53 protein-coding genes and 1 pseudogene (1 of these 54 cut by a window edge) are annotated in these 56650 nt (G+C 68.1%); 23 read left to right on the top strand and 31 right to left on the bottom strand.

Annotation, left to right across the window (positions count from 1 at the left end; all coding sequences use genetic code 11):
* Both ACM6LU_RS32140 and ACM6LU_RS32135 read right to left on the bottom strand, forming a co-directional pair.
* Nucleotides 1–1325, bottom strand: partial view of an MFS transporter gene (locus tag ACM6LU_RS32140; protein WP_414941574.1) — the 5' portion only. 211 nt of this gene lie to the left of the window's left edge; the window shows 1325 of its 1536 coding nt (coding positions 1–1325); the start codon lies at nucleotides 1323–1325; its stop codon lies beyond the left edge, outside the window.
* A 67-nt stretch (nucleotides 1326–1392) separates the two neighbouring features.
* Nucleotides 1393–2172, bottom strand: coding sequence for a GntR family transcriptional regulator (locus ACM6LU_RS32135; protein WP_414941573.1), 780 nt, complete (start codon nucleotides 2170–2172; stop codon nucleotides 1393–1395).
* A gap of 140 nt (nucleotides 2173–2312) precedes the next feature.
* On the opposite strand from ACM6LU_RS32135, the gene ACM6LU_RS32130 reads away from it, so the two are divergent.
* Both ACM6LU_RS32130 and ACM6LU_RS32125 read left to right on the top strand, forming a co-directional pair.
* Entirely contained in the window at nucleotides 2313–3356 is a 1044-nt protein-coding gene (locus ACM6LU_RS32130; protein ID WP_414941572.1) for an SIS domain-containing protein, read from the top strand.
* The gene (locus ACM6LU_RS32125) at nucleotides 3353–4303 is read left to right on the top strand and encodes an N-acetylglucosamine kinase (protein WP_414941571.1); all 951 of its coding nucleotides are present in this window, start codon (nucleotides 3353–3355) and stop codon (nucleotides 4301–4303) included. Before ACM6LU_RS32130 ends, ACM6LU_RS32125 begins: the two co-directional genes overlap by 4 nt.
* Before the next feature lie 107 nt (nucleotides 4304–4410).
* Here the strand turns inward: ACM6LU_RS32125 and ACM6LU_RS32120 are convergent, their stop codons facing one another.
* On the bottom strand, nucleotides 4411–5115 hold the full coding sequence (locus tag ACM6LU_RS32120) for a DUF3159 domain-containing protein (RefSeq protein ID WP_414941570.1): 705 nt from the start codon (nucleotides 5113–5115) through the stop codon (nucleotides 4411–4413).
* Between the two features lie 273 nt (nucleotides 5116–5388).
* Here ACM6LU_RS32120 and ACM6LU_RS32115 point away from each other — a divergent pair, with 273 nt between their 5' ends.
* The 6 genes from ACM6LU_RS32115 to ACM6LU_RS32090 all read left to right on the top strand — a co-directional run bounded on the left by ACM6LU_RS32115 (nucleotide 5389) and on the right by ACM6LU_RS32090 (nucleotide 10061).
* Nucleotides 5389–6228, top strand: coding sequence for an SGNH/GDSL hydrolase family protein (locus tag ACM6LU_RS32115; RefSeq protein WP_414941568.1), 840 nt, complete (start codon nucleotides 5389–5391; stop codon nucleotides 6226–6228).
* Between the two features lie 406 nt (nucleotides 6229–6634).
* Complete coding sequence (locus tag ACM6LU_RS32110) at nucleotides 6635–7363, top strand: OmpA family protein (RefSeq protein ID WP_414941567.1); 729 nt, start codon at nucleotides 6635–6637, stop codon at nucleotides 7361–7363.
* 7 nt (nucleotides 7364–7370) lie between these two features.
* Nucleotides 7371–7799, top strand: a complete 429-nt coding sequence (locus ACM6LU_RS32105) for a hypothetical protein (protein WP_414941566.1) — start codon at nucleotides 7371–7373, stop codon at nucleotides 7797–7799.
* A 91-nt stretch (nucleotides 7800–7890) separates the two neighbouring features.
* Nucleotides 7891–8367 (top strand): DUF6932 family protein, encoded by a 477-nt coding sequence (locus ACM6LU_RS32100; protein WP_378242244.1) that lies wholly within the window; start codon nucleotides 7891–7893, stop codon nucleotides 8365–8367.
* On the top strand, nucleotides 8364–9248 hold the full coding sequence (locus ACM6LU_RS32095; RefSeq protein WP_414941565.1) for a hypothetical protein: 885 nt from the start codon (nucleotides 8364–8366) through the stop codon (nucleotides 9246–9248). Before ACM6LU_RS32100 ends, ACM6LU_RS32095 begins: the two co-directional genes overlap by 4 nt.
* 162 nt (nucleotides 9249–9410) lie before the next feature.
* On the top strand, nucleotides 9411–10061 hold the full coding sequence (locus ACM6LU_RS32090) for a DUF4190 domain-containing protein (RefSeq protein WP_414941564.1): 651 nt from the start codon (nucleotides 9411–9413) through the stop codon (nucleotides 10059–10061).
* 276 nt (nucleotides 10062–10337) lie between these two features.
* Here the strand turns inward: ACM6LU_RS32090 and ACM6LU_RS32085 are convergent, their stop codons facing one another.
* From ACM6LU_RS32085 to ACM6LU_RS32050, 8 genes are all read right to left on the bottom strand, one after another.
* Nucleotides 10338–13127, bottom strand: coding sequence for a BTAD domain-containing putative transcriptional regulator (locus ACM6LU_RS32085; protein ID WP_414941563.1), 2790 nt, complete (start codon nucleotides 13125–13127; stop codon nucleotides 10338–10340).
* Nucleotides 13128–13679: 552 nt separating this feature from the next.
* Nucleotides 13680–14579: an ectoine hydroxylase gene (thpD, locus tag ACM6LU_RS32080; RefSeq protein WP_414941562.1), complete on the bottom strand. Its 900-nt coding sequence runs from the start codon at nucleotides 14577–14579 to the stop codon at nucleotides 13680–13682.
* 23 nt (nucleotides 14580–14602) lie between these two features.
* The gene (locus tag ACM6LU_RS32075; protein ID WP_414941561.1) at nucleotides 14603–14992 is read right to left on the bottom strand and encodes an ectoine synthase; all 390 of its coding nucleotides are present in this window, start codon (nucleotides 14990–14992) and stop codon (nucleotides 14603–14605) included.
* A 34-nt stretch (nucleotides 14993–15026) separates the two neighbouring features.
* Nucleotides 15027–16277, bottom strand: a complete 1251-nt coding sequence (gene ectB, locus ACM6LU_RS32070) for a diaminobutyrate--2-oxoglutarate transaminase (RefSeq protein WP_414941560.1) — start codon at nucleotides 16275–16277, stop codon at nucleotides 15027–15029.
* 38 nt (nucleotides 16278–16315) lie between these two features.
* Nucleotides 16316–16807, bottom strand: a complete 492-nt coding sequence (gene ectA, locus ACM6LU_RS32065) for a diaminobutyrate acetyltransferase (RefSeq protein ID WP_414941559.1) — start codon at nucleotides 16805–16807, stop codon at nucleotides 16316–16318.
* Nucleotides 16808–17021: 214 nt separating this feature from the next.
* The gene (locus ACM6LU_RS32060) at nucleotides 17022–19991 is read right to left on the bottom strand and encodes a patatin-like protein (protein ID WP_414941558.1); all 2970 of its coding nucleotides are present in this window, start codon (nucleotides 19989–19991) and stop codon (nucleotides 17022–17024) included.
* A 227-nt stretch (nucleotides 19992–20218) separates the two neighbouring features.
* Nucleotides 20219–21463 carry a DUF445 domain-containing protein gene (locus ACM6LU_RS32055; RefSeq protein ID WP_414941557.1) on the bottom strand — a complete coding sequence of 415 codons (1245 nt, stop codon included), beginning with the start codon at nucleotides 21461–21463 and terminating at the stop codon, nucleotides 20219–20221.
* Between the two features lie 7 nt (nucleotides 21464–21470).
* The gene (locus ACM6LU_RS32050; protein ID WP_414941555.1) at nucleotides 21471–22253 is read right to left on the bottom strand and encodes an Abi-alpha family protein; all 783 of its coding nucleotides are present in this window, start codon (nucleotides 22251–22253) and stop codon (nucleotides 21471–21473) included.
* Nucleotides 22254–22341: 88 nt separating this feature from the next.
* Here ACM6LU_RS32050 and ACM6LU_RS32045 point away from each other — a divergent pair, with 88 nt between their 5' ends.
* Nucleotides 22342–23202 (top strand): maleylpyruvate isomerase family mycothiol-dependent enzyme, encoded by an 861-nt coding sequence (locus ACM6LU_RS32045; RefSeq protein WP_414941554.1) that lies wholly within the window; start codon nucleotides 22342–22344, stop codon nucleotides 23200–23202.
* Here the strand turns inward: ACM6LU_RS32045 and ACM6LU_RS32040 are convergent.
* A complete protein-coding gene (locus tag ACM6LU_RS32040) occupies nucleotides 23165–23575 on the bottom strand; it encodes a pyridoxamine 5'-phosphate oxidase family protein (protein WP_414941553.1) in 411 nt (136 codons plus the stop codon). The genes ACM6LU_RS32045 and ACM6LU_RS32040 overlap by 38 nt on opposite strands.
* 82 nt (nucleotides 23576–23657) lie before the next feature.
* Between ACM6LU_RS32040 and ACM6LU_RS32035 the strand changes: the two genes are divergently transcribed.
* Nucleotides 23658–24584, top strand: coding sequence for an AraC family transcriptional regulator (locus ACM6LU_RS32035; protein WP_414941552.1), 927 nt, complete (start codon nucleotides 23658–23660; stop codon nucleotides 24582–24584).
* Nucleotides 24585–24590: 6 nt separating this feature from the next.
* Here ACM6LU_RS32035 and ACM6LU_RS32030 read toward each other — a convergent pair whose 3' ends face one another.
* Genes ACM6LU_RS32030 through ACM6LU_RS32015 form a run of 4 tightly spaced genes read right to left on the bottom strand, consistent with a single transcriptional unit; the run spans nucleotide 24591 to nucleotide 27747 of the window.
* Complete coding sequence (locus ACM6LU_RS32030) at nucleotides 24591–24953, bottom strand: LapA family protein (RefSeq protein ID WP_414941551.1); 363 nt, start codon at nucleotides 24951–24953, stop codon at nucleotides 24591–24593.
* A gap of 38 nt (nucleotides 24954–24991) precedes the next feature.
* Nucleotides 24992–26140 (bottom strand): dipeptidase, encoded by a 1149-nt coding sequence (locus ACM6LU_RS32025; protein WP_414941550.1) that lies wholly within the window; start codon nucleotides 26138–26140, stop codon nucleotides 24992–24994.
* Between the two features lie 36 nt (nucleotides 26141–26176).
* Nucleotides 26177–26791, bottom strand: a complete 615-nt coding sequence (locus ACM6LU_RS32020; RefSeq protein WP_414941549.1) for an alpha/beta hydrolase — start codon at nucleotides 26789–26791, stop codon at nucleotides 26177–26179.
* Nucleotides 26788–27747 (bottom strand): ring-cleaving dioxygenase, encoded by a 960-nt coding sequence (locus ACM6LU_RS32015; RefSeq protein ID WP_414941548.1) that lies wholly within the window; start codon nucleotides 27745–27747, stop codon nucleotides 26788–26790. The genes ACM6LU_RS32020 and ACM6LU_RS32015 overlap by 4 nt, the downstream gene beginning before the upstream one ends.
* 99 nt (nucleotides 27748–27846) lie before the next feature.
* On the opposite strand from ACM6LU_RS32015, the gene ACM6LU_RS32010 reads away from it, so the two are divergent.
* Entirely contained in the window at nucleotides 27847–28296 is a 450-nt protein-coding gene (locus ACM6LU_RS32010; protein ID WP_414941547.1) for a MarR family winged helix-turn-helix transcriptional regulator, read from the top strand.
* A gap of 167 nt (nucleotides 28297–28463) precedes the next feature.
* Here ACM6LU_RS32010 and ACM6LU_RS32005 read toward each other — a convergent pair whose 3' ends face one another.
* Genes ACM6LU_RS32005 through ACM6LU_RS31990 form a run of 4 tightly spaced genes read right to left on the bottom strand, consistent with a single transcriptional unit; the run spans nucleotide 28464 to nucleotide 33579 of the window.
* Complete coding sequence (locus ACM6LU_RS32005) at nucleotides 28464–30071, bottom strand: benzoate-CoA ligase family protein (RefSeq protein WP_414941546.1); 1608 nt, start codon at nucleotides 30069–30071, stop codon at nucleotides 28464–28466.
* 19 nt (nucleotides 30072–30090) lie between these two features.
* Complete coding sequence (gene boxB, locus ACM6LU_RS32000; protein WP_414941545.1) at nucleotides 30091–31512, bottom strand: benzoyl-CoA 2,3-epoxidase subunit BoxB; 1422 nt, start codon at nucleotides 31510–31512, stop codon at nucleotides 30091–30093.
* 4 nt (nucleotides 31513–31516) lie between these two features.
* Nucleotides 31517–33109, bottom strand: coding sequence for a 2,3-epoxybenzoyl-CoA dihydrolase (gene boxC, locus ACM6LU_RS31995; protein WP_414941544.1), 1593 nt, complete (start codon nucleotides 33107–33109; stop codon nucleotides 31517–31519).
* 32 nt (nucleotides 33110–33141) lie between these two features.
* Nucleotides 33142–33579: a hypothetical protein gene (locus ACM6LU_RS31990; RefSeq protein ID WP_414941543.1), complete on the bottom strand. Its 438-nt coding sequence runs from the start codon at nucleotides 33577–33579 to the stop codon at nucleotides 33142–33144.
* 192 nt (nucleotides 33580–33771) lie between these two features.
* Here ACM6LU_RS31990 and ACM6LU_RS31985 point away from each other — a divergent pair, with 192 nt between their 5' ends.
* Nucleotides 33772–35673, top strand: coding sequence for an ABC transporter ATP-binding protein (locus ACM6LU_RS31985; protein WP_414941542.1), 1902 nt, complete (start codon nucleotides 33772–33774; stop codon nucleotides 35671–35673).
* A gap of 13 nt (nucleotides 35674–35686) precedes the next feature.
* The gene (locus ACM6LU_RS31980) at nucleotides 35687–36571 is read left to right on the top strand and encodes an alpha/beta fold hydrolase (protein WP_414941541.1); all 885 of its coding nucleotides are present in this window, start codon (nucleotides 35687–35689) and stop codon (nucleotides 36569–36571) included.
* Here the strand turns inward: ACM6LU_RS31980 and ACM6LU_RS31975 are convergent.
* Together ACM6LU_RS31975 and ACM6LU_RS31970 are read right to left on the bottom strand one after the other, a co-directional pair.
* Nucleotides 36552–37313: a 2-keto-4-pentenoate hydratase gene (locus ACM6LU_RS31975; protein WP_414941540.1), complete on the bottom strand. Its 762-nt coding sequence runs from the start codon at nucleotides 37311–37313 to the stop codon at nucleotides 36552–36554. The genes ACM6LU_RS31980 and ACM6LU_RS31975 overlap by 20 nt on opposite strands.
* The gene (locus tag ACM6LU_RS31970) at nucleotides 37310–38107 is read right to left on the bottom strand and encodes a 2-keto-4-pentenoate hydratase (RefSeq protein ID WP_414941539.1); all 798 of its coding nucleotides are present in this window, start codon (nucleotides 38105–38107) and stop codon (nucleotides 37310–37312) included. The genes ACM6LU_RS31975 and ACM6LU_RS31970 overlap by 4 nt, the downstream gene beginning before the upstream one ends.
* Before the next feature lie 130 nt (nucleotides 38108–38237).
* On the opposite strand from ACM6LU_RS31970, the gene ACM6LU_RS31965 reads away from it, so the two are divergent.
* The 5 genes from ACM6LU_RS31965 to ACM6LU_RS31945 all read left to right on the top strand — a co-directional run bounded on the left by ACM6LU_RS31965 (nucleotide 38238) and on the right by ACM6LU_RS31945 (nucleotide 42274).
* The gene (locus tag ACM6LU_RS31965; protein WP_414941538.1) at nucleotides 38238–38810 is read left to right on the top strand and encodes a hypothetical protein; all 573 of its coding nucleotides are present in this window, start codon (nucleotides 38238–38240) and stop codon (nucleotides 38808–38810) included.
* A 366-nt stretch (nucleotides 38811–39176) separates the two neighbouring features.
* A complete protein-coding gene (locus tag ACM6LU_RS31960) occupies nucleotides 39177–39584 on the top strand; it encodes a CoA-binding protein (protein ID WP_414941537.1) in 408 nt (135 codons plus the stop codon).
* 281 nt (nucleotides 39585–39865) lie between these two features.
* The gene (locus ACM6LU_RS31955; protein ID WP_414941536.1) at nucleotides 39866–40648 is read left to right on the top strand and encodes an IclR family transcriptional regulator; all 783 of its coding nucleotides are present in this window, start codon (nucleotides 39866–39868) and stop codon (nucleotides 40646–40648) included.
* A 236-nt stretch (nucleotides 40649–40884) separates the two neighbouring features.
* The gene (locus ACM6LU_RS31950; RefSeq protein WP_414941535.1) at nucleotides 40885–41757 is read left to right on the top strand and encodes a nuclease; all 873 of its coding nucleotides are present in this window, start codon (nucleotides 40885–40887) and stop codon (nucleotides 41755–41757) included.
* Between the two features lie 121 nt (nucleotides 41758–41878).
* Nucleotides 41879–42274: a sigma factor-like helix-turn-helix DNA-binding protein gene (locus ACM6LU_RS31945; protein WP_414941534.1), complete on the top strand. Its 396-nt coding sequence runs from the start codon at nucleotides 41879–41881 to the stop codon at nucleotides 42272–42274.
* Nucleotides 42275–42454: 180 nt separating this feature from the next.
* On the opposite strand, the gene ACM6LU_RS31940 is transcribed toward ACM6LU_RS31945, so the two are convergent.
* Nucleotides 42455–43723, bottom strand: coding sequence for an RNA polymerase sigma factor (locus ACM6LU_RS31940; RefSeq protein WP_414941532.1), 1269 nt, complete (start codon nucleotides 43721–43723; stop codon nucleotides 42455–42457).
* 30 nt (nucleotides 43724–43753) lie between these two features.
* The gene (locus ACM6LU_RS31935) at nucleotides 43754–44170 is read right to left on the bottom strand and encodes a YciI family protein (protein WP_414941531.1); all 417 of its coding nucleotides are present in this window, start codon (nucleotides 44168–44170) and stop codon (nucleotides 43754–43756) included.
* A gap of 152 nt (nucleotides 44171–44322) precedes the next feature.
* Here ACM6LU_RS31935 and ACM6LU_RS31930 point away from each other — a divergent pair, with 152 nt between their 5' ends.
* Nucleotides 44323–45309: a small ribosomal subunit Rsm22 family protein gene (locus ACM6LU_RS31930; protein ID WP_414941530.1), complete on the top strand. Its 987-nt coding sequence runs from the start codon at nucleotides 44323–44325 to the stop codon at nucleotides 45307–45309.
* 313 nt (nucleotides 45310–45622) lie between these two features.
* Here ACM6LU_RS31930 and ACM6LU_RS31925 read toward each other — a convergent pair whose 3' ends face one another.
* Together ACM6LU_RS31925 and ACM6LU_RS31920 are read right to left on the bottom strand one after the other, a co-directional pair.
* Nucleotides 45623–46522 (bottom strand): LysR family transcriptional regulator, encoded by a 900-nt coding sequence (locus tag ACM6LU_RS31925; protein ID WP_414941529.1) that lies wholly within the window; start codon nucleotides 46520–46522, stop codon nucleotides 45623–45625.
* 259 nt (nucleotides 46523–46781) lie between these two features.
* A complete protein-coding gene (locus ACM6LU_RS31920) occupies nucleotides 46782–47405 on the bottom strand; it encodes a sigma-70 family RNA polymerase sigma factor (RefSeq protein WP_414941528.1) in 624 nt (207 codons plus the stop codon).
* 300 nt (nucleotides 47406–47705) lie between these two features.
* Between ACM6LU_RS31920 and ACM6LU_RS31915 the strand changes: the two genes are divergently transcribed.
* Nucleotides 47706–48893, top strand: coding sequence for a beta-1,3-glucanase family protein (locus ACM6LU_RS31915; RefSeq protein WP_414941527.1), 1188 nt, complete (start codon nucleotides 47706–47708; stop codon nucleotides 48891–48893).
* Here the strand turns inward: ACM6LU_RS31915 and ACM6LU_RS31910 are convergent.
* The 3 genes from ACM6LU_RS31910 to ACM6LU_RS31900 form a co-directional block, all read right to left on the bottom strand.
* Nucleotides 48890–51133, bottom strand: coding sequence for a terpene synthase family protein (locus ACM6LU_RS31910; protein ID WP_414941526.1), 2244 nt, complete (start codon nucleotides 51131–51133; stop codon nucleotides 48890–48892). The genes ACM6LU_RS31915 and ACM6LU_RS31910 overlap by 4 nt on opposite strands.
* Nucleotides 51134–51238: 105 nt before the next feature.
* Nucleotides 51239–52009, bottom strand: coding sequence for a DUF3800 domain-containing protein (locus ACM6LU_RS31905; protein ID WP_414941525.1), 771 nt, complete (start codon nucleotides 52007–52009; stop codon nucleotides 51239–51241).
* 41 nt (nucleotides 52010–52050) lie between these two features.
* On the bottom strand, nucleotides 52051–52842 hold the full coding sequence (locus ACM6LU_RS31900; protein ID WP_414941524.1) for an ArsR/SmtB family transcription factor: 792 nt from the start codon (nucleotides 52840–52842) through the stop codon (nucleotides 52051–52053).
* Nucleotides 52843–52903: 61 nt separating this feature from the next.
* Here ACM6LU_RS31900 and ACM6LU_RS31895 point away from each other — a divergent pair, with 61 nt between their 5' ends.
* The 3 genes from ACM6LU_RS31895 to ACM6LU_RS31885 all read left to right on the top strand — a co-directional run bounded on the left by ACM6LU_RS31895 (nucleotide 52904) and on the right by ACM6LU_RS31885 (nucleotide 55215).
* A complete protein-coding gene (locus tag ACM6LU_RS31895; protein WP_414941523.1) occupies nucleotides 52904–53071 on the top strand; it encodes a hypothetical protein in 168 nt (55 codons plus the stop codon).
* 87 nt (nucleotides 53072–53158) lie between these two features.
* Nucleotides 53159–53701 (top strand): hypothetical protein, encoded by a 543-nt coding sequence (locus tag ACM6LU_RS31890; RefSeq protein ID WP_414941676.1) that lies wholly within the window; start codon nucleotides 53159–53161, stop codon nucleotides 53699–53701.
* A gap of 206 nt (nucleotides 53702–53907) precedes the next feature.
* Nucleotides 53908–55215 (top strand): serine hydrolase domain-containing protein, encoded by a 1308-nt coding sequence (locus ACM6LU_RS31885; protein WP_414941522.1) that lies wholly within the window; start codon nucleotides 53908–53910, stop codon nucleotides 55213–55215.
* Between the two features lie 480 nt (nucleotides 55216–55695).
* On the opposite strand, the gene ACM6LU_RS31880 is transcribed toward ACM6LU_RS31885, so the two are convergent.
* Nucleotides 55696–56463: an IclR family transcriptional regulator gene (locus tag ACM6LU_RS31880; RefSeq protein ID WP_414941521.1), complete on the bottom strand. Its 768-nt coding sequence runs from the start codon at nucleotides 56461–56463 to the stop codon at nucleotides 55696–55698.
* Between the two features lie 38 nt (nucleotides 56464–56501).
* A pseudogene (locus ACM6LU_RS31875) lies at nucleotides 56502–56650 on the bottom strand (C4-dicarboxylate transporter DctA); the annotation flags it as partial.

Raw genomic sequence — 56650 nt, 5'->3', positions numbered from 1 at the left:
GTCCGCCAGCCCGAGGTCAGCGCCACCGGATCGGTGTAGGCGGCACCGGACAGTCCGGCCACGGCGGGCAGCACGGCGATCGCGAGCAGCCCGCCGGACCGCGCGATGGCGTTGTTGACGCCGGACGCCACCCCGGCGTAGCGGTCCGGCGCGGCGGCGAGCACGGTCGCGGTCACCGGCGCGACGACCGTCGCCAGCCCGGCACCGAACACGACTACGGCGGGCAGCACCGAGCCGAGGTACGTCGACCCCGGCCCGACACGCATCAGCAGGAGCATCCCGACGCCGACCAGGATCGGGCCGGCGACCAGTTGCGCCCGCGGGCCGATCCGCTGCGCCAGCGCACCCGACCGGCCCGAGAACACCAGCATGATGACGGTGATCGGCAGCCCGGCGAGCCCCGCCTCGGTCGGCGAATAGCCGAGCGACACCTGCAACTGCATGACCATCAGCATCATCACGCCGCCGAGCGCGGCGTAGACGACGAAGGTGAGCGCGTTGGCGAGGCTGAACGTCCGGTCGCGGAATAGTTTCGGCGGCACCAGCGGGTCGGCGGAGCGGTGCTGGATCACCAGGAACGCCCCCAGCCCCGCGACGCCGAGGACGATGGAGACCAGGACGACGATGTCCCCGATGCCGCGTCCGGGCGCCTCGACCAGCGCGCCGGTCAGCCCGGCGAGCCCGATCGCGCCGACGGCGGCCGCGGTGAAGTCCGGATGCCCGGTCGCCTCCTCGTCGCGGGACTCGGGCACGTAGCGCTTGGCGAGCAGGACGCAGACGGCGGCCAGCGGCAGGTTGATCAGGAACGCCAGCCGCCACGACCACACCTGCACCAGCACGCCGCCGAGCAACGGGCCGATCGCCGCCGCGATCCCGCCGAGCCCGGACCACGCGCCGATCGCGCGGGCCCGGTCGTCGTGGGCGAAGGACGCCTGCAGGATCGCGAGCGAGCCGGGCGTGAGCAAAGCTCCCCCGATCCCCTGGAGGATCCGGGTCGCGACGAGCAGCTCGGTCGTCGTCGCGGCGGCACACAGCCCGGACGCGATCCCGAACCAGACGACGCCGACGATGAACATCCGGCGGCGTCCGTAGCGGTCGCCGAGCGAACCGGCGACGAGGATCAGCGCGGCGAGCGCGAGCAGATAGCCGTCGAGGATCCATTGCAGGCCCGCGACGGACGCTTCGAGTTCTTCGCCGATCCTCGGCAGGGCGACGTTGATGATCGTCCCGTCGAGCATCGCCATGCCCGAACCCACGATGGTGGTCGCGAGCACGCCGCGCGCCACCGGCGTCCCCCAGCGGATGCCCGCCGCCGTGTCAGTCATGGGACGACTGAATCATGACCGGGGACACCGGGCCACCGCGGAATTCCCGGCGTTTTCCGGGAATGGGTCATTTCCCGGAAATACCTGACTCGTCAGGCAGTAGCGTCGTGACGAACTTGTAACGATCGCCCCGGTAGATCGCTCGGGCGAACTCGACCGGTTTTCCGTCGGTGGCGAAAGAATGCCGCGAAAGGAGCAACATCGGCATTCCGACATCGGCGCCCAGCATCTCCGCCTCGTGTGGCCCGGCAAGCGCTGTCTCGATCGTTTCCTCGGCCCTTTCCAGCTCCACGCCGTAGTACTCCCTCAGTACGGCGTACAGCGAACCACCTGCGGAAACGTGTTTGCGCAAACCGCGGAACCGGCCGAGCGGGAGATGTGTGGTCTCCAGCGCCATCGGCTGCGAATCGGCCAGCCGGAGACGGCGAAGGCGAAGGATCTTCGCGCCGACCCGGATTCCGAGCAGTTTCGCCAGATCGGCCTCCACCGGCAGTTCGTCGATCTCCAGGAGCTTCGACGACGGCTTGAGGCCCTGCTTGCGCATGTCCTCGGTGTAGGACGACAACTGCAGGCGCTGCGCGAGTTTCGGCTCGGCGGCGAAAGTGCCCTTGCCCTGTACGCGGTGGAGCCTGCCCTCGGCGGTCAGGTCGGCGAGCGCCTGCCGGACCGTGGTGCGCGAAACGGTGAATTCCCCCGCCAGTGCCCGTTCCGTCGGAATCGGCGAACCCGGCGGCAACGCGTCGAGCAGATCGAGCAGATGCTGTTTCAGCGCCCAGTACTTGGGTTCGCGCTGCCCGCGCATCCCTGCCGTAGTGCCCGCCTCACCCGCGGTGGTTGTCTCCAGCATGACCGACTCCCTAAGCCTTCCCACTCAAACGCGCACCTGCCCCGCTAGGAAACGTACCCTTCACCACAAACGTCCATTCGGGCTAGCATTGGTCTAGACCTACTCGGGGGACGAAGTACGTCCCGGTGGAAGGGAACGAGATGACCGAACAGCGCCCCGGCGAGCACATGGCCGCGGAGATCTCCCAGCAACCCGCCATTCTGGCAGGAATCGTGGAGCGACAGGCCGAAATCGCCGAGGTGGCCGAAGCCATCTCCAAGCGCCCGCCCAGGTTCGCACTGCTCGCCGCCCGCGGCTCCAGCGACCACGCCGCCCTGTATGCGAAGTACCTGATCGAAGTACTCCTCGGTCTCCCCTGCGGTCTCGTCTCGCCCTCCACCGCGACGTTGTACGGCGCCCGTCCCGATCTGCGGGACGTTCTCTTCATCACAGTAAGCCAAAGCGGTGGTTCCCCGGATCTCATCGAGGTCACCGAAACCGCGCGTCGCCAGGGAGCGCTGACCGTCTCGGTCACCAACACCCCGGAGTCGCCGCTGCGTGCCGCCGCCGAACTCGGTGTCGACATCGGCGCGGGGCTGGAAAAGGCCGTGGCCGCCACGAAGACGTACTCGGCCACCTTGCTCTCCCTTTACCTGCTGATCGACGCGGTCCGCGGCGGCAAGGGCGAGGACGCGGAGAAGCTGGGCGAACTCGCGCGGCAGACCCTCGAAGGCGCCGAAGAAAACGTACAGCGCGCGGTGGACCGCTACCGGTTCGTCGACCGGGTGCTCACCACCGGCCGCGGCTACTCCTACGCCTCGGCGCTGGAAGGTTCCCTGAAGCTGGCCGAAACCAGTTACCTCGCGGCCCGCGCGTACAGCGGCGCGGACCTGTTGCACGGTCCGGTCGCCGCTGTCGACGGCGAGACAGCGGTGCTCGCCGTGACGAGCCAGGGACACGGAGTGGGCGCGATGCAGGAGGTCCTCGAGGCCGTCGGCAAGCGCGGCGCGGACGTGCTTGCGGTCGGTTCCGCTTCGGCCGACGTTCCCGCGGCCCTGCGGATCGGTGTCGCCCCTTCGGCCGAAGAGGTCGCCCCGATCCTGGAGATCCTGCCCATCCAGCGGATCGCGCTCGGCCTTTCACTGGCGCGCGGCGGTGACCCGGACAGCCCCCGCGGGCTGCTCAAGGTGACCAAGACCCGGTGAGTCATGTCATAGGGGTGGACGCCGGGGGCACGTCGACGCGAGCGATCGTCGTCAACGCCTCCGGCGCCGTCCTCGGCTCCGGGCGCGCGGGCGGGGCGAATCCCAACTCCCATCCGCCTGCCGAAGCCGCGGCGCGGATCACGAGCGCGATCACCGATGCGCTGGGAAGGTCGGACCCGGCCGCGACGGCGGCGTGTGTCGTCGGCATGGCGGGCGTCAGCAAACTGAGTGATCCGACGATCGCGGAAATCTTCGAAACCGCGTGGAAGAACGCGGGAATCAGTCCTGTGCGGACGGTCCCCGACTCCGAAGTCGCCTACGCGTCGGCCACTTCCGCGCCGGACGGTTCGGTACTCGTGGCAGGCACCGGGTCGATCGCCGGACGGGTCCGCGGCAGGCGGATGATCTCCACCGCCGGCGGTTACGGCTGGTTGCTCGGCGACGAAGGCTCGGCCTACTGGCTCGGCCGCGAGGCCGTTCGCTCCACTTTGGATACTTTGGGTCTCGGTGGTGAACCCGGCCCGCTCGCGGGCGCCGTGCTCACCGAAGCGCTTGGACCGTCCGCAGTGGACCCGGCGGGCGACCGGGCCGCGCTGTGGCGCGCGCTCATCACGAGCGTCAACGCCGAAGCGCCGATCCGGCTCGCCAGGTTCGCCCCGTTCGTCAGCGAGGCCGACCGCGACGGCGACCCGGCGGCGGACGACATCACCACCCGCGCGGCCGCCCTGTTGGTGACGAACCTCATGACCGCGCGGGATCCCGGCGAGAACACGCCGGTCGTCCTCGTGGGCAGTGTGTTGTCGCCGAACGGCCCGGTCGGCGCGAAAGTCCGCGCCGCACTCGCCGGGCTCGAGGTCCTGACCAGCACCGACGGCGTACTCGGCGCCGCGTGGCTCGCCGCCGTCGACGCGTACGGGGAAGGTGCGCCGCGGCCGGCGCACCCGTGAAAAACACCAAAAAAGAGCCCCAAAAGACCAAACCATCGACTCCGGGCCCGAACTCCGGGTACCGTAGGACCCGGCCCCCGGACCCTCCCCCCTCGCCGGGGGCCGCCTTATGTCCTGGGTAGCCCGTCGGGCTCGGAGCCGGAGGGGTTCTCGCCAGCCGCGTCAGCGCCCGCGTCGCCTTCCGCGACCCGCAGACCGGGATGTTCCGGCGGCAGTGTGCGGTAAAGCACCCAGCCGCTCACCGCGACCGTCACCGCGACCAGCGGCCAGGACAGGACCGTCCGCGCGATGCCGAGCGCGACCACCTGCCCGCTCCACCACAACGAGCCGTAAACGACGACTCGCAGCGTGTACTGCAGGAAGACCCACACCCAGCTCGCCCGCGAATACGCGCGCAGCAGCGCGGGATCGTGGCGCCAGCGGGTCTTCTGCCCGATGACGAGCCCGACGACGACGCCGAGCAACGGCCACCGGATCACGATGCTGGCCGCCCACAGCAGCGCGCTGGCCACATTGGACAGCAGCTGGATGAGGAAGAAGTCCTCGGCGCGGCCGGTGTGCAGGGCGATCAGCGCGGCGGCGATCACCGCGGCGAGGCTCACCACGACCGCGCGCGCCTTGTCACCGCGCGCGACCCGGTACGCGCCGAGCAGCACCGCCACCCCGATGGCCACCCCGGCGCCCCAGGCGATCGACTGGCCCGCGATCAGCCAGCCGATGACGAAGGCCGCGGGCGGGGCACTCGCGTCGATGGCGCCACGCCGCCCGCCGAGGATCTGGGCGAGCGACTCGCGCGGGGGTCGATAGGTCACCCTTACAGCCTGCCGGATCCATGAGCCCGAACACCCGGGCGGGGAGACGTTCGCCACATCACGTGTCCGTTTTACGTCCACTTGAGGGGAATCTCCGCAGCCCAGGAGTGTACGTCCCAGTAATGGAGATGCAGGGAAGTCCGACAAAATAAGAGACTGTGTCAACGGACTGAACCACGGGTTTCGCTCGGGTGGGATGGCAGGGGCGCTCTCAGCTGTTCGTTGTGGTGTACAAGTACCCACCGGGGGCACACGGACGGAAGGGGACCCAACGTGTACGGCTTCGACAGCTACGTGGCGATCGGTGACAGCTTCACCGAAGGACTCAACGATGATCTGCCGGACGGCACCTTCAGGGGCTGGGCGGACAGGCTCGCGGAGATCCTGGCCGAAGGCAGGCCCGATTTCCAGTACGCGAACCTCGCCCTCCGCGGGAAGACGCTCGACGAGATCCTCGAAGAGCAGTTGCCGATCGCCCTCGAGGTGAAACCCGACCTGGTCACGCTGTGCGCGGGCGGCAACGACATCATCGTGCCCGGCGCGGACGTGGACGCCGTCGCCGCGCGGCTGGAGGCGGGGGTCGCCAAGCTGCGCGAGGCCGGGATCCCGGTGCTCATCTTCAACGGGCCGGACACCAAGTACCTGTCCGTGATGCACGTCCTGCGCGGCAAGGTCGGCATCTACAACGCGCATCTGTGGGCGATCGCCGACCGCCACGGCGCGAAGTTGGTCGACTTGTGGGCGATGGCCCCGCTGCACGACCGCCGCGCCTGGAGCGGCGACCGGCTGCACTTCACCCCCGAGGCCCACCGGCGGATCGCGTTGCGCGCGGCCGAGGTGGTCGGCGTCCCGGTCGCCGACGACTGGCGCGAGCCGTGGCCGGCGTCCGAGCAGCCGAGCACCTGGATCACGTCGCGCCGCTCGGACCTCGAATGGACGAAGGCGCACCTGCTGCCATGGATCCGGCGTCAGCTCAGGGGTGAGTCCATGGGCGACGGCCTGTCGCCGAAGCGCCCCGAACTCGCGCCGTTGCTCCCGCTGGAGCAGATCGAGTCGGCGGGCGTCGCCATCCCGGCCGAAACGCTGCGGGAGATCCACCACCACGCGAGCTGACTCCGGAGCACTGAGCCTTGCGCATCCTGACGGGGGCTGAAGGGGACTTTCCCCGCATGGCATGCGGGGAAAGTCCCCTTCGCGTCGCGGCGACCCGCTCTCCGGCTGCCCCTGGCGCGACACACTCAAGCGACCACCGCGCGCTCCGATGAGACCGAGCGATGTCACTCAAGAGGGTTGTGTCCCGACCCGCCGGTGACCCCACGCTGGAAGCGGCACGGGTCCGGCGCGCCGACTGGGCACCTCGCCCCCGACGTCGCAGGCCAGGGACACGCACCACTGGCCGAAGACGATCGACAGCGCACCGGAAAACACCCGCGGATTCGTCCCAACGGTCCCCTGACGTCGGGCCGGACGGTGTGAAAGCCGGGTCGCTAACCGGCCGGACGCGGCTTACAGTTCCTTCATGCCCGGTACACGCTGGAGCCGCTTGCTGCCTACAGCGCTGCTGGTCACGCTCGCTTTGACGGCGATTTCCGTATGGTCGGCCTCAGATGACATCGAGGCCGAGCTGACGGCGCGCGCGAAAAACGCGCTGGCCGACGTCGGTGTATCCGGCGGTCAGGTGAGCTTCTCCGGCCGCGACGCGAACCTCACCGGTTTCGCGCCGAACAAGGCCGTGCAGGCGATGGACGCCATCCAGCGGGTCGACGGGGTGCGCACGGTCGAGATCTCCGGCGACACCGCCCCGCCTGCCGGACCGGTGACGACCAGCGGCGAGCCGTCGAGCCCCGCTCCGCCGAGCCCGCCGCCGAGCCCGCCGCCCAGCCCGCCGCCGACTTCGGCCAAGCCGACGGACAAGGCCGGTTTCCAGGCCGAGATCGACCGTCTGCTCACAGCCACGCCGATCACGTTCGAACCGGACAACACCGAACTCACGGCGGACGGCGAGCGCGGCGCGCTGGAGATCGCGAAGCTGCTCACGGAGGCTCCGCGTGAACTGCGGTTCCGGATCACCGGGCAGGTGGCGACCGGTTCGGACAAGAAGCTTTCGCTCAACCGGGCGAAGACGGTGGAACGGCTGCTGGAGCGCAACGGGGTCGAGCGCGACCAGGCGTACTCCACCGAACGCGAGAACTCCGGCGGTGCGAGTGGCGAGGGCCGCCGCGTCGACATCACGGCAGAACAGAGGTGATGGCTGAATGCTCTGGCTCTTCGGGCAGATCTGGCTCTGGCTGCTCATCTCCTTCGCCCTCGGCTGCGGTGTCACCTGGCTGCTGACGCGTGGCGAACGGCAAGAGCAAACGGCCCCCGAACCGGAGCGCGCCGCCCCGGCCCATGTCGAGCCGGAGCCGGAGCCCGTGCCCGAGTTGCTGTCCGCCGAGCAGACGCAGTTCCTCCCGCCCGCGCGGATCCAGGACGACGACGAACTGTTCGACCAGGAGGCGGAAGGCCACCGCGAGGGCCAGCTGACGCCGGAACCGGTGCGACCGGTCTACCCCCCGGAGGAGCCGGAACCGGCGGGCCGGAACGGCACCCACGGCCACGAACCCGAGCCGGTCTGGCCGAGTGACGAGGACTGGCCGCCCGCCAGGCGGGTGCCGGAGCACCGGCCGGGGCAGGGCGGCTGACACCCGCCTGGTAAATTCGGCTACGCACTGTGAGCGTGACGCCGGGTACGTTTCTTCGATCGGGAGCCCCGGCACACGAAGGAGGCTCCGATTGGCGCTCCCCTATTGGACGCCGCACAACTTGCTGCCTCCGGGCCGCCATCCCGCCGATCTGGCCGATGTCTACGAGCGGCTGGTCTTCGACGCACCGCATCAGAACGATCGTGAGATCCTGTTCAGCGCGCTGAACAGCTACCTGGGGGTGGCCCGGCGGATCATGCCGACCGGCCGCGCGTGGATCGGCGGCGCCCTGACCGCCAGGACCCCGCACGCGCCTCTCGGGCTCGACGTGGTGCTGATCCCGGACGAATGGGGTGCGCTCAAACGGCTCGACGACACGGGCCGCTCGGCGCTGTACGGACTGCTGACGCTGCGCGGGGTCATCGTCGGGCAGCCCGCCATGTACCTCGACCAGGTCCAGCCCGTGGGCGGCATGCTCGACGGCTTCCTTTGCCGCCCCGGCGACGAGGAGATCTGGGAGGAAGTGTGGGCATCGGGTGGCAGGGGGATTCCGGAAGTGATCTGGTGAAAAACGAATTCCGGCGCATCGCCGACGAGATCCCCGGCGGCACCTGGCTCGACGACCTCGCCCGCGCGTCGGCGATGGCCGCGTACGCGAAGTTCGAGCGGACGTCCCGTTCGCCGCTGCTTCGCGTATCCGTGATCGGCGAGTCGCATCTCGACGCGTACACCTTCTCTGACATCAGCCGCGCGCTGCAGGACGCGACGGCGAAGATCGGGCACATCATCCGCAACCCGTCGGGTGAGGTGACCATCGTCCAGCCCGCGGACCGGGAGAAGGCCCCGCTGATCCAGCGCGGCCAGGCGGGCAACGCGATCTTCTTCGGTTTCCCGGAACCGGCGCTCGACGACGCGCTCATCCACGACGGCATCGAGTCGCTGTCCGAGCGCGCGGTCAAGGAACTGTGCGACTTCCTGCCTGCCAACGGTTCCGACGACGGCGCGCTGGACGCGGTGCTGCTGCAGCGCGACACCGTCCGCAACGCGGTCAGCGACATCGTCAACGCGGTCAGCAAACACTCCGGGATCGGCATGGCGCTGACCCCGACCGCCGGCGAGGAACTGACCCGCAGCATGACCACCGAGCAGGCGCGGGTCCTGTCCGGGAGCCTGCGTGAGTCACGGGAGGCCGTCGGCTACGAGACGGTCAGCGGCAGGCTGGACGGCGTCCGCACCCGGCGCCGGATCTTCTATCTCGAACGCGAATCGGGCGGCACGATCCAGGGCGCGGTCGCGCCGGATCTGCTCGACGAGATCAAGGAGAACCTGGACCGGCCGGTGACCGCGCGGCTGCGCGTCGTGCGCACCACGACCATCGACGGCCGCCGCGGCCGCCCGGTGCACGAACTGCTGGAGATCACCCCCGAAGTCAGTCTGTTCGATCAGTGATCGGATTTCCGACATTCGGGCGGTGCCACAATTCTCGTCAGAAAATATCAATAACCGCTTGATCATCGTTTAATGATGACTTTTTCCGGCAGGTAACAATTTCGGCCATTGCCCCGAACGATGGGTTAACGTCTTCGGACGGAAGCCTCCGAAAGGGCATGTATGCCGACCGATCCACCTCTCCCGCATCCACCGGCCACCCGCTACGGCCCGGGCTTCACCACGCACGGGACCCGGCACCGAAAGCCCAAAAACGGCCTGGTCATCGCCGGTTTCCTGGTCGGGCTCGCGGCACTGGGGGTCGCCTTCGTCCCCCTCGCGGGGATTGCCGCGTGGCCGCTCGCCGTGATCGGAATAACTCTTTCCGTGATCGGTCTTACCAAAATCAAGAAGGGTGAAGCGGACAAGAAGGGAATGGGAGTAGCGGGGCTCGCGCTTTCCATCGCGGGACTGGTGGCCGCTGCCGGGTTACTGGTCTACACCAGTTTCTTCGCTACTGGTGAGTCGGGACTGCGCATCCCGGCGGTCGCCGCGGACAAGAACACCGTCGAGTTCGTCGTCAGCGCTTCCGGCGGCGCGACCGTCCGGTTCGGCTCGCTCAACCAGCAGCGGACCGAAACGACCCCGGCCAGCACCGACGAATGGCGTGGCACGGCGTCCTTCAACTCGGGTGACTACCTGCTCACCGTCACCGCGGACACCCGGAACTCGTCGGTCAGCAACCAGATCGCCTGCACGATACTGGTCAACGGCCGGAAGGTGGCGGAGAGCAAGGGCCAGACCATCGCCCTGTGCACCGCGAGCACCGGCTGACCTCGCGTTTAGTCCTCTAGTTGCGGTAGTTGCACGGACAAGTACCGCAACTAGAGGACTAAACGCGGGAGGCCGCCTGGCGGCCGGCCGGTATCGCCCCCACCTCCACCGGCCGGACCGCCACGAGCCGCTCCTGGCGACTCTTCAGACGGCCCCGGAAGGGAACCGCCCGAGCGCCGATCGCTACCGCATGCCCCTCCCCTAGGGCTCGATCGACACTGAACGGGACCCTACGCGCGCAAGAGGCGAGGCCACTAAGAATCCGCTAAGGATCACTCACGGACTTTCGCCGAGGTCCGTGAGTTCCGCACGGACCAGCCCGGCGAGCTTGGGATTGGCGTCGGAGAGGATCTTCAGCGCGAGCGCGAATTGCTCGCGGGCACCGTCCACATCCGACCCGGCTCGCAGCACCCTGCCCAAGGTCAACCGCAGCACGCCCTCCTGGAGGACGAACCGCCTGCTGATCGTCAGGTCCACGGCCTCCCAGACATACCGTTCGGCGGCGGCGAGTTCACCGATCCGCATGCTCAGCTCGGCCAGGTTGTTCAGTGAGACGACGGCGTAGCTTTCGTCGCCGAGGGTCCGGTCGATCTCCAGCGAAGCGACCTGGTGCCCGATCGCCTCGATGAACCGCCCGGCCCGTTTTTCGGCCTCGGCGCAGTTGTTGAGCGCCTGCCCGCGCAGTTGGAGGTCACCGGTCCGCTCGGTCTCCTCGACCGCCTGCCGCAACGTCGCGATGGCCTCGTCGTGGCGTCCCAGGAGGGTCAGCGCGGAGCCGAGGTGGATGTTCGCCGAGACCATCAGCCGGTTGTCGCCGATCGCGCTCGCGAGTTCCAGCGCGCGTTCGGCGTCGGCGAGACATCCCTGTGGCAGCTCGAAAGTGAGCGCGATGGCGCAGCGCGAGATCAGCATCCAGCAACGGCCGAGGACGTCGCCGGACCGCTCGGCGGCCTCCAGCCCGATCTCGACCAGCCGGGTCCATTCGTCCAGCAGCGGGTACACCGCGCGATAGGTGTGCGCGACCCTCGCCAGCCGCCAGACGTCGTCGTGGCGCCCGCCGGCGCGGGCGGCTTCGAGGACCTCGACCAGGTTCTCCCACTCCGCGGCGAACCAGTCCTGCGCTTCGGCGAAGGAGTTCATCGGCGGCGTCTGCGCGTCAGTGAGGACGTCGGTGAAGTCGAGGGGGTCGACGATGCGCAGCATCTTCCGCCTGGCCCGGTCGGCGACGGCCTGATAGAACCGCACCGAGCGCCACAGCACGTCTTCCCGATCAGCCTCGTCGAGTTCGTTCTCCGCCAGCTCACGCAGGAACAGGCGAACGAGGTCGTGCGGGGCGAAGGTGTCGCGGCCGGTTTCGGCGAGCAGGTTGTGCGCGGCGAGCACCCGCAGATGCCGCCGCGCCTCGGCGACGGTGATCCCGCCGATCGCGGCCGTGAGATGCGAACCGGCCGAAACGCACTGGACCACGCCGAGCCGCAGGAACGTGTTCGCGACTTCGGCAGGCAACCCGCGGAACGAGACGTCGAACGCCGCGCGGACCCCGTCGTCCGGGCCCTCGACGTCGAGCGCGGCCAGCCTGGTCCGTTCGTTGCCGAGTTCGTCGACCAGATCCTGCGCGGACCACTGCGCGCTGGCGGCGAGCCGGGCGCCCGCGATCCGCAGCGCGAGCGGGAGATAACCGCAGAGCCGGGCGAGCGCGTGGTTGAGGTCGAACCCGGCGGGCCCGGCCAATTCCTCGATCAGCCGGACGGCGTCACCGGGCGCGAGCGTGCCGAGGACACGCAGTTTGGCGGCGTTGGACACGGCCAGCCCGTCGAGCCTGGAGCGGCTGGTCACCAGGGCCATCGACCGCGACCCGGGCGGCAGCAGGGGCCGCACCTGCTCGGCGGAGCGGGCGTTGTCGAGGATCACCAGCATCCGGCGCCCGGCGATCATCGAGCGGTAGAGGGCGATGCGTTCGTGGACCTGCTCGGGGACACCGTCGGCGGGGACACCGAGTCCGAGCAGGAACTGGGTGAGCAGGTCGGCGGGCTCCAGCGGCGGGTGATGTGGGTCGAAACCCCGCAGCGAGGCGAAAAGGATGCCGTCGGGGAAGCGGCGGGCGGCGCGATGCGCCCACCACACCACCAGGCTGCTCTTACCGATCCCGGCGGTCCCGGTGACCAGGCCGACCGCGGTCTCGCCCGCCTCGGCCCGCTCGGCGAGTTCGTCGAGCCAGGCGAGATCGGCTTCGCGGCCGGCGAGGTTCGGCACCGCGGGCGGCAACTGCTGGACAGGCTGCGCTTCGGGCTTCGGTTCCGCGACGACCTTGACCGGCAGGTCGTCGTTCAGGACGCGTTCGTGCAGCCAGCGCAGATCCGCGCCGGGTTCGACGCCGAGGGTGCGCAGGGTCGCCCTGGACACCGTGCGGTACAGCTCCAGCGCGTCGCCACGGCGCCCGGCGTGGTAGAGCGCGCGCATCAGCTGGCCCGCCGTGCGCTCGGCGAGCGGGTTGGCCCGGACCAGCGGGCTGAGTTCGACGATCAGTTCCGCGTGCCTGCCGAGTTCGAGATCCGCGTCGACCCTGGCACCGTGGACGGCGAGCCGCAGATCCTCCAGTTCTGGAGCGCGGACCGAACCCGGCACGCCGGCGAGCGCGGGACCCTGCCAGAGCGCGAGGGCCTCGGCGAGCAGTTCGGAAGCCTTGTCCGGATCTTCGGCGGACGCCCGATCCAGCAGTGCCCTGGCGCGGTGGACGTCGATCCGGCCGGGTTCGACGGTGAGCTGGTAGCCGGGTGGCGCGGTGAGGATCCGGGCGCCGCGCGGATGGCCGCCCTGGATTTCCCGGAGCACGCGCCGCAGGTGGGAGACGTTGCCGTGGACGATCGTGCGGGCCGTGGCAGGCGGGTCGTGGCCCCAGAGCGCGTCGATGATCTCGTCGAGCGCGACGACCTTGTTGACCTTCAAGGCCAGCAGTGCGAGCAGGCCGCGGACGCCGGGACCACCGACGGGGATCGGCCGTTCACCGTCGAGGAGCCGGACGGGACCGAGGAGTTGGAAACGGGCAGGGGAACCGCTTTCGCCCATGACGAACCCCCTCTCCCGATCTCTCCCCTTACCGGAGTAGCCAACCTACCGCGCGAAGACGCCGCCAACCAGAAAACGCGAGGGAAAGGGCGGTATATCGGGCGCCGGAGCCCCACGCCACCAATGCCACATTGGGGACACTGGGCGTCTCCAATGCCGCATTGGGGACATCTGATGGAATCCCGGACGCTCTCGCGAGCCAAGGTAAGACGACCGGCGGACCCGTCTAGCGCGACGGGGAGACTTCACCCCGCGCGCCCTGCGGAACGTCTTCGTCAGCGCGCGACAATAAAAAGGCTCCGCGCCATCAGTCCCGATCTGATGGCACGGAGCCGGGGGATGTCCGATTTGGGCCGCCTGGGGGCGCGACCCACACCGGACATCGGCGTCCACGTCCGTCCGGGTGGGCTCACCCCGAGCGAAGAACCCGTTCGTCCGTCGACAACACCAACGCGTGCGAGCCCACTGGCCCGCTCACGTAGACGACAACGTAACAGGGCGCACACCGACGACTACAGGCGCCCCAGCATGGCCTTCACGACCTGCGGTTCGTCAGCGCGACAGGGGGGTCGAGTCACGACCGGCGATGAACGCCGGACGCGGTTCGATCGCGGCGAACGGCTCCCGCAGCGCGTTCTCGACGCTGTTGAACACCACGAAGATGTTCGACCGCGGGAACGGGGTGATGTTGTTCGACGAACCGTGCATCACATTCGAATCGAACCAGAGCGCCGAACCGGCCTGTCCGGTGAATTGATCGATTCCGTATTCGGCGGCGAGTTCGGTGATGTCATCCTCGCCGGGAACACCGACCCGCTGCTCTTTCAGTGAACTCTTGTAGTTGTTCTCGGGGGTTTCCCCGGCGCATTGGACGAAGGTCCGCTGTGAACCGGGCATCACCATCAGCCCGCCGTTGAACGGGTAGTTGTCGGTGAGCGCGATCGAACAGCTGACCGCTCGCGGCGACGGCATGCCGTCCTCGGCGTGCCAGGTCTCGAAGTCCGAGTGCCAGTAGAACCCGGTGCCCTTGAAGCCGGGCATGTAGTTCACGCGGCTCTGGTGGACGTAGACCTCGGAACCGAGGATCTGCCTGGCCCGGTCGAGCACGCGGGGGTCGCGGACGAGTTCCGCGATCAGCTCGCTGGTCTCGTGGACGTCGAAAATGGAGCGGACCTCACCGGTCTTGGCCTCGGTGATGACCCGTTCGTCGTCGTGGTGGTCCCCCGACGAGATGCGGACGAGTTCCTGCCAGTACGTCTGGACCTCGCCAGGCGACAACAACCGGTCGACGACGGTGTAACCGCGGGTTTCGTGGTTGGCGAGCGTGGCCGCGTCGATGGGACCGTCGGCCTCGCCGCCCCAGACGGTGGGGTGCGTCCTGGGCAGGTGTTCGGGCTTACCCGTGACGCGGGTCGGGTAGTTGTCGTCGACTCGGGTGTCGGTCAGCGTCAATGCAGTCGCCTCCTCGAGCGATTTCAGGGTTCCGTGACGAGCGGGTACACGCCGTTTTCGTCGTGGACCTCACGGCCGGTGATCGGCGGGTTGAACACGCAGACGCACTTGATCTCGGTCTTGGGCCGGACCTGGTGCTTGTCGTGGTCGTTCAACAGGTACAACGTGCCCGGCTTCAGCTGGAAGACCTCGCCGGTCGCGGTGTTCTCCAGCTCGCCTTCACCGGAGGTGATGAACACCGCCTCGATGTGGTTCGCGTACCAGAAGTCGTTGACCGTCCCGGCGTAAAGCGTGGTCTCGTGCACCGAGAAGCCGACGCCCTCCTTGGCCAGCACGACGCGCTTGCTTCGCCAGTTCGGGGTCTTGATGTCGGCGTCGGTGTCGGTGACCTCGTCGAGTGTGCGGACAAGCAACGGAAAACTCCTTCTCGTTCTCGGTTGAGGGCGGTCAGTTCAGGACGGTGGCGATGGACTCGTCGATGATCGACAGGCCCTTCGTGAGTTCTTCGTCGGTCAGCGTCAGCGGCGGCAGCAGCTTCATGACCTCGCCGTCGGGGCCGGAGGTCTCCATCAGCAGTCCGCGCTCGAACGCGGCGGCGCAGACCTTGCCCGCCAGGTCACCGTTGGCGAACTCGAGACCGCGGGCCAGCCCGCGGCCCTTCGCGAGCAGCTTCGCTTCGGAGTACGCCTCGACGATGCCTTCGAACGCGGCGGCGATGCGCTCACCCTTGGCCTTGGTCGACTTCTCCAGCTCGTCGTCGCTCCAGTAGACGCGCAGCGCCTCGGTCGCCGTGACGAACGCCGGGCTGATGCCGCGGAAGGTGCCGTTGTGCTCACCCGGCTCCCAGACGTCGAGGTCCGGGCGGATCAGCGTCAGCGCCATCGGGATGCCGTAGCCGCCGATGGACTTCGACAGGCAGACGATGTCGGGTTTGATACCCGCGTCCTCGAAGCTGAAGAACGGGCCGGTGCGGCCGCAGCCCATCTGGACGTCGTCGAGGATCAGCAGGATGCCGTGCTTCTTGCACAGGTCGTCCAGCGCCTTGAGCCACTCGACGCGCGCGGCGTTGATGCCGCCTTCACCCTGTACGCCTTCGACGATGACGGCGGCTGGCTCGTTCAGGCCACTGCCGGAGTCTTCGAGCAGCTTCTCGAAGTAGAGGAAGTCCGGGATGGCCCCGTCGAAGTAGTTGTCGTACGGCATCGGGGTGGCGTGCACCAGCGGGACACCCGCGCCGCCGCGCTTCATCGAGTTGCCGGTCACCGAAAGGGCGCCCAGCGTCATCCCGTGGAAGGCGTTGGTGAAGTTGATGACGGATTCCTTGCCGGTCACCTTGCGCGCGAGCTTCAGCGCGGCCTCGACCGCGTTCGCGCCACCGGGGCCGGGGAAGACGATCTTGTAGTCGAGTTCGCGCGGCGCGAGGATCTTTTCCTTGAACGTCTCGAGGAAGTCCCGCTTGGCCACGGTGAACATGTCGAGCGCGTGCGTGACGCCGTCACGGGCGATGTAGTCGATCAGGGCCTGCTTGATCGCCGGGTTGTTGTGCCCGTAGTTGAGCGCGCCGGCGCCGGCGAAGAAGTCGAGATAGGCCTTGCCGTCTTCGTCGTACAGGTAGCTCCCCTGAGCCCGGTCGAACACCACGGGCCAGCCACGGCTGTAACTGCGTACTTCGGATTCGAGTTCCTCGAAAATGCTCATCACGTTTTCTTTCTCCCTGAGATCCCCGGCTTAACGTTCTACTGACTGCTGAGCGGACCGATTCGGTACAGGTCCTCTTGCTCATGCGTTCCGTCCTCGGCCGGAAAATCCGCCGCGGAGAACAGGCCCTGCCGTTCCAAGGTGGCGTTCCACCGCTTGGCGAACGAGGCGAACAACCGGATCGAAGCCTCGTTGTCCGGGGTGATCGTCGTTTCGAGGTACCGCACGCCCTGGGCGACAAGACGGCTGAACAGCTCGTCGAGCAGTGCCCCGGCCAGGCCTTTTCCCCGCTGGGACGCGTCGACCGCGACCTGCCAGACAAAGCCGGTGTCCTGCTTCCGATACCCGATCACGAAACCGACCGGTGTGCCGTCGACTTTCGCTACGACGGAGGTGTCCGCGAAATCGCGGCACCACAGTAAATAGGCGTAGGCCGAGTTGAGATCAAGTTTCTTCGAATCGCGGGCGATTCGCCAGAGCTCGGCACCGTCTGCCTTGGTCGGGTATTCGATCAAGTGCTTTCCGGACATGTCCAAGAAACGTACCGGAGTATTCGGGCGCGGTCAGTTCAGCGCGACGGCGACAACGCGGCTACCTGCGACAACCCTGAAACACACGTGACAAAGGTAACGGTAACGTTTGAAGCGCAGCACTCGTGGGTAAGGCCGCGTCGATGCGGTCTCACCGGATGTGACGATACCAACGGTCACCACTCGGTCGCAGCGTCAGGCCACAATTTGGCGTTCAGCGCCGCCGTCGCCGCCGGAATACGGAACCCAGCGGCGTCCAGACGGCGGGCAGCAGGAGCAGCAGGCAGACGATCAGCCACCAGACCGGCGCCTCACCGCGCCGCCAGCCCGCGACGACGTCGCCGAGCCAGCCGAACAGCGGGTCGCGGACCGGCGGCAGGAACGCGGCGAACAGCAGCCCCGCCCCCGCCAGCACGCCAAGCACCGTGAGCACCATCCGCCACGTCTTGCGCAACGTCATCAGGCTGACCACCAGGAACACGATGGCGCCCGCGGCGACCGGGACGCCCACCCACTGCAGCACCGGCCCGCCCTGCCCACCGAGGACGAAGCCCGCCAGCACGGTGATCAGCGCGGCGAGCACGTTCCACGGGGACGGCAGGGTGGCCGCGCCGCGCGTGATCCACCACGCGCTGCGGCCCGCGGCCTTGGCGAAGGTCGCGGCGGGCTGGACCGACTTCGGCACCCGCGTCGCCCCCGCGGCCGCGTTGATCCCGGCGGCGCCCGCCTTGACCAGCGTCTTCGTCAGCAGCATCGTCCCGCGTTCGTGCTCGAACCGCTCGCCGGAGACCTGGCACGCCTGGAACGCTCGCTGGGCCTGCTCGTCGGATTTCGGCTCGTGCTCGATCAGCTTCCGGAACCGCTCCGACGGTTTCCCGTTCCCCTTGGCCGTTTTCGCGTCGTATCCGCAATGGAGCCCGACGCAGGGCAGTTCCTCGCGCGCGATCTCCAGTTGCCGGACCCTGGCGAGCACCATCGCCGTCACCGGCATGCTGATCGGCAGGGTGGGCCCCCCGTCCACGTCGCCGAGTTCGCCGTCGAGACCGAGGAAAGCGAGCTCACCGGCCAATTGGGCACGCAACGCCTCCGCCTCCGCCTGGGACAGCCCGTCTTCGGTGCCCGGCTGCCGCCAGCCGATCTTGCTGAACGCGTCCCGGACCTGTGCGCGGAAGGCTTCCCGCCCGACGACGTCGCGCAGCTGCCGCAGGCGTTTCGGGTCGAGCAGGCACTGGAACAGCCAGCCCGCGCCGTCGACCCGGCCCCACATCCAGTCGTTCGCGCGCCATGACGCCTTGTAGAACGCGCCGAAGTAGTCGGCCTGCATGCCGGTGAGCTTGTCCCACGAGCGGCGCCGCTTCATGTCCAGCAGCGTCCGCGAATCCGCGCTCACCTGGACGAGATCGACCCGCTGATCGACCGACGGCGGCTGCGCGAGCAGGCCGCGGGTCGCGATGTGCAGGCGCACCAAGCGCGAGGTGACGATCGGATCGGCGGCGCTCGCGTCGTCGGACGTGAGCCCGGTCCACGCCAGCAGCGTGCTGACCGTGTCGGCGGCTTCGCTATCGGGTTTCGCCCGTGCCAGTGGCAAAAGGATCGGCGTGGCCTGCCGGAGCGCGGCGACCACCATCGGCCACGCCTCCTTCAGCGTTTCCGATCGGCCGAGGGCCGCCCATTCCTTGGCGAGACCTTCGATCCAGGCGGCCAGCGTGACGTCGGCGGGCGGCGGGTCCTGCTCGGCGACCCAGCTCGCGAGCCGGGTGCCCCGCGCGGACCTGCGGCGTGCCTCGTGCAGCAGCACGCGGCAGCGGTTGAGCCGCACCGCCTGCTCCGGCGCCGGATCGAGCCGGAAACCCGCGTTCACCAGCTGGAGACCGGTGGCCACCGAATCGTCGAGCGCGGTGGTGCGGAAGGCGACCAGGTTCTCGACCTCGCAGGTGTCCTCGGGCGGCTCGGTCGGCAGACCGTCGCGCAGTCCCGTCGCCGCGGCCGCGCGCAACTGCGCCGCCGTACCGGACGCCCACTGGCGGCCCGGATCCTCCACATCGGACAGCGAGAGCCTGCGGGTCGCCTCGCGGACCAGCGCGGTGGCGTCCTCCTGCACCCGCCGGTCACGGTAGTCGTTCATCAGCCGCTGATCGACGAGTGTCTCCGGCCCGCCACGAACCCCCATCGCGGCAAGGGAAACGCGGGTTCCCCTGGTCCGGACCACGGCGTCGTTGTGCCGGGTCAGGTCTTCGAGTTCGGCGCTGATCGTCTGGCTCAGCACGGTGCCGACGACCTTGCTCATCGCACTGCCCAGTAGCGGCGGCCGCTCCGGATCGACCTCGACGCGCTCGGCTTCGCGTTCCGCCGTCGGCACCACGTACAACAGCAGCCGCCGGACATCCGAATGCGACTGCCGTTCGAAGATCTCCCGCAACGCGGGGCGCAACGGCTTGTTCAGCAACACGCCGCCGTCGGTGAGCCAATGCGACCGCGTGACGTCGGTGTACCTGGTCATGTCCGGATGCAGCGGCCCGGTCTTCTCGCCGATCGGCATCCGGGAAAGTTCGAACGCGCCGGGGAACGACGCGGTGGAGCGTGCCGCGAGCGCGAGCGGTCCCACCACGTCATCCGTCCACAAAGGACCATCGAATCGGAACAGCAGACGATGTTCGGTGTCCCGCACGAGGTTTCCCAGCGCGTCGTCGAACCTGGTCGTCTCGCCGTCGATCATCGTGCCGGTGAGCAACACGGTGATGTCGGGACAGTCCGGTTTCACCGTCGCGTTGTCGGTGATCCGGTGCAGGGCGTCCTTGAGATCCGCCAGCAGCACCTTGTCGCCGTTCAGCAGCGACCTCGGCCCCTTCTCGCCGGGGTCGCGGATCAGGTTGTCGAGCGAACCCGTGCTGATCCACGTGTCGCGCAGCACCTGCGGGCTCGACCGGAACGCCTCGGCCAGCCCGAGGCACGCCGCGTTGATACCGCCCGCGCTCGTGCCGGTGAGCACGTCGAGCGAGACGGTGGCGTTGAGCAGATCGAGCAGGGTCCGGTACGGCCCTTCGGATTCCGGCGTTCTCGACGCCCGCAGCAGATGTGAGGTCTCGGTGGCGACCCCGCCCATCCAGACCGCGAGGCTCGCCCCGCCCACCATGGTCATCGCCAGCCGGATCTCCTGCGGCCACGGACTTCCCGCGTCGGCCATGTACGCCCTCCCCGAGGCTTTGTGCACCGTGCACCTTAGACCGGACGGCCGAACCGGCGTACCACCGTCAGTGCCGAAATTCGTTCGCCCGTAAGGGCGGTTTCACGCCCCCGCAATCAGGTGCCCGTTCGCTGTGCCTGGATACGCGACGCCCCCGCGTTTCGTCCTCTAGTTGCGGTAGTTGCACGCGCAACTACCGCAACTAGAGGACTAAATGCGGGAGGGGGTCAGGCGGCGAAGTGTTCCAGGAGGAGGACTTGGGCCTCACCGACGGCGAAACCGAGGACGGCGCCGGTCGCGATCAGGAGCCATTCGTCCTGCTGGAACGCCGGCCGCAGCAAGCCCTCGAACTCGCGCGGCGACAGTTCCTTCATCTTCGTCACCAGCACGTTCCGGATGTCCATCGCATCGGTCGCGTAGTCCTCGATGTATCGCATGGTCTCCGGCAGCTTGTCCATGATCTTCTCGGCGATGTTCAGCTTCATGTCCTGGTACCGCCTGCTGCCGACGGCGAACACCACCAACGGCTTCCCGACGCCGACGCGGCGTCCGAGTTGTTCGTCGAGCTGACGCTGGATCAGGCCGAGCACCCGGTCCGACAGCGGCCCGTGCAGCACCGCCTCGATCACATTGTGCGGGGTGATGATCTCCTTCGCGATCAGCGCGCCGTACGCCTCCGCGACCTCGCCGCGCCGCTTCAGGAACAGGCCTTGCCAGCGGACGCCGAAGTACCGGCGTTCTTCGATCGGGTAGAAGATCATCCGCAGCGCGAGCCAGTCGGTGAACCAGCCGGTGAAGAGCCCGAACAGCGGCATGATCAGCGGAAACTTGAACAGCACCCACGCGATCATCTGGACTACGCCGATCAGCCCGCCGAAGAAGATGCCGGAGCGGGCGATGAACTTGAACTCCTGGTCGCCCGCCTCCTGGAAGATCCGGTTCAGCAGCCGTTTGTCCTTGACCAGCGCGGTGACCACCATGCCCTTGAGGTCGAACACACTGTCCACATCGGACTTGATCAGCTCCAGCACGGCCGCGACCATCTTCGGCGACTCGGCCTGGACGCGCTGGATCACCAGCCGCTGCATCCCGACCGGCAGCGATTCCCACAGCCCCGGCTGGTAGTGACCCGCGACGTCGCGCACGATGTCCTCGACAGCGGCCTGAAGCGGTTTCTCGAGCTCACGCGCGATCCTCCGCGGATCGAGCCGGGCGACGACCTCCGCCGGTTTGATCAGCTGCTCGGTCATCGTGTCGCAGGCGATGCTCGCCATCCGCGCGGCGCGTTTGGGCACGATGCCCTGCCAGCCGAGGAACGGTTTGATCCCGACGAACTCGACCGGCTGGAACATCATCCGGATCGCGACGAGTTTGGTGGTGTAGCCGATCAGGGCGGCGACGATCGGGATGGAGACGTAGATCGGCCAATGCTCGGCGAAGTCGGCGAGGATCCCGTCGAGGAACGCACCCATGCCGGATTCAGCCGGCGCTCGGGTCGCAGGCCTGCCAGAAGTGGGCGCCGAGCCGGGAAATGTGGACTGTGCGCTTGACGAACTTGGCCCGCTTGACCGACTTCTCCGCCTCGCGGACGGTCTCATCGGTCAGCAGGATTTCGTACTGCGTCTCCAGCGACAGGACCTCTTCGCCCAGCTCGACCAGGCCGAGCCCGATCAGCCTGGTGAGGTAGCCGGGCACCTGGTCGGGCAGCGTCACCCCGGCGGCCTTGCCGACGGTGGAGGCGTTGCGCAGTACGAACCGCCCGGCCCCGCCGAGGTTGGTCCGCTCGGCGACGTCGACGGCGGGGAACGGCGAACCGTCGGAAAGCGCGGAGAGGATGCGGGCCTCGTCCGGCGTCAGCTGCCGCAGGATGATCGCGTAGAGGTACTCGCGGGCCCGCTCTCGCCCGAAGCCGATCGAATGGTTGAGCAGTTCGGCCATCGCCGCGCGGAGCGGCTCGAGCCGGGCGCGCGTGTGCACGAGGGTGATCGTCGCTTCGACCGGGCGCGAACCGTTGGCGTCGGGACGGTTCATCGCGGACGCGGCGGCGAGCGCGGCGTGGTACGGGTCGTCGACCTCGTCGAGACGGCGGCGCAACTCCGAAAGCAGCTGCCGCTCACCCTGCTTGATGACCTGTTCCGCGATGTCGACACCGGGGAGTTTGCGGGTGAATTCCCTTCCCGTGCGAGCGGCCCAGCCCGCGAGCCGCCCCGCGCGTTTGGCGAAAGCGGTCAGGTCGTCACCAGCGGGTCGATCGTTGCTCACGGGCACTCCCCTCGCGTTCGCGCTGATGCTACCTGCGAGTAGGCAGAACGGCCGAGATTGTGATCGACGTGGGTGTTTGGATGGATACATGAGCTTCACGCGCTGGGGTCCACCGCTCGACGTCCTCCCGCTGTTCGCGCGGGAGGAGCAGGCCTTGCTCGACGTCCTCACCGGTCTCGACGCGGAGCAGTGGGGCGCGCCGACGGTGTGCACGGGCTGGACGGTGCACGATCTCGCCGCCCACCTCCTGGGCGGCAAACTCGGCAGGCTTTCGCGCGATCGCGACGGCTACCGGACGACGGCGCCCCGCGAGGGCGAACCCTTCGGGCGGTTCCTCGACCGGATCAACGACGAATGGGTGGTCGCGTGCCGTCGGCTGTCCCCCGAAGTGCTGTTCGCGATGCTGGTCGACAGCACCTCGCAACTCGCCGAGATGTGGGGCCGCGCCGACCTCGACGCCATCGGCGAGCCGGTGAGCTGGGCAGGGGACGAACCGGCGCCGGTGTGGCTCGACGTCGCCCGCGAGTACACCGAGTTCTGGGTGCACCAGCAGCAGATCCGCGAGGCCGTCGGCGCTCGGACGCTCGACGGCTCCGAGTTCCGGGGGCCGGTGGTCGACATTTTAATGCGGGCGCTGCCGCACACTCTGCACGACGTCGACGCGCGGACCGGCAGGCAGGTCGTCTACACCGTCACCGGCCAGGGTGGCGGGAAATGGACGGCTCAGCGGACCGCCGACGGCTGGGAATTGGACCGCATCGCGCCGACGTCACGGTCGCCGCTGGCCTCGGTGACCACCGACGCCGACACGTTCTGGCGGCTGTGCACCCGGAACCCGGCGGACCGGGACCGGGTCACCGCCAAGGGTGACGAAAACGTTTGCGCCACCGTGCTCGGGATGACGTCGATCATCACATCGAGTAGCGACCGACCTTCTCCGGATGGATGACGAGCCGGACAAGATCCAGTTCCTGGATCCCGGCGAGTTCACCGGCGTGGGCCGGGTCGTCGAGGTCCCAGTAGCGGGCGCCGAGGCGGGCGGCCAGTTCGTGCGCTCCGTCGGGCTCCACCGTGGTGCGGCCGGCGACCGAGACCCAGCGCTCGCGTTCACCCACCGGCGCGGCGATGACGATCGACGCGCGCGGGTCGCTGTCCAGCCGGCGCACCTTGGCCGAGTCTCGCGGCGTGAACAGCTGGACCGTGCCTTCGTCGGTGGCCTCGAACCACACCGGCCGGGGCTGCGGCGGCACCGGCCCGTCGGCGACGGTCAGGAACCCGTGCAGGGGACGACGAAGGAATTCGAGGTCTTCGGTGGTCAGCATGACCACGATTCAACCCGCCCGGATCGGACGTGCCCATAGGTGAAGCACCGGGTCGCCTGTTTATTCGTCTAACGTCGGCAAGGTGGATGTGTTCAGTGACCTGATCCGCGGAGTGCGGGCGCACGGCTCGTTGTTCGGCAGTTCGACCCTGTCCCCGCCCTGGGCGCTGCACTTCGTGGACGGCGCGCCGCTGACCCTGTGCGCCGTGCTCACCGGGGCGGGCTGGATCGTGCCGGAGGGCGGTCCGCCCGAACCGCTTCGCGCGGGCGAGACGATCATCGTGCGCGGCCCCGCGACGTTCACCTTCGTGGACGAGATCGGCACCCGGGCCGAACCGATCTCGTGCGGCGAGCACTGCGCGACGCCCGGACAGGGCGGGACCCGGCACCGCCTCGGGTGGGCCGACGACCCTGCCGACGGCGAGACGACCTTGATCGTCGGCGCGTACCCGGTCCGCGGTGAGATCAGCCGCCCGCTGCTGGACGCGCTGCCCGTCGTTGTCCGGGTGGACGCCGGCGGCGCGGGCGATCCCGTGCTGGACCATCTCGCCGCCGAGGTCGCCGTCGACGCGCCGGGTCAGCAGGTGGTCCTCGACCGGCTGCTGGACTGGATGCTGGTCTGCTCACTGCGCGAATGGTTCGACCGGCCCGGCGGCGAGCCCCCGGCGTGGTGGGCCGCCCAGCGGGATCCGGTGGTCGGCGACGCCCTGCGCCTGCTGCACGCCGAACCGGCGGCGCCGTGGACGGTCGGCATACTGGCCGGGCGGACCGGGGTGTCGCGTTCGACGCTGGCCAAGCGGTTCGCCGACCTGGTCGGCGAACCACCGCTGACCTATCTCACCCGCTGGCGGATGACCCTCGCGGCGGATCTGTTGGCCGATCAAGGATCCGCGACGCTTTCGGACATCGCCCGCACCGTCGGCTACGCCGACCCGTTCGGCTTCAGCGCGGCGTTCAAACGGGTCCGCGGGGTCAATCCGAGCGAGTTCCGGCGGGCCGCCGCTCCCTGACGGGGCTCAGCGCTGCAGGTGGCGGGACTTCTTGGCCTGCTGGCGTAACTGCAGGATCCGGGCACCGCCGACGAGCGCGACCAGCGCGCCACCGGCGATCACGGAGAACAGCATCGCGACGGCCAGCGGCATCACGGCGGACATGCCGAGGAAGTGCACGCTGGCGGTGTCCTGGTTCTGCAGGATGAACACGAGCAGGAACACCAGCACGACCAACGCCACGATGACGGCGACCCAGGTCCCGCTCACCCGCGTGCGCTTGAGTTTCGGGACGGCTTCGACCTTGCCGCTGTGGCGCGCGCCGCCGGCTTCGGACGATGAGGCGGGCTCGACCGGGACCTCGGCGGCACCTTCCTGCGGCTGAGTCATACCCGATAGTGTCCGCCGAAGTGCGCTTGAGCGCGCTCTCAAGCGTCCGAACGGGTGACCTCGTCGGCCGCGCGCAAGACGCGCAAGGTGTTCTTCCCGGCCAGCTTCGCACAATCCTCGTCGCTCCAGCCGCGTTCCAGCAACGCGGCGAACAGCACCGGGTACTTCGAAACATCCTCCAGGCCTTCGGGAAGTGTCGCGACTCCGTCGTAGTCGCCGCCGAGGCCGATGTGGTCGACACCGGCCACTTCGCGCGCGTGCTCGATGTGGGCGACGACGTCGTCGATGCTCGCCTTCGGCTTCTCGGGCCCGCCTCGATCGGCGGCGAACTTCGTGCGCTGGTCGAGGTTCCAGTAGTCCTGCCCGGCGGTTTCCATGTCCTCGCGCAACCGGTCGTCCCACTCGGCGACCTTCGGGGAGATGAAGCCCGGCACGAATGTCACCATCGCGACGCCGTCCTTGGCCGCCAGTGTTTCCAGGACGTCGTCGGGGATGTTGCGGGCGTGGTCGTTGACCGCGACGCACGAGGAATGGCTGAAGATCACCGGCGCGGAGCTGACCTCCAGCGCGTCGCGCATCGTGCTCGGCGCGACGTGCGAGAGGTCGACCAGCATGCCGATCTTGTTCATCTCGCGGACGACGTCCCGGCCGAACCCGGTGAGCCCGTTGTGCGTGGGTTCGTCGGTGCCGGAGTCGGCCCAGGTGGTGTTGTAGTTGTGCGTCAGCGTCAGGTAGCGGACCCCGAGACGGCGCAGGATCCTCAGCACACCAAGGGATTCGCCGATGCTGTGGCCGCCTTCGGCGCCGAGCAGCGACGCGATCTTGCCGTCGCGGAACGCGGCTTCCGCTTGGTCCGCGGTGTCCGCGAAGGCCAGCTTGCCGGGGTACCGCTCGATCAGCTGGTGCACGATCTCGATTTGTTCCAGTACCGCCGTCACCGCGCTGTGCCCCTCGAACTGGCACGGCACGTAGACGGACCAGAACTGCATCCCGAGCCTGCCTTCGGCGAGCTTCGGGAAGTCGGTGTGCAGATGCGGCTGCCGGACGGTGAGATCCGTGCCCGCCACGGCCTCGACCGGATCCGGCCCGGTCGTGACCCGCAGCTCCCACGGTAGATCGTTGTGCCCGTCCGCGAGGAGCACCGTTTCGAGCAGGGCTTGGGCTCGGACGAGGTCACCGTTAGTCATCCGCCGATGTTACGTTCGGCTACTTTGCTCTCACCGCTACGGGTTGAGCCACCCCGCCGCCGCGACCAAACCGTTGCCCGTCACCTGGTGCCCACCGGGATGGCGGTGCGCGACGACGTCCGCGGAGCGCTCGCGCAGGTCGCGGGCCAGTCCCTCCGCCGACGCCATCGGCGCCATCGGATCGTGTTCGCCGTTCGACAGGAAGACCCGGGTACCGGACAGATCGAGTCGTGGCGGCGACGGAAGAGGCGACATCGCCGCGAACAACACGGCCTCCCCGACGGCGTCCGGGCGGAGCAGGGTGACGGCGGCGGCGATGTTGGCGCCGTTGGAGAAGCCGATGGCGACCAGCCGCCGGTCACCAAGGCCGTACTGCTCGCGCGAGGCGACCACGAAGTCGGCCAGCTGGTTCGCGCGGAAGACGACGTCCTCGTGGTCGAAAACGCCTTCCGCCAGCCGTCGGAACCACCGCGCCGCACCGTGTTCCGACACCGGCCCGGCGGGCGCGAGCAGCGCCGAGGCCGGGCTCAGCTGGCGGGCGAGCGGCACGAGGTCGTCCGGCCCGCCGCCGGTGCCGTGCAGGAGCAGCAGCACCGGCTCGTCCGGAGCCCCTTCGACGTACTTGTACTCCAGTGATTCCGGCGCCGTCATCGCGGGTTGTTCTCGCTCGGGAGGTCCAGCTTCGGCAGCATGGCTTCGATATCCTCGCGCTTGGGTTCCAGCCACGGCGGCAGTTTCAGCGCACGACCCAGTTCCAGAAGCGGTTCGTCGATCGCGAAGCCGGGTTCGTCGGTCGCGACTTCGAGCAGGGTGCCGCCCGGCTCGCGGAAGTAGATCGAGCGGAAGTACTGACGGTCCAAAATGGACGTCACGTGCACGCCGTCGTCGATCAGTTCGGCACGCCACGCGGCCTGGGTCTCCTCGTCCGGCGCGCGCCAGGCGACGTGGTGCACGGTGCCCGCCGCCACCAGGCCGCGCGGGGCGTCCGGCGTCACGAGGACGTCGACAAGCGCGCCGGGACCGCCTTCACCGGCGGAGAAACGCAGGCGATTGCCCTCCTGGCGCTCGAAGGCCAGGCCGAGCCCGTCGGTCAGCATCCCGGCCGTCGCGTCCTCTTTGGACACCGAGACCGTGACGGAGTGCAGGCCGCGGATGGCGTACTCGGCGGGGACGAGTTTCGTGTCCCACGGGTCGCGCGGGTCGCCCTGCGGATGCGCGACGAGCGAAAGCTTCAAGCCGTCCGGATCGAGGAAGGTGAGCGTCTCCTCGCCGTCGGAGTCGCGGATCTGACTCGTCTCGATGTGGCTCTCGGCTAGGTGCCGCTTCCACCAGCCGAGGGAGGTTTCGGGCACGGAGAACGACGTCGTGGTGGCCTGGCCGGTGCCGTGACGCCCCTTCGGCGCGTCCTTCCACGGGAAGAACGTCATCAGCGAACCGGGCTTGCCGGACTGGTCGCCGTAGTAGAGGTGGTACGTGCCGGGGTCGTCGAAGTTCACGGTGGTCTTCACCAGCCGCAGGCCGAGGGCCCTGGTGTAGAAGTCCGCGTTGCGCTGGGGATCGCCACCGATGGCGGTGACGTGGTGCAGGCCCGAAGTCTTGATCGACATGGTGCCCCTCCTCCGAAGTCCGGTGAACTCAAGCTAACCCGATAACCTCTCGCACGCAAGATATATTCCGGCAAGAGTTTCTGGTGTACTCTCACCCGCGTGACAGCGGAACCGAACGACGACGAAGTGGTCACGTGGTGGGGCCTGGTGATCGAGGGCTACCTGGCCACGCAGAACAAGCTGATGGGCGAGATCGCCGAACGGTTCGGCCTGGCGCCGGCGTCGTTCGACATCCTGCTGCGGCTCGTGCGGTCGCCGGAGCACCGGATGCCGATGACGCGGCTGGCCGTCGAGGCGGCGTTGTCCAGCGGCGGGTTCACCAAGGTCGCGGACAGACTGGTGGCCTCGGACCTCATCTGCCGCGTGCCCAGCCCGGACGACCGCCGCGTCACCTTCGCGGCGCTCACCGAACACGGTCTCGACGTCGCGCAGCAGGCACGGGAGGCGTGCGCGGAGATCCTGCGGCGTATCGTTCTGACCCCACTCGGTGACGACGCACCCGGCCTCGCCGAGGCCATGCGGACCCTGCGCACCGTCAACGGCGCGTGATGTCCATCTGATCACGCGTGTTCGCCATCTGATCACGCGAGTTGTCCATCTGATCACGCGAGTCGCCCGTCCAGCCACGCGAGCTTGGCTTGCGACATTGGCGATCACGCGTGATCGGGTGGCGATCACGCGTGATCAGATGGAGAACACGCGTGATCGGGTGGAGATCAGCCGGGTAGGGGGGAGGCGGGGTCTGACTGGTAGGCCCGGACCTCGTACATCTCCCGCACGAGTTCCCGGATCACGTTGCGCCGGATCTTCCCGGTCGCCGTCTTGGGTAGTTCGCCCAGCTCGACGACGCCGCGTGGCCGTTTGAACGACGCCAGCCCGGACCGGCAGAACTCGATCAGCTCGTCCGCGTCCAGCGGGCTGCCGGGTACGCCGACCACGCAGGCGACCGGTTTCTCGATACCGTCGGCGTCGAAAGCGGCCACGACCGCGACCTCGGCGACCGCCGGATGCTGCAGCAGCCGCTCTTCGACCTCGGTGGGCGACACCCAGATCCCACCCGGCTTCAGCATGTCGTTGAAGCGGCCGAGACAGGTGTAGCTCCCGTCCGCGTTGCGCACGAAGCTGTCGCCCGTCCGCAGCCATTCGCCCTGGAAGACCTGCTTCGTCGTCTCGTACCGCGCCCAGTACCCGGTCGCGATCGACGGCCCGGCGACGAACAGCTCACCGGGCTGTCCGTCCGGCACAGGCGCGCCTTGCTCGTCGCGCAGGGCGACCTCGTAACCGGGCACCGGCACTCCGGTGCTGCCCGGCCGCACCTGGTGCGGCCGGTTGGACAGGAAGACGTGCAACGCCTCCGTCGAGCCGATCCCGTCGAGGATCTCGACGCCGAACCGATCACGGAACCGTTCGTACAGCACGGAAGGCAACGGTTCCCCGGCCGAAACGGCCTGGCGCACCGAGCAGAACGTGTCGTCCGGGAGGTCACTGGCGAGCAGCGCCGCGTAGAAGGTCGGGACGGCGAAGAACAGCGTGGGCCGCTCCGCACGGACCCTGGCGGCGATCAGTCCGGGGGTCGGCCTGGCCGGTTCGAGCAGCGCCGTCCCGCCGGCCGCGAGCGGGAAGAACGCCGAATTCCCCAAACCGTAGGCGAAGAACAACTTCGGGACGGAAAGGAACCGGTCGTTCGGTCCGGTGTCGAGCACGCCGCGCGCGTACGTCTCACAGATCGCGCGGATGCCCGCGTGCCGGTGCATCGCGCCCTTCGGCTTGCCCGTCGTCCCCGAGGTGTACAGCCAGAGCGCGGGCGAGTCCTCCCAGGTCGGCGCCGGTTCGAAGCCGCCGTCATCCACTGTGGACAGATCGCCCCAGTCGTGCGCGCGGACCCCGGACTGCAGTTCGGCCGCCTTCGCCCTGTCCAGTACGACGTCGGTGACCTCCGGTGCCAGCCCCAGCGCGATCGTCGCCTGCGCGGCGAACTCGCCGGAAACGCACAGGACCCTTGCCCGTGAATCGGCCAGCACCTTGCCGAGGTCCAGCCCGGTGACCATGGTGGACACCGGCACCGCGACCGCTCCGGCCAGCATCGCGCCGAGGATCCCGGAGAGCAGTTCGACGTCGTCGACCATGCAGAACAGGACCCGCTCCTCCGGGCGGACGCCGATCGCCTTCAGTCCTGCCGCGACCCGGCGGGTTTCGGCCGCGAGCCCGGCATAGGTGAGACTCCGCCTCGGGGAAGTGACCGCGGCCTTCGCACCGTGTCCTTCCGTCAGATGCCGGTCGAGCAGGTAGCTCGTCGCGTTGAACCCGGTAGCTGCAGCGGTCACGGGCGCACCTTCAATCGGCTCAGCTCAGGTAAACGTATTCGTAGTCGAAGGGTTTCCCATTGATGCCCTGGCGTGGCGGCGCCACCCAGCTCGCGATCTTTCCTCGCTCGTAGACCGGGTGCATCAGCGATCGGACGAAGGTCAGGTCTTCGGGGGTGGGCAGCCACTTGCGTTTGCCGGCCGACCAGGTCCGCTCGTCGACTACGGTGCCGTCGGGCGTCACATGGTGGCCGGAGTTTATGCCGACTTCGCGATTGAATCCAGGGTGCGGGAGGACGAATCGGAAGTCGATCCCGGCGTCGGCCAGGATCTTGTTCCAGCGGTTGACCCCGGTCTGGCAGTCGGCGCGGTACTCCTCCCGCAGGTCCAGGTTCAGCAACAGGATGGCCTGCAGTTCTTCGGTCTCCCAGGTGCCGTCGGCCCTCGGCCTCGACAGCGACCCGGCGGCGTCGGTGAGCTTGTGGTCGTCCTTGCGGCGGGCCTCCTGCCAGCGGCCTTTCAGCCCGGCGGTGTAGTAGTTCGCCGCGTTGGTCGAAGTTTCGCTGCCGAACAGGTCGAGCGAGACGGTGTAGTGGAAGTTGAGGTAGCGCTGGATGAGATCCAGGGGGATCCCGCCGTGCCCGGCGATGTCGAAGGTGTCGTGCTCGCGGATCAGTTCGGCACCGCGGGTGACCACCCTGTCGACACCGGTGGTGCCGACGAACATGTGGTGCGCCTCTTCCTTGAGCATGAATTCACAAGTGCGGGAAAGCGGGTCGAAGCCGCTTTCCTTGAGGGTGCCGAGCTGATACTTGCCATCGCGATCGGTGAAATAGGTGAACATGTAGAACGCGAGCCAATCCGCGGTCTCTTCGTTGAAGGCGCCGAGGATGCGCGGGGCGTCCGGACTCCCGGAATTCCGGAGCAGGAGGCTTTCCGCTTCGTCGCGGCCTTCCCGGCCGAAGTAGGCGTGCAGCAGATACACCATCGCCCACAGGTGGCGGCCTTCTTCGACGTTGACCTGGAAGAGGTTCCGCAGATCGTAGAGGCTCGGCGCGGTCAGCCCCAGCAGTTTCTGCTGCTCGACCGACGCGGGTTCGGTGTCACCCTGGATGACGATGAGCCGCTGCAGTTCGGCACGGTATTCGCCGGGAACCTGGTGCCAGGCCGGTTCGCCCTGGTGCTCACCGAAGCCGATGACACGGTCCGGATCGCGCTCCGTGAGGAAGATCCCCCACCGGTAGTCGGGCACGTTGACGTGGTCGAAGTGCGCCCAGCCCTCCCTGCCGACGCTGATCGCGGTGCGCAGGTACACCCCTTGGGTCCGCAGCGTGGGACCCATTTCGCCCCACCAGTCCAAAAACTTCGGCTGCCATCCCTCCAGCGCCCGCTGGAGCCGCCGGTCCTTTGAGAGATCGACGTTGTTGGGGATCTTGGCGTCATAATCGATCTTGGTGGGCATGGGTTCAGACCCGTTTCCTGTCGAAGACGGCCTTCTGACCAGTACCGTAGCGACGCAGCGCGCCTTCGGGACCGGATGCGTTCGGACGGGTGAAGATCCAGTTCTGCCAGGCGGCGAGCCTGCCGAAGATCTTGCTTTCCAGCGTCTCAGGGCCGACGAACCGATGGTTCGCCTCCATTCCGGTCAAGGCGTCCGGGCTGAGCGAGGCCCGTCCTTCCAGCGCGATCCGGATCTCGTCCTCCCAATCGAGGTCGTCCGGGGCGTCGGTGACCAGGCCGAGTTCGTTCACCTCGGCCGGACTCAGCGGTTTGCCGCACTCTTCCGCGAGCCTGGTGACGTGATCCGGGTCGCCGAAGAACCGGGACTCGAGGCGGGATAGGCCGTTACCCATCGGGAAGCGGCCGAAGTTGGCTTCGGACAACGTGACCGACGCACGTTCTTCACTGTCTTCGTCGTCGATCGGCGGACCGTCCAAGATGTACTGCCGGTCCGCGGCGAGCGCGAGTTCCAGCAGGATCCCGGCGAAGCAGCTGCCAGGCTCGATGAGCGCGATCAGGCTGCGACCGGTGACGTCGAGCCGCTTCAGCGTCCGCTTGAAGTAGTGGACGATTTCGTTGCTCACACAGTCTTTCGCGTCGAACGCGGCGCGTTCGTGCGCGAGGACCTCGGCGGGGTCGCCTTCGGTGCGGAGCACCCAGGTACCGAGTTCGGGTTCGTTGGCACGCAGGCGAAGGATGACGTCGTCCAGCTCGCGGGTGACGTCCAGTAACCAGCCGTCGTCGTCTTCAGGCCCCTTCACGGTGATCGTCGCTTCGGCCGAACCAAGGGCGACGTCGACATAGCGATGTGTCAGCGGCGCCAATTCGACACCTACGCCGTCGAGCCGCTCGCTCGTCCGCGTGAGTTCCCGCGCCCTGGCCAGCACGGCGTCGCGGAATCCCTGCCGCGGCACGAGTTCGTCGACGAGCCGCCACTCGACGGCGGTCCGCCCCTTCACGCCGTCAGGACGGGTGGCGAAGACGTCGGCGAGATCCCGCCGCACCCCGCGTTTGTCGACCACCCTGGTGAGCCCGCCGGTTCCAGGGAGAACGCCGAGGAGCGGGACCTCTGGCAGGGCGACGGTCGAGGAGTTGTCGTCGACCAGCAGGATCTTTTCGCAGGCGAGCGCGATCTCGTAACCGCCGCCGGCACAGGTGCCGTTGACCGCGGCGACGTAGAGCTGCCCGGAGTGCGCGGTGGCGTCCTCCATGGCGTTGCGGGTCTCGTTGGTGAACTTGCAGAAGTTCACCTTCCACTCGTGCGACGACGACGCCAGCATGCGGATGTTCGCGCCGGCACAGAAGACGTTGTCCTTCGCGCTGGTCACGATGACCACGCGGACCTCGGGATGTTCGAACCGCAGCCGCTGTGTCGCGTCGTACAACTCGATGTCGACACCGAGGTCGTACGAGTTGAGCTTGAGCTCGTAACCCGGTACGAGACCACCGTCGGCGTCGACATCGAGTTCGAGCCACGCGACGTCGCCGTCGGTGGACAGGTTCCAGTGCCGGTAGCCGCTGGGATGACGTTCGAACGTCACCGATGTGGTCCGCGTCACCCCAACGATTGTCTACATCGCACTGATCATCGTCAATGTTGTGTAGAAAGTTGGTCAGTCACGGTCACCCGGTTGAGCTTCGCCGCCGCCCAGGTCACGAAGGCCCAGAGCAGCAGCGCGGCCGCCGTGTCAGTGTAGATCGTGGCGAACCAGAAGGCCGGAATCTGCGGCACGGCCACGAGGAAGTGGCCGAGGCTCGCCAGCCCGGACAGCGAGAAGACCATCAGGAAGGCGAGCGCCCGCCAATAACGTCCGCGCAGGTAGTCGCGGTAGCCGAGCACGCCGAACGTGGTGAAGAGGATGTAGGCGACGACGACCAGGGTGGCGGTGACGCCGACCGAGATCCCTTCGACCTGCGGGTAGTCCGCCGCCCTGAGCACGTTGTGCGCATAGTGCAGCGTGGTGGACAGCAGCGTGAAGGCCAGGATCAGCCGCAGCGCGGTGAGCCCCTTGCCCTGAAGAACGTCCATGTTCGCCCCCTTGCGATTTGATAGATCGCTCTAGCGAGAGCGTAGCGCATGGTGGGCTGGAGCTGAAGGGGACTTTCCCCGCATGCGATGCGGGGAAAGCGCCCTTCACCGCTTGAGACGCGGGCATGGCGTCCTTCAGCCCCCACCGGCGGGCGGTCGGAAATGTCGGTGGGGGCGCGTAAAGAAAGAGGAGTGCCCGAAGCGACCGTGCCCCTGATCGGGGTCGAGAACCTGAAGATGCCCGAGTGGGCCACGCCCGACGAGAACGTGGCCGACGCGGGGATGGTCAAGGCCATCCGCGCGCTCCCGTCCGCCATGGCCATCGTGCTGCGGCTGGCCTGGCGGACGTCGGCGCGGCTGACCCTGCTGGCCGCCGTCGTCCACGTCCTTTCCGGCTGTGTCACCGCGTTCGGCCTGCTGGCCACGGCGAACGTGTTCACCGCGCTGCTGGAGAACGGGCCCACGCCGGACAGGGTGGTGGAATCGCTGCCCGCGCTGGCGATCGTCGTCGGCACCTACGCGGTCCGCGCGCTGCTCGACACGGCGGTCGCCGCGGTCGAGGGCGCGCTCCGGCCGCGGGTCGTCACTTCGGCGGGCGACGAGGTCACCGCCGCGATGGTCCGGGTCCGGTTGCTGGCCTTCGAGGACGCCGACTTCCGGGAACTGGCCAGACAGGGCGCGCGGTACGGGGTCCGGTCGATCGAGATGAGCTTGCGCTGGATCGCGGATCTGACGTCGGCGCTGATCTCGCTGATCGCCGCGCTGGTGGCGGCGGGCCTGCTCAACCCGTGGCTCGCGCCGGTGCTGCTGCTCGCGGCGGCGGCGGACGGCTGGGCGGCGGCCAAGGTCGCGCGGCTGAACTACCGCCACTACCTCGACACCGTCGGCCGGAACATCCGGAAGGGCATCGTCGAAGAGGTGGCCACCTGGCGCACCTTCGCCCTCGAACGGCACGCGCTCACCCTGCAGGAGCCGTTGCTCCGTGAATACCGGCGGATCACCGAAAGCCTGATGCGCGAGGAGGTCCGGCTCGCGCATCGCAGCAACCTGGTCCGGCTGACCGGCCGCGCGGCGGCCGGGGTCGGCACCGCGATCGCGTATCTGGTGCTCGGTCTCCTGCTCTACAACGGGCAGATGGAGCTCGCCCTCGCCGGGACGGCCGCGCTCGCCATGCGGACGGCGTCGAACTCGCTGTCCATCACGATGCGCGCGGTGAACGCCCTGTACGAGGAGTCGTTCTACATCGCTTTCTTCCACCGGCTGCTTTGGGAGTCCGAAAAACGCAGCCCGCTGAAGGACGGGGTCACCGCTCCGCCTGATCCGGCGGAGATCCGGCTGGAAAACGTCAGTTTCACCTATCCCGGCCAGGAAACCCCCGCGTTGCGCGAGGTTTCGCTGACCATCCGGCGCGGCGAGGTGATCGCCCTCGTCGGCGAGAACGGTTCGGGCAAGACCACGCTGGGCAAACTGCTCACCGGGCTGTACCCGCCCTCGGAAGGAAAGGTGTCCTGGGACGACGTCGATCTCGCGGGCGCCGATCACGAGTCGGTGCACGCGAACATCGCCGTGATCGCCCAGGATCCCGCCGAATGGCCGATGACAGCGGAGCACAACGTGACCGTCGGCAGACTCGGCCGGGAGGACCCGGAACGCGCCGCCTGGCACGACGCGATCACCTCCTCCGGCGCCGACGAGGTGATCGAATCCCTGCCCACCAAAGAGAAAACGGTGCTGTCCAAGAAGTTCAACGACGGGCAGGACCTCTCCGGCGGGCAATGGCAGCGGATGGGCATCGCCCGCGGGATCTACCGTGACGCCGCCGTCCTGGTCGCCGACGAGCCGACGGCCGCGCTCGACGCGAAAGCCGAGGCCCGGGTCTTCGCCGGTTTGCGGCACGCGAGCGTCTCCGGGTCGGGCAGGCGCACGACGGTCCTGGTGACCCACCGGCTGGCCAACATCCGTTCCGCGGACCGGATCCTGGTGCTGGAGAAAGGGCGGCTGATCGAACAGGGCACGCATGCCGAACTCATCGAGGAAGGGGGTCTCTACCACGAGCTTTACGAGATCCAGGCTCGCGCGTATCGCGGCGGGTAGTCACACTGTCCCGATGCCGGAGACAATCGCCGAAGTGAACGGCAACGAGCTGTGTTACGAGACGTTCGGATCGCCGGAAGGCAGGCCGTTGCTGATGATCATGGGCCTGGCCTCGCAGATGATCTGGTGGGACGACGAACTCTGCGAGAACCTCGCGGCGAGGAGGTTCTTCGTCATCCGCTACGACAACCGGGACGCCGGCCGGTCCAGCCGGATGTCCGGACGGGTGAGCCTGCCGCTGGCCTACGCCCTGCGCACGGCGCCGTACTCGCTGAAGGACATGGCGGACGACGCCGCCGCGTTGCTGGACGAACTCGGCGTCGAGAGCGCGCATGTCGTGGGCGCGTCGATGGGCGGGATGGTCGCGCAGACACTGGCCATCGAGCATCCGGCACGGGTGCGTTCGCTGACGTCGATCATGTCGACCACCGGGAACCGGTTCGTCGGGCGCCCGAGCGCCAAGGCGATGCTGATGCTGCTTTCGGCTCCTCCGCGTGATCGCGAACAGTACGTCGACTCCCTGGTGCGCACGTTCCGCGTCATCGGTTCGCCGGGCTACCCCTTCGACGAGTCCCGGATGCGTGAACGCGCGGAACGGTCCTTCGATCGCGGCGTCAGTCCCGGCGGCACCGCGCGGCAGCTGGCGGCGATCGTGTCGAGCCGGGATCGTTTCCGCGCGTTGCGGAAACTCACCGTGCCCGCCCTCGTCGTGCACGGTTCGAAAGACCCGCTCGTCCACGTCTCCGGCGGCCGGGCCACCGCCCGCGCGCTGCGGGAGTCCGAATTGGACGTCGTCCCCGGCATGGGGCACGATCTCCCGCGCGCGATCTGGCCGCGGCTGGTACGCGGCCTGGTCCGGACGGCCGGCCGCGCCGAGGTCAAGACCCGGCCAGCGTGATCGAGCCCAAATGCGAGAAGTGCGCCGCCACCCGTGAACCCGGGCGCAGCTCGACGGCGTCGGTCATCCCGCCGGTGAGCACGATCCAACCCGGCTCCAAGGCGAGCCCGCGCGCACCGAGGGCGTTGGCCGCCAGCGCCAGGGCCTCCGCCGGATGGCCCTGCACGGCGGCGCCGGTGGCGGTGTCGACGATGGCCCCGTCGACCTCCAAAAGCACCGCCTCCAGCGAAAGATCCAGCGTGGAAGGCGCGACGCCGACCGGACCGAGCGTGAAGTACGCGGAGAAACCGTTGTCCGCCACGGCGTCCGGCAGCTTGAACCGGTAGTCGCGGTACCGGCTGTCGATGATCTCGACGCCCCCGTGGACCCGGTCCACCGCCGCCATCGCGGTCGCCGCGGTCACGCCGGGGCCCGCGAGTCGTTTCCCCAGCACGAAAACCAGCTCGGGCTCCGCACGCGGGTGGATCAACGACGGCACTCCGGCGCCGGCGGGCAGGACCATCGCGTCGGTCAGCCACGCGAGCAACGGCGAGTCGACACCCATGCTTCGCCGCATCGCCCGTGAGGTCATGCCCAGCTTGACTCCGACGACGGTCTCACCGCGCGCCCGCCGAAGCCGCAAAGCCTCGTCCTGGATCGCGTACGCGGTATCGACATCCAAAGCGGGCCACGCGTCGGTCAGCGGCTCGCGTTCTTCCCCGGACAGCAGCGCTTCCGCCGCCTCTCGCACACCAAGGCTCACGGCCGCTCCTTCCCGGAGAACTTCGCGGTGACACTGCCGAGCCCCGCCATCGTCGCGACGACGGTGTCGCCAGGGCTCACCGGGATCGCGCGCGTCATCGAACCCGGCAGGACGACATGCCCCGGTTCGAGTGCGACACCGAGCGGCCCGACCGTGTTCGCGAGCCACACCAGCGCGTTCACCGGTGAACCGAGGACGGCGCCACCGGCACCGGTGGCCGCGATCCCGCCGTTCCGGTGCAGGACGCACCCCACCAGCCGCAGGTCGAGGTCGCCGATCGCGGTCGGCCTGCCGCCGAGGACGACCCCGCCCGAGGACGCGTTGTCCGCGATGGTGTCGACGATGCTGATCTTCCAGTCCTGGATGCGAGAATCGACGATCTCCAGCGCCGGGACGACGAAGTCCACCGCCCGCAGCGCGTCCGCCACCGTGACGCCGGGGCCGCGCAGCCGCGAGCCGAGCACGAACGCGATCTCCGGTTCGATCTTCGGCTGCAGGAAACCGCCGATCGGGATCGGCTGGTGTTCGAGGTGGAACATCGAGCCGGTCAACTGCCCGTAGTCGGGCTGGTCGACACCCATCTGCCGCTGCATGGCGGCGGAAGCGAGACCGACCTTGTGCCCGCGAACGCCGTCGCCGCGTTCGGCCCAATGGCGGACGAGCCGCTGCTGGATGCGGTACGCGTCCTCCAGGGTCGCGGCGGGATACGTCTCGATCAGCGGCGCGATCGGCTTGCCGGTCTCGTACGCGCTGAGCAGCGCGGCCGCGGCCTCCTGCAGCGTGCTGGTGTCCATGGGCTCCTTCCGACAGCCGAACTCTGCCCCCTCACCCTGGCCCGCACAAGACGCCCGTTCCACTGGCCGGTACGGCGAGATTGGGCCGAAAGTGTCTTGTGCGACCGCGATCATCACCTAGCCTGCTCCCATGTCCGACTGGTCCCTCTCACGGGCGAAGACGAGGATCGACCGGCGTGAGGAGCTCGACGAGCTCACCGCGCGCATCCGGTACGAGGTGCGGGTGCATCTCAACGAGCCCACGGCGCACACGGCCTACGACGAGCTGACCGACATCTTCGCCATCGGGCACGCGGAGTGTTCAGCGCTGCTGAAGCACCGCCGCGTCCTGCCGCTGTGGGAACGGCTGCTGCTCAGCCGCTACACCCGCCGCCTGTACGGCAAGGCGCTCGCGGGGACCGTGGGTGACCTCCCCGCCGACGCGGGGCCCGCTCCCGCGACCGCGTTCGGCCAGGAGATCGCCTCCCTGGCCCCGGATTCCGGTGACACCGGCGCGAAGTACGACATGCAGGGCCGTGGCCTGGTCAACGTCTTCCGGATCGCCGCCGGGAGGCACGGTGAGAGCTGGCCGGACCGCCACGACGTCGCGTCGACGTCCGCGCGCAGCGTCCTGACCTGTTCCGCGGTCTTCCTGCGGCGCCGCGCCTGGCACGTCGTCTGGCCGGTGTACCGGGTGCGCGGCCTCCGGCTGTGGAAGCTCTAGGAAGACCAGGAGCTGAAGGGGATTTCCCCTCGTCTCTCGCCAGGGCAACGGCAAAGTCGAGATCTCGCAAGTCAAGCGGGTCGTGAGTGGCGTTTCGGCTGCTGGCGAGGAGGCCGAAGGCTTCCTCGCCGTTTCGTGGCGACGGCCACAGCGAGGCGGATTTCGTAGGTGGTCCGGGGCTCGTTCATGAAGGAATCGGGACGCTCGATGTCCCGATTCCTCCATGGACGCGGGTGGCACTCGAGGGTAGGCGAATACCGTCCGCACTCACGCTGTTCACCACTCACGACCAGCCAGCACTCGCACGCGAGGAAGCCCCCTTCAGCCTCCAGGAATTCCCGTACGCCCACCGTGGTTGAACCCGGTATGACCGATCGCGCCACCGAAATCCTCGCCGGATCGAAGACGATCGCCGTCGTGGGGCTGAGCCGCGATCCGGCCAAGTCCTCGCACGGGGTCGCCGCCGTGCTGCAGGCACACGGGTTCCGGATCATCCCCGTCCATCCTTCGGCCGACGAGCTGCTGGGCGAGAAGGCCTACCGCTCGCTCACCGACATCCCGGAGCCCGTCGACCTCGTCGACGTCTTCCGCCCGTCCGAGGACACTCCGCCGATCGCCGAACAGGCCGTCGCGATCGGCGCGAAGGCGCTCTGGCTGCAGCAGGGGATCGTCTCCGCCGAGTCCCGCCGGATCGCCGAAGAAGGCGGCTTGGACTACGTCGAAGACCGCTGCACGGCGGTCGTCCGAGCGGTCTCGAACCTCTCGGTGCGTTAGAAACGGACTCCACGACCGAAACCCTCGCCGCGATTTCCGGCGAGGGTTCTTTCATATCCGTGAACAGAAAAATGACCCCTGAAGTCATACACCGAACCGGGACCGACGAATGGATTGGTCCAAACCGGTGATCTTGACCAGATGCCCCGAGCTGGGAAAACTTGTCCGGTCGACAGTTTGTTAAGAAACCTTCCCAACGTCGGATCGAGCTGTTAACGTCCGAATCCGCTTAGCGGCAACAGGTACCGGCCATCGGTACCCCGGTCCAACGGAGGGGCGAAGTGGGCACACCACGGGGCCTGGATTCCAGTGGCACACTCGAGCGCGGACTAGCGGTTCTCGAGCACGTCGGCCAGAACCAGGAGATTTCCACCAACGCGATCGCCAGGCAACTGGGTCTCTCCCGGAGCGCCGCCTACCGCATCGTCGGCACCCTCAAGAACCTCGAATACCTCGAAGCCGATCGCGCCACCGGCCGCGTGCGGCTCGGCACCCGGCTGGTCGAACTCGGCGCCCGCGCGATGGCGGCGACCGATCTCCACCGGTGCGCGCCGCGGTATCTCGCGTCGCTCGCCGAACGGAGTGGGGAGACGACGTATCTCGCCGTCCCGGACAACGACACGATGGTCTACGTCGCCACCGAACGCAGCGCCAACGCCGTCACCCTCGCCTGCCGCCTCGGCACCCGCCGCCCGCAGCACGCGACTTCGCTGGGCAAGGCGTGGCTGGCGGCACTGCCCGAACAGGACCGGGTCGAACGCATCCGCCGGATGAAACTCGACAGCCTCACGCTCAAGACGATCAACGACCCGGCCCGGCTCCTCGACGACCTGGCCAGGACGAGCCGTCGCGGCTGGGCCGTGGACGAGGTCGAGAACGAGCCCGACGTCGGCTGCGTTGCCGCCGCCGTCCGCGACCACACCGGACGGCCGATCGCGGCGATCAGCATCGCGGGCCCGGCGGGCCGGGTGCTCCGCCGAACCGACGAACTGGGCGCGACCGTGGCGGGCACGGCCGCCGCGTTGTCGCTCCGGCTGGGGTACGTGCGGGCGCGAAGGGCCTGAGGTGGCCGGCGGCGTTGCCGATCATCGTGCTCCTGGCAGTTCGTCGTCGGTGACCGGGTCACGCCAGCGGTACGAGAAGTCGGTCATCCGGGCAGCATCCCCGAAATGATCATTTCGCGTCAATCATTGGAAGATCTCCGAGAATGTCCACAATGGTCATCTGATCTTTACCGGCGACTGGTCTGGATGGATGAACGGATGGTTCGTTCACCCGAATGAGAACTACCGTCGTCCTCATGCCCATGACGCTGATCAAAGGTACGTTCCAGCTTGCCGGAGCCTCACCGGACGGCGATTCGGTGCGGTTCTATCCCGAAGACCCCGAGGCGACCAAGAAAGCGGGCCTGAAGGTCCGGCTCAATTCCCGGGGCGGGATGCAGTTGCGGCTCGACGCGATCGACGCGCTCGAAACGCATTACCAGGCCAGGGGAACCGGCGGGATGTGGCACCAGCCCGCGGAATTCGCCGACGCCGCCGCGGCGAACCTGCTGAAGGCTCTCGGCTTCGAAACCGTCGAACGCGACGAACGGGGAAGAGTCACCTCCTCGACCCCGATCAAGGTATCGGGTCACATACTGACGCGATTCGCGGACAAATACGGACGAGCGGTGGCGTTCGCCTTTCCCGGACAACGGCCGGGAAGGTCGGCGGACCTTTCCAGGGTCCATCTCGACGTCAAAACACTGAAGAACTCCGCGAACCACCGCCAGGTCGCGGACGGACTCGCCTACCCGACGTTCTATTCACTGCTTTTCCCCGATCTCCGTGACGCCTTGGCCGAAGCGGCGGGCAAGGCACGTCAAGACGGACTCGGGCTGTGGCCGCACGACGTCACGAACTCCGGGTTCAAGCTCTCGTCCCGGCGGCAGCTGGCCGACGAGCTGGTGATCCTGCCGAAACTGTTCCGGCGGCTCGTCGACTACCTCGCGCTCGACGAAAGCGGCGGGGTCTCCTTGACCGGGTTCTCCGACTTCCTCGATTCCCGCGACGACCGGTTGTTCACCGTCCCGGACGGGCACGCCACGGAATTCGAGACCTTGGTGAGCGTGAAACGACAGACCGTGCGTCTGACGATCGAACCGGAGCGGATCGTCTTCATCGAGGCCTGAAACGCCCGGTGTGGGCAAAAAGACCGTACCTGCGTCCCCCTCCGCCGTGCTCATCTGAAAGGTGGAGAGGGAGCCGATGCGAGTACACGGTTCGCGGCGGTCGGAGGAGGCCGGCGGGCGGATGGAGACAGCCTCGAAACTCAGGGACGCCATCCGCGTCCTGGTGGTGCGCTACTGCCGGGCGCGGATCGGACGAAGATCGGGAACTTACGACGCCGCCGACGCGGTCGCGAAGAACACTTGTCTCGCGATCGTCGCCAGCGCGGGCGAGGCGCCCGCGCCCCTCGCGTTCGCCTATGACGTCGCGCGCGGCCACGTCGACGATTTCCACCGGACCGCCGCCGAACTGCCGAATCCGCTTTCGGGGCTGCCGGGGCAGCAACGCGAGATCATGGTGCTGCGGTCGCTCGTCGGGCTTTCCACCGACGACACCGCGCTGGCGCTCGGGTGCTCCGTGCAGGCCGTCCGGCTTGGCCAGCACCGCGCCCTGACCGCCCTGCGCCCCGCCCCCGCCTGACCCTGCTCGCGTGGCCGACGGTGGGGTGATGGGGCCCTTCGCCTCGTCTGATGTGGCGAAGGACGCCTTCGGCCCAAGGTCGGTGGCGGGTCGTGAGTAGGGAGTCGCGTGGCTCTCAGTGACTGATGGCCCGTGTCCTGAAGGCCCCCTTTGAGACGTTGACCGGCCCCAAGGGAGCCGTCACGCACCGCACTCGGCAGCGCGGTTCAGCAGCAGGGTGCGCTCCCGGTCGTTCCCGGTCATCTCGGCCGCGCGCTCGAACTCGGCGCGGGCCTCGTCGAGACGGCCGAGCTTCGCCAGGAAGTCGCCGCGCACGCTCGGCAGCAGGTGATACGACTTCAGCGCGGGCTCCGACGTCAGCTTGTCGACGACCTCGAGCCCCGCCCCCGGCCCGAAGGCCATCGATAGCGCCACCGCCCGGTTCAGCTCGATCACCGGCGACGGGTTCAGCTTCCCGAGCCCTTCGTACAGGACCGCGATGCGGCCCCAGTCGGTCTCCTCACCCGTCCGGGCCCGCGCGTGGCAGGCGGCGATGGCGGCTTGGGCCGCGTAGACGCCGAAAGCGCCGTCCGCGAGCGACTCGGCGAGGTCCAGCGCCGCGAGACCGCGGCCGATCAGGAGCCGGTTCCATTTGGCCCGGTCCTGATCCATCAGCAGGACGGGCTCACCGTTCGGCCCGACGCGCGCGGCGGACCGCGAAGCCTGGATCTCCATCAGCGAGACGAGCCCGTGCACCTCGGGTTCCTTCGGCATGAGCCCGGCGAGGATCCGGCCGAGCCGCAGCGCCTCCTCGCACAACCCCGGCCGCATCCAGTCCTCGCCCGCCGTCGCCGAATAACCCTCGTTGAAGATCAGGTAGATCACTTCGAGCACGGACGAAAGCCGCGCGACCCGGTCCTCGCCCTCGGGCACCTCGAACGGCACCTTGGCATCGCCGAGGGTCTTCTTCGCCCGGACGATCCGCTGCGCGATGGCGGTTTCCTTGGCGAGGAACGCCCGCGCGATCTCGTGCGTCTGGAGTCCGCCGATCATCTTCAGCGTCAAAGCCACCCTGGCCTCGGTCGAGAGCACCGGGTGGCAGGCGGTGAACACCAGTCTCAGCAGGTCGTCCTCGATGTGGTCGTCGAGGCCCGAGGTGAAGTCGGGTTCCTCCTCGAACTCCTGGTCGCGGCCGATCTCGCCGAGTTTCCGCTCGTATCGTTCGTTGCGCCGGAAGGTGTCGACGGCGCGGCGTTTCGCCGTGGTCATGAGCCAGGCGCCCGGATTCCTCGGGACGCCTGAATCAGGCCACTGTTCGAGCGCGGCGACCAGCGCGTCCTGCGCCAGTTCCTCGGCGAGGCCGACGTCGCGCGTCATCCGCGCGAGACCGGCGATGAGGCGGGCCGATTCGATCCGCCACACCGCGTCGATCGCCGACCGGGGGTCTGCTGTTGCCGTCACGCCGACCAATCAACATCGTCGGCGCGACGACCGCAACCACTAGTTCGCCTCGGCCTGCTTCCGCAGGTTCTGCTCGTGCTCGATGATCTCGGGGGTGGCGTTGTCGAAATCCTCCAGCTCGGCGATCTGGCGGATTTCGATCTCGCCCTCGCGGAACGGCGCGCGCTTCATCCACTCGACGACCTCGGCCCTGTCCTTGACCTGCAGGATCCAGAAACCCGCGATGAGTTCCTTGCTCTCGGCGAAGGGTCCGTCGACCACCCTGGCCTCGGTGGTGCCGGAGTACTGGATACGGAAACCCTCGGCGCTGGGGAGCAGCCCTTCACCCGCGAGCATGACACCGGCCTTGACCAGCTCCTCGTTGAACTTCCCCATCTCCTGCAGGTCCTCGGCGCTCGGCTGCGCGCCTGCCGCGTCGGTCTGCTCGTCGCTCTTGACAATCACCATGAACCGCATTTCGCGTCTCCGTTCCCGGCGGGGCTCGTCCCTGCCACATCTACGCGTCGATCGGGCACCCCCGGTTTCGACACGGTCCCCGAAACTTTTTCCGCGAGTATTCGAGCAGCCGGAAAACCCCAGGTCAACCGCACATGAAACAATCTGCCGTCGTGGCCGCACTCCCCTCAGATCTCCGCTCCGCCCTCGACGCAGAGCTGAACAAGTACCCGCAGACCAGGCTGACGCAGACCGTCGAGCGGCTCAGCTCGCGCTACCGCGAGAACAACCCGGCGACGGCTCCGATCCTGTCCACCGACGCGGACATCGCCGCGTACGCGGGTTACCGGATGCCGGCCACCTACGCGGCCGTACACGCTGTTCTCGCCGAAGCCGCCCTCCGCGCTCCTGGGTTCGCTCCGCGCACGCAGATCGACGTCGGAGGCGGGACCGGTGCCGCGATCTGGGCGGCGGCCGAGGTGTGGCCGTCGCTGGAGGAGAGCACCGTCGTCGAGCAGGTCCCCGGCGCGATCGCACTGGGGCGGCGGCTCGCGGGGAACGCCGGCGGCAAGGCCGTCCGCGGCTCGACCTGGCAGCGCGGCCTGATCGACCCGGCCGGGCCCGCGCCGGACGCCGACCTGGTGACCCTCTCCTACGTCCTCGGAGAACTGCCCGAAGCCCGCCGGGCCGACACCGTCCGCTGGCTTTCGGCGAAGGCCGGGATGCTGGTGCTGATCGAGCCCGGCACCCCCGCGGGTCACGAACGGATCGTCGAAGCACGGGACCGACTCGTCGCACTCGGCCTCTCCCTGGTCGCGCCCTGCCCGCACGAAGGCGCCTGCCCCATCCCGCGCGGCAAGGACTGGTGCCATTTCTCCGCCCGCCTCCCGCGCACCGTCCTGCACCGCCAGCTCAAGTCCGGGACGCTCGGCTTCGAGGACGAGAAGTTCTCCTACGTCGTCGCCTCACGCACGACGCCGGAGCGCGCCGAGGGCCGGATCCTGCGGCATCCGGTCAAACGCAAGGGCATGGTCAGCCTGTCCCTGTGCGCCGAATCCGGGCTCACCGAAACGATCGTCACCAAGCGGCACGGCCAGGCCTACCGCGCGGCCCGCGACGCCGAATGGGGCGACGCCTGGCCAGTTCAGTCCCCCTCGTGAGCGGTAAGACCGGTTAGAGCCAAAGGTGGCTCAGGTACCTACGCGGTGCGCGGATGGCGGTTTCGCGTGATTGGCGGGACGACTCACGTGACCAGATGGACGACCCGCGTGTCGTCGTCCAGTCACGCGTGTCGTCCATCCCGTCACGCGAAACGGCCAGCCAGGCAAGGGTTTCGTAAGTGTCAGGGACGTTTATTGAGAGGTAGGCGAAGCTGTCGTGTTCGAGCGCGGTGCCGGTGACCGGTCCCGCTGCCGGGCCGCGGGCCGTGTCCCGCACGAGGAGATCCGGGAGGGGGTGGCTTTGCCTTGCCACTCACGAGACGCGACGCGCCAGGCCGCCGATGACGGTGAGCAACGCGCCCAGCGCCGGATTGTCGTTGCCCCGCCGCCACATCAGTTCGAGTTCCACCGGACGGCCCTCGATACCGTCCACCGGACGGAGCACGACACCCTCGAACCGCAGCGCGGCCGCCGCGGCGGGCACCAAGGCGACGCCGAGGTCCGCCTTGACCAGTGCGAGCACCGTGTGCACTTGGCTGGGGTACTGCGTGTACTCCGGCAACACCCGCGCCGCGCGGAACACCGCCACGAGCACATCGTGGAAATACCGGCCTTCCGACGGCGAGTACATGATGAACGGCTCGCCGTCGAAGTCGCGGACGTCGGGATTCTTCTTACGCCGCGCCAAAGGATGTGCCGACGGCAAGGCAGCCAGCAGCGGTTCCCGCCACAGCGGCAGGGTCACGATGTCGCCGCCGGTGACCGGCGGCCGGATCATGCCGACGTCGATCCCGCCCGCCAGCACTTCCTCCACCTGCGCCGACGTCACCATTTCCCGCAGCACCAGATCGACGCCGGGCAAGTCGGCGCTCGCCGCGGCGAGTACGCGTTCGAGGTACGAATACGCCGCGGTGGCGGTGAAACCGAGCGTGACGACCCCGACCTCGCCCTTCTTCGCCCGGCGGACGTACAGCGTCGCCTCCTGCGACGAGCGCAGTATTTTCCTTGCCTCGGCGAGAAAAACCCTTCCGGCGGGTGTCAGCCGGACCGTGCGGTGCGTACGGTCGAAAAGCTCGACCCCCAGTTCGCGTTCCAGCAACTGGATCCGCCTGCTCAACGGCGGCTGGGTCATCGAAAGCCGCTCCGCCGCACGGCCGTAATGCAGTTCCTCGGCCACCGCGACGAAACTCACCAGTTGCTCCAGGGAGAACACCTATCCAGTTTAGGTATCGATCCATGGCGAACAAGCGCCGAATCGGTATCGTTCCCGCCGCATCCGGCTCGAAAGAACACCAATCGCCCGTTCAGCCGGTTCCGGCTTCCCCGTCCGCGCCTAGGCTTGGAAACCAGCGTTCGTGGCTCAGGCCCTCGGCGACGGCGCCGACGGCGAGCTCTGGAGGGGGCATGTGCGTTCGCATTCTCGAAACCCGGGCCAAGCGGGAAAATCCGCTTTTCCGGCTGTTGATCCGTATTCAGCTCAAGGCGTCCTGGCGTTGAGCGCAGGCGCGCAGCCTGCTGATCGCCCGGTGTTTGGTCACCCGCACCCGTGACGAGGTCGTGTCGAGCGCCGCGGCGGTCTCGTTCGACGTCAGCTGGCCGATCACCCGCATTCCCAGCACTTCCCGGTGGGAGACCGGCAACATCCGCATCAGCCTGCCGAGCCGGACCCCGAGATCGTCCCGCAGGGCGCGCTCTTCCGGTTCCTCCGCGGCGACGGCCGGGTGCTCCGGGAGTTCACCGGTCGGGACCTGCCTGTTCCGCGCCGCCTTCCGGAAGACGTCGGCGACCTTGTTCGCCGCGATGGCACGCAGGAGGAACAGGAAGGAACCGCCGCGCAGGCCGTAGCCGGGAACCGCGACGAAGACCGCGAGGCAGATCTCCTGTGCGACGTCGGCCGGTTCGAGGTAGGTCAGGTCGTGACCGCCGAGCCGGGTTTCGGCGTACTGCCGCGCCCATGGCGTGAGGGCGGCCATGAGGTCGTCCATGGCGTGGCACTCGCCGCCCGCCGCGGACTTGGCGAGATCGTCCCAGCCGGCGGGGGAAATCCACGGCTCGCCCTCGCCGGTTCTTCGCACCTCGAAAACGTCGTCACTCATGCCCTGCTCCCCATGGACGAGAGAACTCTGTCGCCGGGGTCCAGGACGCAACGCGGACAACGGTAGTCGAGGAATCCGGCCACCTCAATCGACGAAGGCCGGCGATGAATTGTCCGCCTCGGCGCGAAACCGGACAGGTTCCCACATGTGGTCTGGACATGTTGGTATTCGCGACGTAACTTTCCGTGTTGAGACCCCTCGCCAAGGTCTCGCCAAGACCGGGAACGCGCCCCCGGCCGACATCCGCGAGCACCGTCGCGCCCAGCGTTCGCGCGGCGGGATTCAGCCGAGGAGTGAACTGTGCGCATCCGTCAGAAGATCCGGCGCGTCTTGACCGCGTTGGCGGTCGCTTTCCCACTGGTCACCGGGGTTTCGGCGCTTTCGGCACCCACCGCGGTCGCCGCGGGCCCCGATCCGCTGCCGCTGACCGTCATCAACGATTCGAACCGCTCGGACGCGGTCTACCTCTACGTGCTCGGCACGAACCTCAACACCGGCAGGCTCGGCTACGTCGACGCCGGCGGCGCCTTCACCCCGTGGCCACCCGGCGCGAACCCGCCGAGCCCAGCCCCGGACGTCGCGATCGCGGGCCCCGGCAACGGTGGCTCGACGACGATCAAGATCCCGCGGATGCTCTCGGGCCGCGTCTACCTGTCGTTCGGGCAGAAGATCAAGTTCTTCCTGACCCCGGACGGGCTGGTGCAGCCGGCGCCGTGGGCGGGTGGTGACCCGAACCGGGACATCCTGTTCGACTGGAGCGAGTTCACCTACGACAACGGCGGCCTGTTCATCAACAGCTCGCAGGTCGACATGTTCAGCGTTCCGCACGCGGTCGGGCTGACCAATGGCGCCGGCGTGAACAAGGAGGCCGGACGCCTCAAGGCGGGCGGCCGCAAGAACATCTTCAACGCCGTCCATGGCCAGTCCGGTTTCTCGAACCTGGCCTACAACCGGCTGCGGGTCCTCGCGCCGGGCAAGGGTCTCGACTCCGGCAAGTTCAGCGGGAGCTACCTCGACGGCTACGTCACGAACGCCTGGAACACCTACAAGTCGACACCGCTGACCGTGGTCCCGTTCGAGGCCGAACCCGGCAGGAAGTTCACCGGCCGGACCGGCGGGGACGATGTCATGCGCTTCACGAACACCTCGGGCGCGACGGTGGCGTCGTTCGGCAAGCCGAGCACTCGTGACGTCTTCGACTGCGACGGCAGGCTGCAGGCACCGAACGACCAGGTCGTCGGCCCGATCGCGCGGACGCTGTGCGCGGCGCTGCACCGGTCGACCCTCGGTTCCCTGCACACGCAGCCGACCTACGATGCCGGCCAGTTCTACAAGCAGTCCGTCACCGACCACTACTCGCGGATCGTCCACGAGCAGATGGTCGACGGGAAGGCGTACGGATTCGCCTTCGACGACGTCGGGCACTTCGAGTCGCTGGTACACGACGGCGATCCGCGCGCCGCGCGGATCGCCTTGACCGCGTTCTAGGAGTTCACTCCCGCCCCGCTCCCGATCCGCCAGGCCGACAAGCCGATACCGCTCGGTTTGAACGAGAACACCGGCGGTTCGGGAGTGCGGGTGCGTTCCAGCTCGTGCGGCATGTACCGCACGCATTTCCGGTGCCATTCCAGGATTCCCGACATCCAGTACTTCATGTGGTCGGCGTATCCGGTCAGCGAGGCGCGGGCGTCGTCGTCGAGCCCGAGGTCGTCGCACATCCGCGGCAGGTCCTCGTCCGCGAGCTGTTCGAACTGTTCCATCCGCGCGTTCATCAGCTTGGCGGCGTAGTCCCTGGCCTGGAACCGGTCCACGTCGAGGAAGCGCTCGACGACGTGGACGAGGTTGTGCACCTCGCCCTCGTATTCGATCTCCTTCTGGTACGAGAACAGGTCGTTGGTGAAGGTCCCGTAGTCCTGCGCCGCGGTGTCGAGTTCGTGCAGGACCCGGTTCTGGAAGATCTCCGGCGCCACGACGTCCCCGAGTTCGAGGAGGGCGAGGCTCTTCGTCAGGTCGGAACCGAACGTCCGCCGCCGCATCTCCACGTAGTCGACCGGGTCGGGGACGCGGTTCTGCGCCTGGTTCAGCACCTCCCAGACCCAGCTCGCGGTCATGCTCTCGATCGCCACCCGGAACTCCGCGCGCGCGTGCGGGCTCAGCGGTCCCGCGGTGCGGTTCCACAGATCGGCGAGGCCGACTTCGACCGGGTTCGCGGGCTCCGGCACCGGTTCGCCGTCGAGCGGCATGAACAGGGAGAGCCGGTCGTTGCAGAGCTTCGCCGCGGCGGGGTCCCGCCGCAGCCCGAAGAGCAGCGGGAAGTAGTCGTCGCCGTAGGTGCCCCAAGCGAGCCAGTCCGACGACAGTTTCAGCCGTTCGAAGTCCGCGTCCGCGTGGATCATCGCCGCGCAGTGCGGGAAGTCGAAACCGCGGAACCGGCGTTCGTCCCAGACCCCGCCCTGTTCGAGGTCCGGCACCGCGTCGAACATGCCCATCGCCCGCGCCCAGGTCGGGGCGTACTCCCGCGCGGCGGCGAGATGCGGGCTGGTGCGGACCGGGTACGGCATGCGGAATTCGGGCAGCGGCAGATGTCCCACCGGCGCGAACGGGGCTGGCGCCTGCTGCCGCGTCCGCTGGACCAGGCCCAGCCTGTTCGGCGAGAGACGCAACGACTCCGTGCCGAGTCCCGTCGGGCCGCCCAGCACGCCGCCGACGCCGTTCGCGCCCGAGACCGGGCCCTCGTTCATGTACCGGCTCGACTTCGCGTGCCATTCGTGGCCGCCGGACTGCCAGTCCTGCAGGCCCTTGACGTACCGGCCGATCCCGATCTGTTCGGGCGGCGGGACGTCGTGTTCGGCCAGCAGCGCGGGCACCTCGACGAGCGCGGTGTTCTCGAACTGCTGCAGCCGCGAGGTCAGCAGGTCGTTGGTGAGTTCGGCGGCCTCCTGCGTCGAGCAGTCGAGGAACTTCTCGAAGACGAGGACGGCGTTGGAGTTCTCGCCTTCCTCACGGACTTCGCGCTGGTAGGAGAACAGGTCGTTGCGCAGGTGGACGGCGTCGGCGAAGGTGTCGCGCAGGACCTCCAGCGGCCTGGTCGCCGCGACCTTGTCCGGCACTTCGGCGCCGACCGCGTACTCGATCAGGTTGGCCGACCACGGTGCCCCGCCGACGCGGCGGCGCATCTGGATGTACTCGATGGGATTCGCGATACGGCCGCGGTCGATGTTGTCCAGTTCCCACAGCGATTCGACCATCAGGTTGTGCGTACTGACGACGAAACGCCGCCGCCAGGCCTCCGTCATCGACGGGATGGTGCGCGCCCAAAGGTCCTTGAGCCCGGCTTCGGCGGGATTCTCCGGTTCCGGCGGCGTTTCCCCTGGCCCGGTCATGAACAGTTCCAGCCGGTCCAAATAGGCTTTGGCGCCTTCGGTGTTCCGGGTGTACTTGAATTGCGCGAGGAAATCGTCGTCGAAGAAGAACACCCAGACGTACCAGTCCGTGACCAGATCGAGGGACGGGCCGTCACAGTCCGGATGAGTGTGCGCGCAGAGCAGCGCGTAATCCATTTTCGCCAGCGCCTGCTCGGTCCAGACGACGTCGCCGGACGGGGCCGGCGAATCGAGCATGCCCATCTGCCTTGCCCAAGCCATGCTGTGCGTCCGCGCCGCTGCCAAGTGCGGGTTTATCCGCGCCGGATGCGGCACGTAGAACTCGGGCAAGGTGAAAGCCTGCATCTGCGAGTGCCTCCCGTACGCGGTGTCGAATAAGACTCGACATTTCCAGCCGACCGGTGCGCGGGGCAACAGCCACCTGAGCGATTCGGCGTACCAAGGAGTGAATCAGTCCCAGAGGGACGCCGAGTCGACGTAGGGCGCGAGCAACGCGGTCAATACCGCGTCACCGTTCCCGTTCAGTTCGTCCTCGGCGATCCGCCGGGCGACACCGACCAGGAAATCGGCGACCTGTACTCGCGGATCGGTCCGCGAGTCCACGAACTCCAGCCCGGCAAGGCCTGGATTCGCCTCGATTTCGGCGAGCCGTTCCCCCTTGAGCGACGGCTGCTCGTCGTGGACGAGGAAGACCGGCTCGCCGTCCTCGCTCCAGCGTCCGACGGCGCGGAGGATCGCGGGGACCAGCGGATCGAGGACCTTGGCGGCCCGCAACCCGGCCACTTTCGCCCGCAGCTGTGCCGTGTCGCCGACCAGGGCGTAGAACGACCCCGCCGCCGGATCCCGCCGGTTCCTGGTCCGCAACACGTCGTTGAACGCGGCCAGGAGTTCGCCGTCCGGCGAGACGCCCCGGCCGACGAGCGTGCGGAGTTCGTTCGCCAAGAGCAGTTTCTTGTCCACGAGGTACACGTGCGCGCGATCGTGGACCGGGCCCGACGGGCCGAGGAACCATTCGAGGACCCGCCGGTGCTTCGTGCGGAGCAGGTGGTTGGCCTTGTACTCGACCGCCGGCGAGCGGATCCTGCGCCGCAGCTCGACCAGGCAGGCCGCGGCGTCCTCGATGCTCAGCCGGACTCCCGCGTGGGCGAACACGTCGGTCTGCCCGCCGATCAGTTTCTCGCCCTCGGACCCGGACTCGTCGCAAGCGATCTCCAGGGGCACGCCGCGGATACTGCCTGATGAGATCGACGGCGTCGACCCACTTACGCGGGTTCGGGCAGTGGCTCGCCGGTCTCGAGCAGCGTCTTGAGGCTCGACAGGATCGACGGCCACCCGCCCTGGACCATCTCCAGCACCGTGCTGCCCCCGTCGAAACCGTCGTGCACCACGGTCAGCTTCACCGTGTCACCGACCGGCTGGAGGTCGAATGTCACCTTCGACCGCGACTCGGCTTGAACCTTCGCCGACACGTCGTCGTCGAGCCCCACGGACTTGGCGAACTCCGGGGTGAAGGTGTGCCACGTGTAGGACAGCCGCCGGTACGGGGCGGACTCCAGCACGACCTGTTCGGCGTCCTCCTGCTTCACGCCGTGCTGCTCCCAGGCCATCGTCGACCCTGGCTTCCAGTCCGAAGTGAACTCGCAGCCCCAGTACTGCTTCGTGAAGACCGGGTCGGTCAGCGCCCGCCAAAGCCGCTCCGGCGTCGTCTTGATGTAGCTGGTGTAGACGAATTCGTTGGTACTCATGGGTTCCTGCTCCAATGCCTGCTTCAGACCAGCGAGCGCGCCGACCCGGCCCTGGTGGTACCGGTCGATCCAGCGCTCGGCGATCGCGTTGATCGGCTCCGCGTTCACGTAATGCAACTTCTCGCGGCCACGCCACACCGTGGTCACCAGATTGGCCGCCTCCAGCACGGCCAGATGCTTGCTGACCGACTGCCGCGCCATCTCCAGCCCCGCGCACAGCTCGCGCAGGGTCTGCCCGTTGCGGGCGTTCAGGTCGTCGAGCAACCGGCGGCGACTGGGGTCGGCCAGTGCCTTGAAGACCTCGTCCATGTCGCCTTCCTCGATATGCAGCCTCGCGGCTGCCTTTAACTTTAGGCAGCCGCACGGGTGCATGTCAAGCGCTGCCGTCCTCGACAGGGGCTACGGCTTGCTGCTCGGCGAAGCCATCAACTGGACCGTGCCCACGACAGCGGTGATCATCGTCGCCTGCATGGCCGTCTGCGCACCACGACCTCGGCGAAGACCAGGGGAACCGTCACTGGCGAATCCCCGCGTCTGAAGGTTGCGAAGCCTGCCGAGATCTTCGACGAGTCCCTGCCGCGGCAGTACCCGGTTTCGGCAGGGCACGATGCGGGCAGCCACGGTTATGCGCGTGATTATTCAACCGTCTTACGGCACGAAGGAGGCGCGGCGGCACTGGGCGGAGACGCTGGACCGGCCGATATCGTTCCTGCGACCCCGGTATGCCGAGGCGCTGAGCGCGGATGAGCGTGCCGAGCTGATAGCCGCACACCCGGGCGGTGAGGCCCGTTTCTGGGGTGCGACCGCACAGCACGACAGAAAAATGGACAACCTCGACACAAGTGACTTCGTGCTCCTCACCGGGCAGAAGCACGTACGCGCGGCCGGGACCGTAGGCCGTTGCCTGCGCAACGACGAGCTGGCCCGCCGACTGTGGAACCCGGACCCGGCTCGCTGCTTGTGGCGCAACGTCTACACCTTCCACACCTATCATCCGACGGCGATCCCCTACGAGCACGTGTGGGCACTACCGGGCTTCACGGTCGGCGACAACTTCATGGGCCTGCGTTTCCTTGACGCGGAGAAGAGCGCGACCATCGTCACCGGGCTCGGCCTCGCGGACCTGCTCGTACACGGAGTGACCAACGCTCCACAAAGCCCAGTCTGATTCCCCCTTGCCCGTGCTCGGCAGCGTCAGTCGACCTGCCGGCCGACGCGCCGATCCGTTCCCAGGTAGCCGACATCCAGGCCGTGTCAGGGTGGTGTCAGTGCCGCGTCAGCACATTCGGCGATCGTGATCCCCGCAAGTCATCAGCACAGGTCTTCACCAGAAGGGGTCACGACATGGTGGACGGAACATCCGAGCAGGGGAACGTGCGACGCAGGACAGTCTTGGCCGGAGCACTGACCGCAGGCGCGCTCGTCGGCCTCGCCGGGCATGGCAACGCGGCCGAGGACAGCCATGACGGCAATGGCGTCGAGCACGGCTGGGGCAAGGTAGCCGACGTCTTCCGCAGGAACTTCAAGGAAAACCCCGGCGAAGTCGGCGCCGCGTGCAGCGTCTACGTGGGCGGCCGCCAGGTCGTCAACCTGTGGGGCGGCCTCGCCGACCGCGAGGCGAACCGGCCGTGGCGTAAGAACACCATCGTCCAGGTCGCGTCCACTACGAAGGGCGCCACCGCGATCTGCGCGCACATGCTGGCGCAACGCGGTGAACTGGACCTGGACGCCCCGGTCGCCCGGTACTGGCCGGAATTCGGCAACGCGGGCAAAGAGCAGATCCCGGTGCGTTGGCTGCTGTCTCACCAGGCCGGGCTGCCGATCGTCGACGGACCCCTGACCTTCGAGCAGGCCTGCGCCTGGGACCCGGTCATCCGGGCACTCGAGGCGCAGAAACCGCTGTGGAAGCCGGGAACCGAACACGTCTATCACAGCGTCACCTACGGATTCCTGGTCGGGGAAGTCGTCCGTCGCATCACCGGCAAGTCACTCGGGACGTTCTTCGCCGAGGAGGTCGCCCGTCCGCTCGGGCTGAGCGCCTGGATCGGGCTGCCCGAGAAACACGAGAACCGGGTGGCCAAACTCCACTACGCCGCCCCGTTCACCTTGGAAGAGCTGATCGCCGGCATGATCACACTGACCGGGCTGGACGCGGACACCGTCACCAGGTGGGTCAAAGCCCTCTGGGAGCCCGGCTCCGTGCAAGCCCGGGCAGGCGAACTGGGCGGCGCCCTCGACCCCACGACCGACTACTTCACCTCCCGCGCCTGGCGCGCCGCGGAGTTCCCGGCCGCGAACATGCTCGCCGACGCGCGATCGGTAGCCCGGATGTACGCCGCCACGGTGAGTACCGTCGACGGGGTCCGCCTGCTGAATCGGGCGGCCGTCAAGAAAATGACCACCGTCCAGACCGACAAGACGCCGATGCACGGACTGCCACCCGGACTGAACATCCCGGCTGACCGCTCCTTCTACATGTCACTCGGATTCCACCGGGCATGCCCGCCGATGCCGATGACCGGACCGGGTTCGTTCGGCCACCCGGGCTCCGGCGGATCGATCGGCTTCGCGGACCCGGACGCCGGTGTCGGCTTCGGTTACATCACCAACCTGTGGAACTTCCGCCCCGACGACCCCAGGGCCGCGAACCTGGCCAAGGCCGTCCGCGCCTGCCTCGGCTGACAGGCGACTACCCGACAACTGAGTACGAGCACTGAATGTCCTGTTAGGACTGTCAGGTCCGGTCCAGGCGGCGATCTTCTGGGCCGGACCTCTCGAGCGCAACCGACCCGGGCCGCTCGCCTGTCGACCGACCCGCCAAGGCGACCGTCGTGAAGTGGAATCAACGGGCGGCACACGATTGGACCTCATATCTCGAAGCTCGCCTACCCCACGGGCCCGGGATCTTAACCCTCACCGGCTGTTCGTCGCCGTCGGGCCACAAGCCGAGCATCGACGCCAAGGTTCGCTGGTCGTGGGGTCCCTGCGAGTACCCCTATCGCCCAAGGCTCCCTGCGACGGCGGGAACCTGTTGTCCTGGTATCTACGTACTGGCCGTCGGTGTTTTCCTGATGGGCACCGGAGATCGCGAGCGACGTCGGGAGCTCGGTCGCGGACGGGAGCCGAGACTTACCGCGAAAACCGTCTTGGCGTGCGTGCTGGTCACCAGGTCGGGGCACCGAGGCTGCGGGAGATCGAGCGGGCGGTCTCACGAACGGTCGCGACGAGGTCGCGACGGGGCTGTCGGTCTTCGTCGCAGATCCGCTCGATGGCGCCCGTAATCGCGATCGCGCCCACTGTGAGGTTGCGCTCGTCGTGGATGGGCGCGGCGATGGAAGCTTCCCCGTGAACGAGTTCATCGCGATCCATCGCCCAGCCCGCTGCCCGGATCAGGGTGATCTGCTGGAGCAGTTCGTCGCGCTGGATGATGGTGGCAGGTGTCTTGCCGGGCAGGTCGATGCTGCCGGCCAGGACGTCACCGCGCAGGTCGAAGCTGAGCAGGGTTTTGCCCAGCGCGCTGGCGTGGAGCGGCAGCAGCGCCCCGACCTCCAAGATCTGGAGGCTGTCATCCGGGCGGAAGACATGGTGGATGACGAGCACCTTGTTCTCGTGCACGGTGCCGATCCGGACGCTTTCACCCGAGCGAGTGGCCAGGGAATCCGCCCAGCTGAGGGCTCGGGAGCGCAGTTCATTGACGTCGAGGTAGACGTTGCCCAGGTGCAGCAGCGTCGGACCAAGCCGGTACTTCCCGCCGGCGCCGATCTGTTCGACGAACCCGACATACTGCAGCGTCTGCAGGATTCCGTGCACCGTGCCCTTGGGCAGGTTCATCGCGTGGGCCAGCTCGACGACGCCGAGCTGGCGCGACCCTGAGGCGAGCAGTCGCAGGATGGTGGCCGCGCGTTCGACCGACTGGATCCGTTCTGGCACGCTGCCACCCTAACGATGCCGCCAGCGCGACTGGAAGTTCACGACCCGTCCGGCGCCTCCTCGAACGGTGCTTGTCCGTTGAAGACCTGGTTGGCTCGTTCGCGGTCGAATTCGTTGGTCCAGTTTCCGACGAGGATGGTGGCGACGGCGTTGCCGGCGAAGTTGGTCAGGGCGCGGGCTTCGGACA

The organism is Amycolatopsis sp. cmx-11-51 (genome assembly GCF_047608665.1).
In the GTDB taxonomy this organism is placed as follows: Bacteria; Actinomycetota; Actinomycetes; order Mycobacteriales; family Pseudonocardiaceae; genus Amycolatopsis.
Note: the sequence above shows the minus strand (reverse complement) of the source record. Positions and strands in the feature narration are given on the sequence as shown.

Excerpts from the sequence above, each read along its gene's own strand:
- ectA (WP_414941559.1), bottom strand. The coding sequence starts at position 16,807 with ATGTCCGGAAAGCACTTGATCGAATACCCGACCAAGGCAGACGGTGCC.
- ACM6LU_RS32105 (WP_414941566.1), top strand. The coding sequence starts at position 7,371 with ATGCTCTGGCTCTTCGGGCAGATCTGGCTCTGGCTGCTCATCTCCTTC.
- ACM6LU_RS32025 (WP_414941550.1), bottom strand. The coding sequence starts at position 26,140 with ATGACTAACGGTGACCTCGTCCGAGCCCAAGCCCTGCTCGAAACGGTG.
- ACM6LU_RS32015 (WP_414941548.1), bottom strand. The coding sequence starts at position 27,747 with ATGTCGATCAAGACTTCGGGCCTGCACCACGTCACCGCCATCGGTGGC.
- ACM6LU_RS31895 (WP_414941523.1), top strand. The coding sequence starts at position 52,904 with ATGTCAAGCGCTGCCGTCCTCGACAGGGGCTACGGCTTGCTGCTCGGC.
- ACM6LU_RS32040 (WP_414941553.1), bottom strand. The coding sequence starts at position 23,575 with ATGCTGACCACCGAAGACCTCGAATTCCTTCGTCGTCCCCTGCACGGG.
- ACM6LU_RS31935 (WP_414941531.1), bottom strand. The coding sequence starts at position 44,170 with ATGCGGTTCATGGTGATTGTCAAGAGCGACGAGCAGACCGACGCGGCA.
- ACM6LU_RS31910 (WP_414941526.1), bottom strand. The coding sequence starts at position 51,133 with ATGCAGGCTTTCACCTTGCCCGAGTTCTACGTGCCGCATCCGGCGCGG.
- ACM6LU_RS32030 (WP_414941551.1), bottom strand. The coding sequence starts at position 24,953 with ATGACTCAGCCGCAGGAAGGTGCCGCCGAGGTCCCGGTCGAGCCCGCC.
- ACM6LU_RS31945 (WP_414941534.1), top strand. The coding sequence starts at position 41,879 with ATGGAGACAGCCTCGAAACTCAGGGACGCCATCCGCGTCCTGGTGGTG.
- ACM6LU_RS32135 (WP_414941573.1), bottom strand. The coding sequence starts at position 2,172 with ATGCTGGAGACAACCACCGCGGGTGAGGCGGGCACTACGGCAGGGATG.
- ACM6LU_RS31890 (WP_414941676.1), top strand. The coding sequence starts at position 53,159 with ATGCGCGTGATTATTCAACCGTCTTACGGCACGAAGGAGGCGCGGCGG.
- ACM6LU_RS32055 (WP_414941557.1), bottom strand. The coding sequence starts at position 21,463 with ATGGGTGCGTTCCTCGACGGGATCCTCGCCGACTTCGCCGAGCATTGG.
- ACM6LU_RS32045 (WP_414941554.1), top strand. The coding sequence starts at position 22,342 with ATGAGCTTCACGCGCTGGGGTCCACCGCTCGACGTCCTCCCGCTGTTC.
- ACM6LU_RS32090 (WP_414941564.1), top strand. The coding sequence starts at position 9,411 with ATGCCGACCGATCCACCTCTCCCGCATCCACCGGCCACCCGCTACGGC.
- ACM6LU_RS31920 (WP_414941528.1), bottom strand. The coding sequence starts at position 47,405 with ATGAGTGACGACGTTTTCGAGGTGCGAAGAACCGGCGAGGGCGAGCCG.
- ACM6LU_RS32020 (WP_414941549.1), bottom strand. The coding sequence starts at position 26,791 with ATGACGGCGCCGGAATCACTGGAGTACAAGTACGTCGAAGGGGCTCCG.
- ACM6LU_RS32060 (WP_414941558.1), bottom strand. The coding sequence starts at position 19,991 with ATGGCCGACGCGGGAAGTCCGTGGCCGCAGGAGATCCGGCTGGCGATG.
- ACM6LU_RS32110 (WP_414941567.1), top strand. The coding sequence starts at position 6,635 with ATGCCCGGTACACGCTGGAGCCGCTTGCTGCCTACAGCGCTGCTGGTC.
- ACM6LU_RS31990 (WP_414941543.1), bottom strand. The coding sequence starts at position 33,579 with ATGGACGTTCTTCAGGGCAAGGGGCTCACCGCGCTGCGGCTGATCCTG.
- ectB (WP_414941560.1), bottom strand. The coding sequence starts at position 16,277 with ATGAGCATTTTCGAGGAACTCGAATCCGAAGTACGCAGTTACAGCCGT.
- ACM6LU_RS31970 (WP_414941539.1), bottom strand. The coding sequence starts at position 38,107 with ATGGACACCAGCACGCTGCAGGAGGCCGCGGCCGCGCTGCTCAGCGCG.
- ACM6LU_RS31950 (WP_414941535.1), top strand. The coding sequence starts at position 40,885 with ATGCCCATGACGCTGATCAAAGGTACGTTCCAGCTTGCCGGAGCCTCA.
- ACM6LU_RS32130 (WP_414941572.1), top strand. The coding sequence starts at position 2,313 with ATGACCGAACAGCGCCCCGGCGAGCACATGGCCGCGGAGATCTCCCAG.
- boxB (WP_414941545.1), bottom strand. The coding sequence starts at position 31,512 with ATGCCCACCAAGATCGATTATGACGCCAAGATCCCCAACAACGTCGAT.
- ACM6LU_RS31980 (WP_414941541.1), top strand. The coding sequence starts at position 35,687 with ATGCCGGAGACAATCGCCGAAGTGAACGGCAACGAGCTGTGTTACGAG.
- ACM6LU_RS32085 (WP_414941563.1), bottom strand. The coding sequence starts at position 13,127 with ATGGGCGAAAGCGGTTCCCCTGCCCGTTTCCAACTCCTCGGTCCCGTC.
- ACM6LU_RS31965 (WP_414941538.1), top strand. The coding sequence starts at position 38,238 with ATGTCCGACTGGTCCCTCTCACGGGCGAAGACGAGGATCGACCGGCGT.
- ACM6LU_RS31960 (WP_414941537.1), top strand. The coding sequence starts at position 39,177 with ATGACCGATCGCGCCACCGAAATCCTCGCCGGATCGAAGACGATCGCC.
- ACM6LU_RS31900 (WP_414941524.1), bottom strand. The coding sequence starts at position 52,842 with ATGGACGAGGTCTTCAAGGCACTGGCCGACCCCAGTCGCCGCCGGTTG.